The 57501-nt window shown below is 74.4% G+C and carries 58 protein-coding genes and 2 tRNA genes (2 of these 60 running past the window's edge); 52 read left to right on the forward strand and 8 right to left on the reverse strand.

Annotated features, from left to right (window positions below; translation table 11 throughout):
* Both BD833_RS17475 and BD833_RS17480 read right to left on the reverse strand, forming a co-directional pair.
* A tRNA-Gly gene (locus BD833_RS17475) sits at positions 1–30 on the reverse strand; it reaches 42 nt to the left of the window's first position.
* Between the two features lie 93 nt (positions 31–123).
* Positions 124–582, reverse strand: a complete 459-nt coding sequence (locus BD833_RS17480) for an SsgA family sporulation/cell division regulator (protein WP_166534427.1) — start codon at positions 580–582, stop codon at positions 124–126.
* Between the two features lie 125 nt (positions 583–707).
* Between BD833_RS17480 and BD833_RS17485 the strand changes: the two genes are divergently transcribed.
* The 25 genes from BD833_RS17485 to BD833_RS17605 all read left to right on the forward strand — a co-directional run bounded on the left by BD833_RS17485 (position 708) and on the right by BD833_RS17605 (position 23647).
* The gene (locus BD833_RS17485) at positions 708–1358 is read left to right on the forward strand and encodes a sigma-70 family RNA polymerase sigma factor (protein WP_243737758.1); all 651 of its coding nucleotides are present in this window, start codon (positions 708–710) and stop codon (positions 1356–1358) included.
* Positions 1355–2179, forward strand: coding sequence for an anti-sigma factor (locus tag BD833_RS17490; RefSeq protein ID WP_166534429.1), 825 nt, complete (start codon positions 1355–1357; stop codon positions 2177–2179). The genes BD833_RS17485 and BD833_RS17490 overlap by 4 nt, the downstream gene beginning before the upstream one ends.
* Positions 2180–2202: 23 nt before the next feature.
* Entirely contained in the window at positions 2203–2661 is a 459-nt protein-coding gene (locus BD833_RS17495; RefSeq protein WP_166534430.1) for a TIGR02611 family protein, read from the forward strand.
* 23 nt (positions 2662–2684) lie between these two features.
* Positions 2685–2756, forward strand: a tRNA-Val gene (locus tag BD833_RS17500).
* A gap of 97 nt (positions 2757–2853) precedes the next feature.
* Positions 2854–3246 carry an HNH endonuclease gene (locus tag BD833_RS17505; protein WP_166534431.1) on the forward strand — a complete coding sequence of 131 codons (393 nt, stop codon included), beginning with the start codon at positions 2854–2856 and terminating at the stop codon, positions 3244–3246.
* A gap of 9 nt (positions 3247–3255) precedes the next feature.
* A complete protein-coding gene (locus BD833_RS17510; RefSeq protein ID WP_166534432.1) occupies positions 3256–3801 on the forward strand; it encodes an MOSC N-terminal beta barrel domain-containing protein in 546 nt (181 codons plus the stop codon).
* A 9-nt stretch (positions 3802–3810) separates the two neighbouring features.
* Complete coding sequence (locus tag BD833_RS17515; RefSeq protein ID WP_166534433.1) at positions 3811–4947, forward strand: CapA family protein; 1137 nt, start codon at positions 3811–3813, stop codon at positions 4945–4947.
* 91 nt (positions 4948–5038) lie between these two features.
* Positions 5039–7078, forward strand: coding sequence for a threonine--tRNA ligase (gene thrS / locus BD833_RS17520; RefSeq protein WP_166534434.1), 2040 nt, complete (start codon positions 5039–5041; stop codon positions 7076–7078).
* Complete coding sequence (locus tag BD833_RS17525) at positions 7075–7725, forward strand: HIT family protein (RefSeq protein WP_208092743.1); 651 nt, start codon at positions 7075–7077, stop codon at positions 7723–7725. The genes thrS and BD833_RS17525 overlap by 4 nt, the downstream gene beginning before the upstream one ends.
* Positions 7726–8343: a phosphatidylinositol phosphate synthase gene (pgsA, locus tag BD833_RS17530; RefSeq protein WP_166534435.1), complete on the forward strand. Its 618-nt coding sequence runs from the start codon at positions 7726–7728 to the stop codon at positions 8341–8343.
* On the forward strand, positions 8340–9284 hold the full coding sequence (locus BD833_RS17535; protein WP_208092744.1) for a phosphatidylinositol mannoside acyltransferase: 945 nt from the start codon (positions 8340–8342) through the stop codon (positions 9282–9284). Before pgsA ends, BD833_RS17535 begins: the two co-directional genes overlap by 4 nt.
* Entirely contained in the window at positions 9284–10498 is a 1215-nt protein-coding gene (locus tag BD833_RS17540) for a glycosyltransferase family 4 protein (RefSeq protein ID WP_166534436.1), read from the forward strand. Before BD833_RS17535 ends, BD833_RS17540 begins: the two co-directional genes overlap by 1 nt.
* Positions 10499–10507: 9 nt before the next feature.
* A complete protein-coding gene (locus BD833_RS17545; protein ID WP_166534437.1) occupies positions 10508–11065 on the forward strand; it encodes a LemA family protein in 558 nt (185 codons plus the stop codon).
* A gap of 40 nt (positions 11066–11105) precedes the next feature.
* A complete protein-coding gene (pdxS, locus tag BD833_RS17550) occupies positions 11106–12014 on the forward strand; it encodes a pyridoxal 5'-phosphate synthase lyase subunit PdxS (RefSeq protein ID WP_166534438.1) in 909 nt (302 codons plus the stop codon).
* Entirely contained in the window at positions 12011–13111 is a 1101-nt protein-coding gene (locus tag BD833_RS17555; protein WP_208092745.1) for a DUF418 domain-containing protein, read from the forward strand. Before pdxS ends, BD833_RS17555 begins: the two co-directional genes overlap by 4 nt.
* 27 nt (positions 13112–13138) lie before the next feature.
* The gene (pdxT, locus tag BD833_RS17560; protein ID WP_166534439.1) at positions 13139–13807 is read left to right on the forward strand and encodes a pyridoxal 5'-phosphate synthase glutaminase subunit PdxT; all 669 of its coding nucleotides are present in this window, start codon (positions 13139–13141) and stop codon (positions 13805–13807) included.
* Between the two features lie 76 nt (positions 13808–13883).
* Positions 13884–14642 (forward strand): YebC/PmpR family DNA-binding transcriptional regulator, encoded by a 759-nt coding sequence (locus tag BD833_RS17565; RefSeq protein ID WP_166534440.1) that lies wholly within the window; start codon positions 13884–13886, stop codon positions 14640–14642.
* A gap of 90 nt (positions 14643–14732) precedes the next feature.
* A complete protein-coding gene (gene ruvC, locus BD833_RS17570; RefSeq protein WP_166534496.1) occupies positions 14733–15302 on the forward strand; it encodes a crossover junction endodeoxyribonuclease RuvC in 570 nt (189 codons plus the stop codon).
* Positions 15299–15937: a Holliday junction branch migration protein RuvA gene (gene ruvA / locus BD833_RS17575; RefSeq protein WP_166534441.1), complete on the forward strand. Its 639-nt coding sequence runs from the start codon at positions 15299–15301 to the stop codon at positions 15935–15937. The genes ruvC and ruvA overlap by 4 nt, the downstream gene beginning before the upstream one ends.
* 16 nt (positions 15938–15953) lie before the next feature.
* Positions 15954–17078: a Holliday junction branch migration DNA helicase RuvB gene (ruvB, locus tag BD833_RS17580; protein ID WP_279536026.1), complete on the forward strand. Its 1125-nt coding sequence runs from the start codon at positions 15954–15956 to the stop codon at positions 17076–17078.
* Between the two features lie 146 nt (positions 17079–17224).
* Positions 17225–17536 carry a preprotein translocase subunit YajC gene (gene yajC / locus BD833_RS17585; RefSeq protein WP_166534442.1) on the forward strand — a complete coding sequence of 104 codons (312 nt, stop codon included), beginning with the start codon at positions 17225–17227 and terminating at the stop codon, positions 17534–17536.
* 14 nt (positions 17537–17550) lie between these two features.
* Positions 17551–19185, forward strand: a complete 1635-nt coding sequence (gene secD, locus BD833_RS17590) for a protein translocase subunit SecD (protein WP_166534443.1) — start codon at positions 17551–17553, stop codon at positions 19183–19185.
* The gene (gene secF / locus BD833_RS17595) at positions 19182–20519 is read left to right on the forward strand and encodes a protein translocase subunit SecF (protein ID WP_166534444.1); all 1338 of its coding nucleotides are present in this window, start codon (positions 19182–19184) and stop codon (positions 20517–20519) included. The genes secD and secF overlap by 4 nt, the downstream gene beginning before the upstream one ends.
* On the forward strand, positions 20516–21103 hold the full coding sequence (locus BD833_RS17600; protein ID WP_166534445.1) for an adenine phosphoribosyltransferase: 588 nt from the start codon (positions 20516–20518) through the stop codon (positions 21101–21103). The genes secF and BD833_RS17600 overlap by 4 nt, the downstream gene beginning before the upstream one ends.
* A 93-nt stretch (positions 21104–21196) precedes the next feature.
* Entirely contained in the window at positions 21197–23647 is a 2451-nt protein-coding gene (locus tag BD833_RS17605; protein WP_166534446.1) for a RelA/SpoT family protein, read from the forward strand.
* A gap of 64 nt (positions 23648–23711) precedes the next feature.
* Here BD833_RS17605 and BD833_RS17610 read toward each other — a convergent pair whose 3' ends face one another.
* Positions 23712–24563: a peptidylprolyl isomerase gene (locus BD833_RS17610; protein WP_166534447.1), complete on the reverse strand. Its 852-nt coding sequence runs from the start codon at positions 24561–24563 to the stop codon at positions 23712–23714.
* A gap of 79 nt (positions 24564–24642) precedes the next feature.
* On the opposite strand from BD833_RS17610, the gene BD833_RS17615 reads away from it, so the two are divergent.
* From BD833_RS17615 to BD833_RS17640, 6 genes are all read left to right on the forward strand, one after another.
* The gene (locus BD833_RS17615; protein WP_166534448.1) at positions 24643–25326 is read left to right on the forward strand and encodes an MBL fold metallo-hydrolase; all 684 of its coding nucleotides are present in this window, start codon (positions 24643–24645) and stop codon (positions 25324–25326) included.
* 8 nt (positions 25327–25334) lie between these two features.
* Positions 25335–26588 (forward strand): histidine--tRNA ligase, encoded by a 1254-nt coding sequence (gene hisS, locus BD833_RS17620; protein WP_166534449.1) that lies wholly within the window; start codon positions 25335–25337, stop codon positions 26586–26588.
* A gap of 5 nt (positions 26589–26593) precedes the next feature.
* A complete protein-coding gene (locus BD833_RS17625; protein ID WP_166534450.1) occupies positions 26594–27577 on the forward strand; it encodes an aldo/keto reductase in 984 nt (327 codons plus the stop codon).
* A gap of 94 nt (positions 27578–27671) precedes the next feature.
* Positions 27672–29447, forward strand: coding sequence for an aspartate--tRNA ligase (gene aspS / locus BD833_RS17630; RefSeq protein WP_166534451.1), 1776 nt, complete (start codon positions 27672–27674; stop codon positions 29445–29447).
* Positions 29448–29549: 102 nt separating this feature from the next.
* Complete coding sequence (locus BD833_RS17635; protein ID WP_166534452.1) at positions 29550–30641, forward strand: pyridoxal-phosphate-dependent aminotransferase family protein; 1092 nt, start codon at positions 29550–29552, stop codon at positions 30639–30641.
* A gap of 37 nt (positions 30642–30678) precedes the next feature.
* Positions 30679–31620, forward strand: a complete 942-nt coding sequence (locus BD833_RS17640; protein WP_166534453.1) for a hypothetical protein — start codon at positions 30679–30681, stop codon at positions 31618–31620.
* A 96-nt stretch (positions 31621–31716) separates the two neighbouring features.
* Here BD833_RS17640 and BD833_RS17645 read toward each other — a convergent pair whose 3' ends face one another.
* Both BD833_RS17645 and BD833_RS17650 read right to left on the reverse strand, forming a co-directional pair.
* Positions 31717–32586: an endonuclease domain-containing protein gene (locus tag BD833_RS17645; protein ID WP_243737759.1), complete on the reverse strand. Its 870-nt coding sequence runs from the start codon at positions 32584–32586 to the stop codon at positions 31717–31719.
* Between the two features lie 162 nt (positions 32587–32748).
* Entirely contained in the window at positions 32749–33609 is an 861-nt protein-coding gene (locus tag BD833_RS17650) for an aldo/keto reductase (RefSeq protein ID WP_166534454.1), read from the reverse strand.
* 35 nt (positions 33610–33644) lie between these two features.
* Between BD833_RS17650 and BD833_RS17655 the strand changes: the two genes are divergently transcribed.
* The 16 genes from BD833_RS17655 (at position 33645) to BD833_RS17730 (ending at position 48353) form a co-directional block, all read left to right on the forward strand.
* Complete coding sequence (locus tag BD833_RS17655; protein ID WP_166534455.1) at positions 33645–34979, forward strand: replication-associated recombination protein A; 1335 nt, start codon at positions 33645–33647, stop codon at positions 34977–34979.
* A 99-nt stretch (positions 34980–35078) separates the two neighbouring features.
* Complete coding sequence (locus tag BD833_RS17660; protein WP_166534456.1) at positions 35079–35504, forward strand: DUF948 domain-containing protein; 426 nt, start codon at positions 35079–35081, stop codon at positions 35502–35504.
* A complete protein-coding gene (locus BD833_RS17665) occupies positions 35504–35803 on the forward strand; it encodes a hypothetical protein (protein ID WP_166534457.1) in 300 nt (99 codons plus the stop codon). Before BD833_RS17660 ends, BD833_RS17665 begins: the two co-directional genes overlap by 1 nt.
* A 50-nt stretch (positions 35804–35853) precedes the next feature.
* Positions 35854–38550, forward strand: a complete 2697-nt coding sequence (alaS, locus tag BD833_RS17670; RefSeq protein WP_166534458.1) for an alanine--tRNA ligase — start codon at positions 35854–35856, stop codon at positions 38548–38550.
* Positions 38551–38556: 6 nt separating this feature from the next.
* Positions 38557–39228: a Holliday junction resolvase RuvX gene (gene ruvX, locus BD833_RS17675; RefSeq protein WP_208092746.1), complete on the forward strand. Its 672-nt coding sequence runs from the start codon at positions 38557–38559 to the stop codon at positions 39226–39228.
* Positions 39225–40949, forward strand: coding sequence for an endolytic transglycosylase MltG (mltG, locus tag BD833_RS17680; RefSeq protein ID WP_166534459.1), 1725 nt, complete (start codon positions 39225–39227; stop codon positions 40947–40949). Before ruvX ends, mltG begins: the two co-directional genes overlap by 4 nt.
* Entirely contained in the window at positions 40946–41737 is a 792-nt protein-coding gene (locus BD833_RS17685; protein ID WP_166534460.1) for a shikimate dehydrogenase, read from the forward strand. Before mltG ends, BD833_RS17685 begins: the two co-directional genes overlap by 4 nt.
* Before the next feature lie 5 nt (positions 41738–41742).
* The gene (locus BD833_RS17690) at positions 41743–42399 is read left to right on the forward strand and encodes a prepilin peptidase (RefSeq protein WP_243737761.1); all 657 of its coding nucleotides are present in this window, start codon (positions 41743–41745) and stop codon (positions 42397–42399) included.
* Positions 42400–42445: 46 nt separating this feature from the next.
* The gene (gene aroC / locus BD833_RS17695; protein WP_166534461.1) at positions 42446–43627 is read left to right on the forward strand and encodes a chorismate synthase; all 1182 of its coding nucleotides are present in this window, start codon (positions 42446–42448) and stop codon (positions 43625–43627) included.
* Entirely contained in the window at positions 43624–44157 is a 534-nt protein-coding gene (locus BD833_RS17700; protein ID WP_166534462.1) for a shikimate kinase, read from the forward strand. Before aroC ends, BD833_RS17700 begins: the two co-directional genes overlap by 4 nt.
* Positions 44154–45212: a 3-dehydroquinate synthase gene (aroB, locus tag BD833_RS17705; protein ID WP_166534463.1), complete on the forward strand. Its 1059-nt coding sequence runs from the start codon at positions 44154–44156 to the stop codon at positions 45210–45212. The genes BD833_RS17700 and aroB overlap by 4 nt, the downstream gene beginning before the upstream one ends.
* Entirely contained in the window at positions 45209–45643 is a 435-nt protein-coding gene (gene aroQ, locus BD833_RS17710; RefSeq protein WP_166534464.1) for a type II 3-dehydroquinate dehydratase, read from the forward strand. Before aroB ends, aroQ begins: the two co-directional genes overlap by 4 nt.
* Positions 45640–46755: a M24 family metallopeptidase gene (locus BD833_RS17715; RefSeq protein WP_166534465.1), complete on the forward strand. Its 1116-nt coding sequence runs from the start codon at positions 45640–45642 to the stop codon at positions 46753–46755. The genes aroQ and BD833_RS17715 overlap by 4 nt, the downstream gene beginning before the upstream one ends.
* Positions 46756–47316, forward strand: a complete 561-nt coding sequence (efp, locus tag BD833_RS17720; RefSeq protein WP_166534466.1) for an elongation factor P — start codon at positions 46756–46758, stop codon at positions 47314–47316.
* 26 nt (positions 47317–47342) lie between these two features.
* Positions 47343–47750: a transcription antitermination factor NusB gene (gene nusB / locus BD833_RS17725; protein WP_166534467.1), complete on the forward strand. Its 408-nt coding sequence runs from the start codon at positions 47343–47345 to the stop codon at positions 47748–47750.
* Between the two features lie 6 nt (positions 47751–47756).
* On the forward strand, positions 47757–48353 hold the full coding sequence (locus BD833_RS17730; protein WP_166534468.1) for a nucleoside/nucleotide kinase family protein: 597 nt from the start codon (positions 47757–47759) through the stop codon (positions 48351–48353).
* A 385-nt stretch (positions 48354–48738) separates the two neighbouring features.
* Here the strand turns inward: BD833_RS17730 and BD833_RS17735 are convergent, their stop codons facing one another.
* The 3 genes from BD833_RS17735 to bldD form a co-directional block, all read right to left on the reverse strand.
* On the reverse strand, positions 48739–49770 hold the full coding sequence (locus BD833_RS17735) for a hypothetical protein (protein WP_166534469.1): 1032 nt from the start codon (positions 49768–49770) through the stop codon (positions 48739–48741).
* Positions 49767–50690, reverse strand: coding sequence for an ABC transporter ATP-binding protein (locus BD833_RS17740; protein WP_166534470.1), 924 nt, complete (start codon positions 50688–50690; stop codon positions 49767–49769). Before BD833_RS17740 ends, BD833_RS17735 begins: the two co-directional genes overlap by 4 nt.
* A gap of 243 nt (positions 50691–50933) precedes the next feature.
* Positions 50934–51491: a transcriptional regulator BldD gene (bldD, locus tag BD833_RS17745; protein WP_166534471.1), complete on the reverse strand. Its 558-nt coding sequence runs from the start codon at positions 51489–51491 to the stop codon at positions 50934–50936.
* Between the two features lie 243 nt (positions 51492–51734).
* Between bldD and pyrR the strand changes: the two genes are divergently transcribed.
* The 5 genes from pyrR to carB all read left to right on the forward strand — a co-directional run.
* The gene (gene pyrR / locus BD833_RS17750; RefSeq protein WP_166534472.1) at positions 51735–52379 is read left to right on the forward strand and encodes a bifunctional pyr operon transcriptional regulator/uracil phosphoribosyltransferase PyrR; all 645 of its coding nucleotides are present in this window, start codon (positions 51735–51737) and stop codon (positions 52377–52379) included.
* Positions 52376–53296 (forward strand): aspartate carbamoyltransferase catalytic subunit, encoded by a 921-nt coding sequence (locus BD833_RS17755; RefSeq protein WP_166534473.1) that lies wholly within the window; start codon positions 52376–52378, stop codon positions 53294–53296. The genes pyrR and BD833_RS17755 overlap by 4 nt, the downstream gene beginning before the upstream one ends.
* The gene (locus BD833_RS17760; RefSeq protein ID WP_166534474.1) at positions 53293–54597 is read left to right on the forward strand and encodes a dihydroorotase; all 1305 of its coding nucleotides are present in this window, start codon (positions 53293–53295) and stop codon (positions 54595–54597) included. Before BD833_RS17755 ends, BD833_RS17760 begins: the two co-directional genes overlap by 4 nt.
* Before the next feature lie 73 nt (positions 54598–54670).
* On the forward strand, positions 54671–55837 hold the full coding sequence (carA, locus tag BD833_RS17765) for a glutamine-hydrolyzing carbamoyl-phosphate synthase small subunit (RefSeq protein WP_166534475.1): 1167 nt from the start codon (positions 54671–54673) through the stop codon (positions 55835–55837).
* A 1-nt stretch (position 55838) separates the two neighbouring features.
* On the forward strand, positions 55839–57501 hold the 5' end (the start) of the coding sequence (gene carB / locus BD833_RS17770; RefSeq protein WP_166534476.1) for a carbamoyl-phosphate synthase large subunit. 1667 nt of this gene lie beyond the right edge of the window; the window shows 1663 of its 3330 coding nt (coding positions 1–1663); its start codon is at positions 55839–55841; the stop codon falls past the right edge of the window.

Genomic DNA, 57501 nt, shown 5'->3' on the forward strand with positions numbered 1-57501 from the left:
GGTGATGCTCTACCACTGAGCCACATCCGCGTACGAGAACAACTGTAGCGGACCGGTGAACGGGGCCTGAAGGGGGGTCCCCCCGGTGTCCCCGGACCCTGTCCGCAGGCGCGTCCCCCCAGGTCAGCGCCCCGGCGAGTCCGGCCCGCCGTTGGACAGCAGGGCGTCGAGCTCCTGGTCGAGCTCGAGGAGCGAGCTCTCCGACCCCGGGGGCACGAGCACCTCCGTGTGGCGGAGGAAGGCCGCGACGGTTCCTCGGGAGAGCTCGAACAGCGCCTCGCCCGAGGGGGCGCGCAGGTGCAGGAACAGCACGTCGGCGGTCGCGTGGGCCGGCCAGACGCGGACGTCGCCGTCGCCGGTCGGGTGCTCCAGGCCGGCCTGCAGCAGCTCACGGCTCACCAGCCAGGCGATGCCGTCGTCGCCGTCGCCGCCATCCGGCTCGCCCTCGCCGAAGGCGATCCGCACCGCGAAGGGGTCGGTGGGGTCGTAGCAGAGCAGCGCCGGGACCTCGGTCCAGGACTGCGGGCCGACCAGCTGAAGAGTGATGGGGGAGATGTGGCCGGGGGTCCATCGGCTCGTCATGTCAGGTCAACGATCGAAGCGTCGAGAAGTCACGAGATCTGTCAGATCGGGTCACACCCTCATCATCCCCCACAGGAGCCACATCGAACCGGACGAGCGGGTCCGAACGAAGACCCCGTGTGATCATGGGAGCCGTGAGCCGACCGGTGCCGGGGGTGGAGGACGGCGTCGGCGACGTCGAGATCCTCCGCCGCATCCGCGCCGGCGACCGGAGCGCGGTCGACGACCTGTACGAACGCTTCCGCCGCCCGGCCTTCGCGCTGGCCCGGCGGATCCTGGCCGATGACGGTCTCGCCGAGGACGTCCTGCAGGAGGTCTTCCTCGGCGTCTGGCGGGATCCGCACGCCTACGACGGGGCGCGCGGCAGCTTCGCCTCGTGGCTGCTCGCCGTCGTCCACCACAAGGCGGTCGACGCCGTGCGCCGCGAGGAGTCCCAGCGCCGGCGCCAGGCGCGGGCGGAGGACGAGGCGGTCCTGGATGCGCCGGTCGCGGTCCGGGACGTGGCCGACGACGCCTGGTCGCGGGTCGTCGCCGAGCAGGTGCGGTCGGCGCTGGGCGAGCTCCCGGAATCGCAGAAGGAGGCGCTCACGCTGGCGTACTACGGCGGCTACACGCAACGGGAGGTGGCCGCCCTGACCGGGGCGCCGCTCGGCACGGTGAAGACGCGGATGCTGGCGGGGATGCGCCGGCTGCGGTCCCAGCTGGGCGGGATGCCCGGCGAGGCGGCGGGCGGTGCGCTCGACGACGGCGCCCCGTTCGACGGGACGGCGCCATGACTCCCCGGCAGCCGTACGACGAGCACGCCTACGACGAGCTGGCGGTCGGCTGGGCGATGCACGCCCTGGAGCCGGACGACGAAGCCGCCTTCACCCGCCACCTGTCCGGCTGCGAGCGGTGCCGGCGCACGGTCGCCGAGACCAACGAGGTGATGGCGGCGATGGCCCGGGACCTGCCGGCGGCCGAGCCCTCGCCCGGGTTGCGGGCCCGGCTGCGCGCTGCCGTCGAGGAGACCGAGCAGCTGCCCCCCGGCGCCGGAACCGCCGAGCCGCACGCCGGGGCGACCAGGAGCACCGCGGCGGAGGCAGGCCTGCCGCCGGTGCCCGGTGGCGCCCCGGCTCGGAGCCGGGTGCTGCCCCGGGTGCTGGTCGCCGCCGCGACCGCGGCGGTGGTCGGGCTCGGGGTGTGGGTGGCGGTCCTCGACCAGACCCGCGGCGACCTGCAGGCGACCGTCGCGGCGCAGGAGGAGGTCGTCGCCGAGCTGACCCGGCCCGGCCCGGCCCGCATCACGCCGCTGACCGCCGAGGACCAGGAGGTGGCCAGCGTGGTCGTCCGCGAGGACGCGCTGCAGGTGATCACCGACGGGCTGGAACCCAACGACTCGAGGTCGACGACGTACGTGGTGTGGGGACTCGGCGAGGGCGACCCCGTGGCGCTCGGCGAGTTCGACGTCGCACGGTCACAGATCGAGATCCATTCCGTAGGCTCCGGGGAGACCGGGGTCGACGCGTTCCCCGAGTACGGCATCAGCATCGAGCCCGGTCGGCAGGCTCCGTCGGCTCCGACGGAGGTCGTCGCGACCGGGCAGGTGACCAGCTGAGCGGAACGAGGACGACGGCAGCGATGGGACATCCGCAGCCGGAGACCGCCGACGAGCGGCGCGAGCGGTACGACACCGACGAGGTGTACAGCCTGCGCGAGCGGGTCGCCGCGGCGGCGTGGCGACAGCGGCTGTCCGCCCGGCGGAGCCTGAACCACAGCTACCGCATCGGCGTCGGCGTCGTCGGTGGGCTGATCGTGGCCCTCGGCCTGGTGACCATCCCGCTGCCCGGACCCGGGTGGTTCACGGTCATCGCCGGCCTGTTCGTGCTGGCCACCGAGTTCACCTGGGCCGAGCGGCTGCTGGAGTTCACCAGGCGCCACGTGTCGCGCTGGACCGACTGGGTGAGCGCCCAGCCGATGTGGGTGCGGCTGGTGCTCGGCGCCCTCACGGCGGTGTTCGTGTACGGGATCTTGGTGCTCACGCTGCACATGACCGGCGTGCCCGACTGGGTCCCGGGGTGGGTTCCGCTCTGGCGGTGAGCGTCTGGCACAATCGACGTGCCGGGCGATTGGCTCAGTGGTAGAGCGCTTCGTTCACACCGAAGAGGTCACTGGTTCGAACCCAGTATCGCCCACCGGCACGACAGGCCCGGCCCGCGGCAGCGGACCGGGCCTTCGTCGTCCCGGAACCCGGGATCGGGCCGGCGGCGCGGCGCGGCGGATCGCGGGACCATGGCACGGGTGAGCGCCCAGCCCGATCGAGCGGCCCGGCTCCAGATGGTCCTCGACCGGGACGGGCCGACCTGCGTGTGGTGCGGCCGGGCCTTCTCCCCGCTCGTGCGGCCGACGACCGAGCACGTCGTGCCGCGGGTCAAGGGCGGGCCGTCGTGGCTGCAGAACGAGGTCGCCGCCTGCGGGCGGTGCAACGGCGAGCGCGGGCACCGGGCACCGGTCGAGTGGCTGGAGGAGTGCCGGCGGCGCGGCTGGCCGGCCGACGTCCACCGGCTCGCCCGTGCGCTGATCGCGCTGGACGAGGCGATCGTCCGCCTCGGCGGCCAGCGGCGCGCCCGCCCCTACCTGGACGCGCAGCTGCGCCGGCTCCGCCGCCTGGATGCCGCCGCCTAGGGTCGGGCCGTGACGACGACCGGCCGCGTGAACGCGATCTGGATCTACCCCGTGAAGTCGCTCGGGGGGACGGCGCGCGACCGGGTGCACCTGGCTGCGGCGGGGCCGGCGGGCGACCGGGCCTACACCGTGGTCGACGCGGGGAGCGGGGAGGTGCTGCGGGGCAAGCGCGCGCCCGCCCTGGCCGGCCTGACGGCCACCGGCTCCCCGGACGACGACGCGCGCCGCATCGGCGCGGCGCTCGGCCGGCCGGTCCGCGTCGAGCCCGCCGCGGGCGGCTCCGGAGCCGACGTCGCCGCCGTCCACCTGGTCTCCCGGCAGGCGATCGACCGGGCGGTCGCGGGCGACGTCCCGGAGGGCTGCTCGGCCGACGATCCGCGGGCGAACGTGCTGCTCGACCTCCCCGACGACGACGAGCGCACCTGGGTCGGCCGCACGGTCCGGATCGGCGCGGCCGAGCTGCACATCACCCGCACCCCCAAGCACTGCCTGGGCGTGTACGCCGAGGTGCGCCGCCCCGGCGAGATCACCGTCGGGGACCCCGTCGTCCTCTAGCCTGCGGCCGTGACGCACCGCCGTTCCGGAGCCCTCGCCGCCCTGGCGGTGGTTCTGGTCGCGGGCTGCGGCTCGTCCTCGGAGCCGGCGCCACCCGGCGAGGGCGCCGAGTCGTCACCGACCTCCTCACCGGCCGCGTCGCCGGTCCCGCCGCCCACCCCCGAGACGGTGACCCTGCTGGCCACCGGCGACGTCCTCGTCCACCAGGGGCGGGCGCTCACCGCCGGCGCCCAGCGGCCCGACGGCTCCTACGACTTCACCGGGGTGCTGGCCCCCGTGGCCGGCGTGATCGGCGCCGCCGACCTGGCGATCTGCCACCTGGAGACCCCGGTCGCGCCGGAGGGCGGCCCGTACCGCGGGTATCCCAGCTTCGCCGTCCAGCCCGCGGTCGTCGACGCGCTCGCCGACGCGGGGTACGACCTGTGCTCCACGGCGTCCAACCACTCCCTCGACGACGGCACCGAGGGGCTGGTGCGCACCCTGGACCGGCTCGACGCCGCCGGGATCGCGCACACCGGCACCTACCGGACTCCCGACGAGCGGCTCGAGCCGGTCGTCGTGGAGGCGGCGGGGATCCGGATCGGGCACGTCGCGGCCACGTTCAGCCTCAACGGCGTCCCGCTGCCCGCGGGCCGGGAGTGGTCGGTCGACGTCGTCGACGTGCCGGACGTCGCGCCGGTGCTGGCGGCGGCCGCCCGTGCCCGCGCGGCCGGGGCGGAGATCGTCGTGGCCAGCCTGCACTGCTGCCTGGAGTACCGGCACGACCCGACGCCCCAGCAGGAGGTCGCGGTGCGCACGCTGCTGGCCTCACCGGACGTCGACCTGGTGCTCGGCCACCACGCGCACGTGGTGCAGCCCTTCGAGCGGATCGACGGCGAGTGGGTCGCCTACGGCCTGGGCAACCACCTGGCCGAGCACGCCACGCGGGGCTATCCGACCGAGGACTCGGTGGCGGCCCGGTTCACCTTCACCCGGGGGCCCGACGGCCGGTTCACCGTGACGACGGCGGAGGCGGTGCCGCTGCGCATCGAGGTCGGCGCCGGTGTGCAGGTCGTGCCCGCCGACCCGGTCAGCTCCGCCCGCATCGCCGACGTCCTCGACAGCCGGGGCGCGGTGGCCGACGGGCTGGTGATCGCCGGGGGGTGAAAGGCGTGCGGGCCCCGGCGGGGGCGCGCACTAGGCTCGGGTCCTGGCCCGTCCGTCCGCCGATCTCTCCGCCGATCTCTTGGAGCACCCCGTGTCGACCCCGCCCTCGCCAACCGCAGTCGGCCCGATCCGGGTGCCGGCCGGGACGACGGCGCAGCAGGCCCTCAAGGAGGCCGGCGTCCCGCTGAAGGGCGCCGACGCCGCCGTCGTCGTCCGGGATCTCGCCACCGGCGAGCTCCGGGACCTCGCCTGGACGCCGGACGCCGACGCCGAGGTCGACGCGGTCGCCGCCTCCAGCGCCGACGGCCGCGCGGTCATCCGGCACTCGACCGCCCACGTGCTGGCCCAGGCGGTGCAGGAGCTGTTCCCGGGCACCCGGCTGGGCATCGGCCCGCCGGTGGAGAACGGCTTCTACTACGACTTCGACCCCGAGCGGCCCTTCACCCCCGAGGACCTGCAGGCGCTCGAGAAGAAGATGACCGAGATCGTCCGCGCCGGGCAGCACTTCTCCCGCCGCGAGATCAGCAACGCCGACGCGCAGGCCGAGCTGGTGCACGAGCCGTACAAGCTCGAGCTCATCGGGCTCAAGGGCGGTGCGGGGGAGGCCGCGGAGGGCGCCGACGTCGAGGTCGGCGGCGCGCAGCTGACCATGTACGACAACCTCGACCCGCGCAGCGGCGAGCGGGTCTGGACCGACCTGTGCCGCGGCCCGCACCTGCCGCGCACGAGCGGCATCCCGGCCTTCTCCCTCACCCGCAGCGCCGCCGCCTACTGGCGCGGCAGCGAGAAGAACCCGCAGCTGCAGCGCGTCTACGGCACCGCCTGGGAGAGCAAGGACGCGCACAAGGCCTACCTCGAGCACCTGGCCGAGGCCGAGCGCCGCGACCACCGCCGGCTCGGCGCCGAGCTCGACCTGTTCAGCTTCCCCGACGAGATCGGCTCCGGCCTGGTGGTGTTCCACCCCAAGGGCGGCGTGGTCAAGCGGGAGATGGAGGACTACGTCCGGGCCCGCCACATCGAGGAGGGGTTCGACTACGTCGGCACCCCGCACATCAGCAAGGGTGGGCTGTTCGAGACCTCCGGCCACCTGCCGTACTACGCCGACACCATGTTCCCGCCGATGGAACTGGAGAACGCCGAGTACTACCTCAAGGCCATGAACTGCCCGATGCACAACCTGATCTTCCGGTCGCGCGGGCGGTCCTACCGCGAGCTGCCGCTGCGGTTCTTCGAGTTCGGCACGGTCTACCGCTACGAGAAGTCCGGCGTCGTGCACGGCCTGACCCGCGTCCGCGGGCTCACCCAGGACGACTCGCACAGCTACGTCACCCCCGAGCAGGCGCCCGGCGAGATCCGGCACCTGCTGGCCTTCGTGCTCGGGCTGCTGCGCGACTTCGGCCTGGACGACTACTACCTGGAGCTGTCGACCCGGGGCGACGACCCGGCGAAGCAGGGGAAGTTCATCGGCTCCGACGAGGAGTGGGCGGTCGCCACGGCGGTGCTCGAGGAGGCGGCGAAGGAGACCGGCCTCGAGCTCGTCCCCGATCCCGGCGGCGCGGCGTTCTACGGGCCGAAGATCTCCGTGCAGGCGCGGGACGCGATCGGCCGCACCTGGCAGATGTCGACCATCCAGTACGACTTCAACCAGCCGGCCCGTTTCGGCCTGGAGTACACCTCCGCCGACGGCGGCCGGCAGCAGCCGGTGATGATCCACTCGGCGAAGTTCGGCTCGATCGAGCGCTTCTTCGGCGTCCTCACCGAGCACTACGCCGGCGCCTTCCCGGCGTGGCTGGCGCCGGTCCAGGCCGTCGGCATCCCGGTCACCGACGAGCAGGTGCCCTACCTGCACGACATCGGCCTCCGGCTGCGGCAGCGTGGCCTGCGCTTCGAGCTCGACGACTCCGACGACCGCATGCAGAAGAAGATCCGCACCGCCAGCAAGCAGAAGGTGCCGTTCGTGCTGATCGCCGGGGCCACCGACGCCGAGGCCGGTGCGGTGTCCTTCCGCTACCGCGACGGCAGCCAGCGCAACGGCATCCCCGTCGACACCGCCGTGGCGGAGATCGCCGCCTGGGTCGCCGCGCGCAGCAACGCCGACCCGACGGCCGAGAACACCGCGGCGTCGGGATGAGCGGCGTCGGGATGGGCGGCGTCGGGACGGGCGGGGTCGGCAGCGGCACCGGGGACGCCGGGGCCTACCGGGTCGCGGTCTCGTCGGACGACGGCGGCCCGGCCGCGGTGTTCGAGCACCTCTGGACGCCGTACCGGATGGCCTACATCCGCGGGGAGAACAAGCCCACCGGCGACCACGACTGCCCGTTCTGCCTGATCCCGGCGATGGACGACGAGGACGGCCTGGTCGTGGCCCGCGGGGGGGCGGTCTTCGCGGTGCTGAACCTGTACCCGTACAACGCCGGGCACCTGATGCTCGTCCCGTACCGGCACGTGCCCGACTACACCGACCTCACCGACGCCGAGGTCGCCGAGCTGGGTGCGTTCACCCAGACGGCGATGCGGGTGGTGCGCGCGGTCAGCGGGGCGCACGGCTTCAACATCGGGATGAACCAGGGCTCGGTCGCCGGGGCCGGGATCGCCGACCACCTGCACCAGCACGCCGTACCGCGCTGGGGCGGGGACACCAATTTCATGCCGGTGGTGGGCCTGACCCGGGTGCTGCCCCAGGTCCTGAAGGAGACCCGGGCGCTGCTGGCCACCGCCTGGGCGCAGGACGACCCCCCGGCGGGGCCCGCGCCCCGGACCCTGCCCGCGGAGGCCTGAGTGCTCGGCGTCAACGCCCGCCCCGCGGTCGCCAAGGTGGTCAACCCCCTGGCCGTCCGGCTGGCCAGGGTCGGCGTCACCCCGGACATGGTGACCATCACCGGCACCGTCGGGGCCATCGCCGGCGCCGCCGGGCTGATCGCCACGGGGCACCTGTTCTGGGGCGCGTTCACCGTGACGGTGTTCGTGCTGCTGGACATGCTCGACGGCGCCCTGGCGCGGCTGCGCGGCGGCGGTTCGGTCTTCGGGGCGGTGCTGGACTCCACCGGTGACCGGGCGGCGGACGCCGCGATCTTCGGCGCGCTGGTCTGGTGGTACTCCGGCGAGGGCGACAACCGGATGCTGGTGCTGCTCGCGCTCCTGTGCCTGGTGCTCGGCGTGCTGACGTCCTACATCAAGGCGCGCGCCGAGGGCATGGGGCTGGCCTGCGACGTCGGCATCGTGGAGCGGACCGAGCGGCTGATCCTGGTGCTCGTCGGCACCGGCTTCACCGGCCTGGAGATCCCCTACGCGGTGCACGTCGCGCTGTGGGTCCTGCTCGTCGGCAGCGCGGTCACGGTGGGGCAGCGCGTGCTCGCGGTGAAGCGGGCGGCCGCCGGCGCGCGGATCGAACCGTGAGCCCCCGCCGCGACCAGCTGCTCGAGCGGCTGGCCGACGCGGGCTACGCCGCCGGGTGGCGGGCGGTGCGCATGCTCCCGGAGCCGGCCGCCCGTGGCCTGGCCGACCTGGCCGGCGGCTGGGCCGCCCGGCGTGACGGGGCCGGCGTCCGGCGGCTGCGGGCCAACCTCCGGGTCGTCACCGGCGGCCGCCTCACCGAGGCCGAACTGGACGAGCTGACCTCCCGGGCGATGCGGTCCTACGCGCGCTACTGGCAGGAGGCGTTCCGGCTCCCGGCCATCGGCCCGGAGCGGATCCTCTCCCGCACCACGGTTCCCGGCGCGGAGCACCTGGAGAAGGCCCGCGCCGACGGCCGCGGCGTCGTGCTGGCGCTGCCGCACAGCGGCAACTGGGACGCCGCCGGCGTCTGGCTCGTCGACTGGCTCGGCGGCCCCTTCATGACCGTCGCCGAACGGCTCCGGCCGGAGTCGCTGTACCGCCGGTTCGTGGCGTACCGGGAGGAGCTGGGGATGCGGGTCGTCCCGCTCACCGGCGGGGACCGGCCGAGCTCGGACGTGCTGCGGGAGTGGGTCGCCGGAGGCGGGTCGGCCTGCCTGCTGGTCGACCGGAACCTCGGGCCCGGTGGCGTGCCGGTGACCTTCTTCGGCCGCCCGGCGACCATGCCGGGCGGGCCCGCGCTGCTGGCGGCCCGCACCGGGGCCGCGCTGCACCCGGTCGTCGGCCGGTTCACCGACGACGGCTGGGAGCACGTCGTGCACCCGGAGGTCCCCGTTGACGGTCCCGGCCGGCTCGCCGAGCGGGTGGCCACGGCCATGCAGGGAGTCGCCGACGCGTTCACCGCGGGCATCGCCGAGCGGCCGGAGGACTGGCACATGCTCGGCCGCATCTGGCCCGACGTGCCCGCCGACCCGCCGCGGGGACGCGCGGGGGCGACCGCCTGATGCGCATCGGCCTGGTCTGCCCGTACCGGTGGGACGTCCCCGGCGGCGTCCAGTACCACGTGCGCGACCTCGCCCAGACCCTGCGCGGCATGGGCCACCACGTCGAGATCCTCACCCCCGCCGAGCGCGAGGAGTCGCTGACCGACCCGTTCATCACCTTCGCCGGCCGGACGGTCCCGGTGCCCTACAACGGCTCGATGGCCAGCCTGCAGTTCGGCCCCGTGTCGGCGGCCCGGGTCCGCCGCTGGCTGCGGGAGGGCCGGTTCGACGTCGTCCACGTGCACGAGCCGGCGACGCCGTCGGTGTCGCTGCTGGTCTGCATGATCGCCACCGGGCCGATCGTCGCGACGTTCCACGCGGCGACCACCCGCTCCAAGTGGCTGGCGGCGGTCGCCCCCCTGGTCCAGCCGTGGCTGGAGAAGATCAGCGGGCGGATCGCCGTCTCCGACTTCGCCCGCAGGGTGCAGGTCGAGCACCTCGGTGGTGACGCGGTCATCCTGCCCAACGGCGTGCACGTGCCCTTCTTCGCCGAGGGCCCCACCCTGCCCGGGTACGGGCGCGGCACCGGCGGCCCACCCACGCTGGGCTTCCTGGGCCGCTACGACGAGCCGCGCAAGGGCCTGCCGGTGCTCCTCCGGGCGCTGCGCACCGTCGTCCAGGAGCACCCGGACGCCCGGCTGCTCGTCGCCGGACGGGGCGACGCCGCGGAGCTCGACCGGCTCGTGGGGGAGGAGCTGCGGCCGCACGTCGCGCTGCTCGGCGAGATCTCCGAGGCGGACAAGGCGGCGATGCTCCGCTCGGTCGACGTCTACGTCGCGCCCAACCTCCTCGGGGAGTCGTTCGGGGTGATCCTCATCGAGGCGATGGCCGCCCGGGCGCCGATCGTCGCCAGCGACCTCGACGCCTTCTCCCGCGTCCTCGACGACGGCGCGGCCGGCGTGCTGGTGCCCCGTGGCGACGCCGCCGCGCTCGGCAGCGCGCTGTGCGACCTGCTCGCCGATCCGGCCCGCCGTGCCGAGCTCGCCGACCGGGGAGCCGCGGTGGCCGGCCGCTACGACTGGCAGGTGCTCACCCGGCGGATCCTGGCGGTGTACGAGACCGTGCTGCCGCCGGACGGCGGCGTGGTGACGGCCGGGCCGGTGGACGACTTCCCGGCCGTTCCGCCGACAGGAACCGCGGCCGGACGTCCCCGGATCCGGCGGCCGCCCCGCTAGCCTCGGCCCGTGACGTCCGAGTTCGTGGTGCTGGTCGCCGCCGGTGTCCTGACCGTGCTGCTCCTGTGGGCCGGCTGGACGCACACCCGGCTGCGCCGCCTGGCCGCCCGCGTCGACCGCGCCTGGGTGGCCCTGGACGCCCAGCTCCGCCGCCGCGCCGGGCTGGCCGAGGAGCTGGCCCGGTTCCACCCCGCCGCCCTGGGTGACGCCGCCGCCGGCGCGCTGGCGGCGGCCGCGGCCGAGGCACGGGCGTCGGCGGGCGGTGACCGGGAGCTCGCGGAGAACGCGCTCGGCCACGTGCTGCGGGAGCTCCCGGCGGAGCTGCCCGCCGTCCCGGCCTCGCTGCGCACCGACCTCACCGGCACGCAGACCCGGCTGGCCCTCGCCCGGCGCTTCTACAACGACGCCGTGCGCGACACCCGGCAGCTCCGCGGCGGACGGTTCCCGCGCTGGACGGGGCTGCACCGGTCCCAGCCCCTGCCGCGGTACTTCGACATCGACGACCGCTGCACCCCGGCTCCACGGAGCGCCGACCCGGTGGGCCGGCCGGGCGCCGGACGCCCGTAAGGTCGCGCGCAACGGATTTCGTTCCCCGGAGGCGGACACAGTGGCAGAGCACCTCGACCCGACCGGCACCGGCATCGGGACCGACCGCGTGAAGCGCGGCATGGCCGAGCAGCTCAAGGGCGGCGTCATCATGGACGTCGTCACCGCCGAGCAGGCGAAGATCGCCGAGGACGCCGGGGCGGTGGCGGTCATGGCGCTGGAGCGGGTGCCCGCCGACATCCGCGCGCAGGGCGGCATCGCCCGCATGAGCGACCCGGACATGATCGAGTCGATCATCGGGGCCGTCTCCATCCCGGTGATGGCGAAGGCGCGCATCGGCCACTTCGTCGAGGCCCAGGTGCTGCAGAGCCTCGGCGTCGACTACATCGACGAGTCCGAGGTCCTCACCCCCGCCGACGAGGCGCACCACATCGCCAAGAGCGCGTTCACGGTGCCGTTCGTCTGCGGCGCGACCGACCTGGGCGAGGCCCTGCGGCGGATCTCCGAGGGCGCGGCGATGATCCGGTCCAAGGGCGAGGCGGGCACCGGCAACGTGGTCGAGGCAACCCGGCACATGCGGTCGATCCGGGCCGGCATCAAGGCGCTGGGCACGCTGGACGAGACCGAGCTGTTCGTCGCCGCCAAGGAGCTGCGCGCGCCGTACGACCTGGTGGCCGAGGTCGCCCGGCTGGGGAAGCTGCCCGTCGTCCTCTTCACCGCCGGTGGCATCGCCACCCCGGCGGACGCGGCGATGATGATGCAGCTCGGCGCCGAGGGGGTCTTCGTCGGCTCGGGCATCTTCAAGTCCGGCGACCCGGCGCAGCGCGCCGCCGCCATCGTGCAGGCGACCACCTTCCACGACGACCCCGACGTCATCGCCAAGGTCTCCCGCGGGCTGGGCGAGCCCATGGTCGGCATCAACGTCGCCACCCTGCCGGAGAGCGAGCGGTACGCCACCCGGGGCTGGTGACGTACGACCCGGGGGCAGGGCCCGACCGCATCGCCGGCCTGGACCTCGCCCGCGGGCTGGCCGTGCTCGGCATGTTCGGGGCCCACCTGCGCGTGGGGGAGGAGCTGACCGCCGACCCGTCGAGCTGGGCGGCGGTCGTCGACGGCCGCTCGTCGATCCTCTTCGCCACCCTGGCCGGCGTCTCGATCGCGCTGCTGTCCGGGCGGTCCCGGCCCGCGGACGGCGTCGACCTGGTCCGCGCCCGGCTGCGGATCACCGTCCGGGCGGCCTGGGTGTTCGCGATCGGTGCGGTGCTGGAGTGGCTGCACACCTTCGTCGCGATCATCCTCGGTGTCTACGCGGTGCTGTTCGTGCTGGCGCTGCCCTTCCTCCGCTGGTCGCCGCGGCGGCTGCTGGTGACCGCAGGGGTCATCGCCGTGGCCGGGCCGCCGCTGGACGCGCTCACCGGCCAGGTCCTGTCGGCCCTGGACGCCGACGGGCACTACGTCGCGGAACTGCTGGTGACCGGCACCTACCCGGCCATGCTGTGGCTGGCCTTCGTGCTGGTCGGGCTGGCCGTCGGCCGGCTCGACCTGGGCGCGGCCGGCGTCCGGGCGCGGCTGGCCGGGGCCGGGGCAGCTGCCGTCGTCCTCGGCTACGGAGGTGGCCGGCTCAGCACCGAGGCCCTCGCCGGCGGCGCGCCGTCCCGCGGCCCGGAGGAGGGCTTCGCCGCCCCGGTGGGGGAGTGGGACGCCATCTGGTTCAGCGGCGCGGAGGCGCACAGCGGCACGACCTTCGAGATCGTCGGCTCCACCGGCGTCGCGGTGCTCGTCATCGCCGCGTGCCTGGTGCTGGCCGACCGGGTGCCGGTCGTCCTCGCCCCGCTGGCCGCCGTGGGTGCGCTGGCGCTGACGGTCTACACCGCGCACATCGTCGTGATCCGGGTGCTGATGAGCCTCGACCCGGCCGCCGTGGAGGGAGCCGGGGCCTGGGTGGTGTTCGCCGTCTGCGCGATGGCCGGTGCCACGGGCTGGCGGGCGGTGTTCGGCCGGGGGCCGCTCGAGCGGCTGCTGACCTGGAGCTCGACCCGCGCGGCCGCCGTCCACCTGCCGGGCTGAACCCCGGCCGCCGTAGCGTGGGCGGACGTGTCCACCGCCCGCCCCGTCGTCGGGGTCCTCGCGCTGCAGGGCGACGTCCGCGAGCACCTGGCCGCGCTGCGCGAGCAGGGCGCCGAGCCGGTCGCCGTCCGCCGCCCCGAGGAGCTGGCGGCGGTCGACGGCCTCGTCCTGCCCGGCGGCGAGTCCACGACGATCGTGAAGCTCGCCGCCCGGTTCGCCCTGCTCGAGCCGCTGCGGGCCGCGGTGCGCGGGGGGCTGCCCGCCTACGGCTCCTGCGCCGGGATGATCCTGCTCGCCGACCGGATCCTCGATGCGCCGCCGGACCAGGAGACCGTCGGCGGGCTCGACGTGACGGTGCGCCGCAACGCCTTCGGCCGGCAGGTGGACTCCTTCGAGTCGGAGGTCGGCCTCGGCCTCGACGGCGGGCCGCTGCGCGCCGTCTTCATCCGGGCGCCCTGGGTGGAGGAGGCCGGCGCCGGGGTCGAGGTGCTCGGCCGGGTCGTCGGCGGGGCGGCCGACGGTAGGATCGTCGCGGTCCGCCAGGGGAACGTGGTGGCCACCAGCTTCCACCCGGAACTGACCGGGGACCGCCGGGTGCACGAGCTGTTCGTCGACATCGTGCGCCGTCACCTGGCCGAGAGGGCCGGCTGCGCTCATTCCGGGGCCGCTGGGGACGAGAGGGGACAGTCGCCGTGAACGAGCGTGCGAGTTCACCAATGGACACAGCGCCGCGGCCGCTCATGCGGACGACGAGCGTCAGCGAGGAGGACTCATGAGTGGCCACTCCAAGTGGGCGACGACCAAGCACAAGAAGGCCGGCATCGATGCCAAGCGCGGCAAGCTGTTCGCCAAGCTGATCAAGAACATCGAGGTGGCGGCCCGCACCGGAGGCGGCGACCCGGCCGGGAACCCGACGCTGTTCGACGCCATCCAGAAGGCGAAGAAGAGCTCGGTCCCCAACGACAACATCGACCGCGCGGTCAAGCGCGGGGCCGGCCTCGAGGCCGGCGGCGTCGACTACCAGGGCATCACCTACGAGGGTTACGCCGCCGGTGGCGTCGCCGTCCTCATCGAGTGCCTGACCGACAACAAGAACCGGTCGGCGATGGAGGTGCGCACCGCGATGACCCGCAACGGCGGCACCATGGCCGACCCGGGCTCGGTGTCCTACCTCTTCTCCCGCAAGGGCGTGGTGGTCGTGCCCGCCGCCGGACACACCGAGGACGACGTGCTCCTCGCGGTGCTCGACGCCGGCGCCGAGGAGGTCCGCGATCTCGGTGACACCTTCGAGGTGGTCAGCGAGCCCGGTGACATGGTCGCCGTCCGCACCGCGCTGCAGGAGGCCGGGATCGAGTACGACTCCGCCGACATGGGTTTCGTGCCCAGCGTCCAGGTGGAGCTCGACGAGGACGGCGCCGGGAAGGTCTTCAAGCTGATCGACGCGCTCGAGGACCTCGACGACGTGCAGAACGTCTACGCGAACTACGACGTGCCCGACGACGTCATGGAGAAGGTCACCGCCGACGCCTGAGCGGAACTCCCGTCCAGCGTGTCGCCGTGCGTCGTCGTCCGCCACGGTTAGCCTCGGTCGAACACCAGTTCGGCTGACGGGAGCGTGACCATGCGGGTGCTCGGCATCGACCCGGGCCTCACCCGGTGCGGGTGGGGTGTGGTCGACGGCCGCCCCGGCGCCCGGCCGACGGCGGTCGGCGTGGGCGTGGTCCGCACCATGCCGGAGCTGGACCTCGAGCTGCGGCTCCTGGAGCTGCACACCGCGGTCACCGCGCTGCTGCGCGAGCACCGGCCCGACGTCGTGGCGATCGAGCGGGTGTTCACCCAGAACAACAAGGGCACCGCCACCGGGACCGCGCAGGCGGCCGGCGTCGCGGCGCTCGCGGCGGCGCAGGCCGACCGGCCGGTCGCCTGGCACACCCCCAGCGAGGTCAAGGCCGCCATCTCCGGCAACGGCCGCGCGGACAAGGAGCAGGTCACCCTCATGGTCACCCGGGTCCTGGGGCTCGCCGCCGCCCCCAAGCCGGCCGATGCCGCCGACGCGCTGGCCCTGGCCGTCTGCCACGCCTGGCGCGGCCCGGCGCAGCAGCGGCTGCGCTCGGCGGCGATCGCCGGCGGCATCGGGGCGCCGGTCCGGGCCACCACCCTGCCGCGCTGGACCGGGGTGGCGGCCCGATGATCGCCAGCGTCCACGGGCGGGTGGCCGCGGTGAGCCCCGACGGCGCCGTGGTGGAGGTGGGCGGCGTCGGCCTGGCGGTGCAGTGCACCCCCGGCACGATCGCCCGGTTGCAGGTGGGGGAGACCGCCCGGCTGGCCACCAGCCTCGTCGTCCGGGAGGACTCCCTCACGCTCTACGGCTTCGCCGACGACGACGAGCGCCAGCTGTTCGAGCTGCTGCAGACGGCGAACGGGGTCGGACCGCGGCTGGCCCAGGCGGTGCTGGCCATCCACCCGCCGCGGGAGGTCCGCCGCGCGGTCTCGCTGGCCGACGTCAAGGCGCTCATGCAGGTGCCCGGCATCGGCAAGAAGGGCGCGGAGCGGCTGATCCTCGAGCTGCGCGACCGGCTCGGCTCCACCAGCGTGGACACGTCGCTGGACGCGCCCGCACCCTCCGGGCTGCCCTCGGTCACCCCGGTCGCCCCGTGGCGGGACCAGCTGACCTCCGCCCTGGTCGGCCTCGGCTGGAGCAGCAGGGAGGCCGAGGGGGCGGTGCTCCAGCTCGCCCCCGTCGCCGACGAGCAGCTCGCCGCCACCGGGAAGGTGGAGGTCGCCGTGCTGCTGCGGCAGGCGCTCCAGCTGCTGGGGCGGTCATGAGCGGGGGAGGTAGGCCGTGAGCGCGCCCTTCGACCGGTCGCTGACCGGTGAGCTGGCCGGGGAGGTGCCGGCCGAGTGGTCGGTGTCCCCGCAGGCCGGCGACGAGGAACGGGTCGTCGAGTCGGCGCTCCGGCCGCACTCGCTGCACGACTTCATCGGCCAGCCGAAGGTCGCCCGCCAGCTCGCGCTGGTGCTCGAGGGCGCGAAGCGGCGGGGGCGCACGCCCGACCACGTGCTGCTCTCCGGGCCACCCGGGCTCGGCAAGACCAGCCTGGCGCTGATCATCGGCTCGGAGCTCGGCACGGCGGTGAAGATCACCAGCGGCCCGGCGATCGAGCGGTCGGGCGACCTCGCTGCGATGCTGTCGAACCTCGCGCCCGGCGACGTGCTGTTCATCGACGAGATCCACCGGATCGCCCGCCCCGCCGAGGAACTGCTGTACATGGCGATGGAGGACTTCCGGGTCGACGTCGTCGTCGGCAAGGGCCCCGGGGCCACGGCGATCCCGCTGGAGATCAACCCGTTCACCCTCGTCGGCGCCACCACCCGGGCCGGCCTGCTCACCGGCCCCCTGCGCGACCGGTTCGGCTTCGTCGGCCAGATGGAGTTCTACGAGACCGCCGACCTGCAGCGGGTGCTGGCCCGCAGCGCCGACCTGCTCGGCGTCGAGCTCACCGCCGACGGCTCGGCCGAGATCGCCGGCCGGTCGCGCGGCACCCCCCGCATCGCCAACCGGCTGCTGCGCCGGGTGCGCGACTACGCCGAGGTCGAGGCCGACGGCCGGGTGACCCGGGCGGTCGCCGAAGCGGCCCTGGCCCTCTACGACGTCGACCACCTGGGGCTGGACCGGCTGGACCGGGCGGTCCTGGAGGCGCTGGTCGCGAAGTTCGGCGGCGGGCCGGTCGGCGTCGCCACGCTCGCGGTCGCGGTGGGGGAGGAGCCGCACACCGTCGAGGAGGTGTGCGAGCCGTTCCTGGTGCGGGCCGGACTGCTGGCCCGCACCCCCCGCGGCCGGGTGGCCACCGAGGCCGCCTGGCAGCACCTGGGCCGGCCGCTGCCGCGCGGCGGCGTCCCGCTCGGTCGGGTCACAGCCGACCCACAGGTCCCGGGGTCGTCGTCAGAAGTGCTGTTCGACGCCTAGACTCCCGGACGCTGGCGCGCAACTCGCAGGCCGGGCCGTGCGCCCCGTCCGGTCGCCGCGCGCGCCGCAACCGACGTACCCGAGCGGTCCCGTCCCGGGCCGCACCCACCGCGATGCACCGGTCGCGGAAGAGAGGCACACCTGTCGTGGAGTACTTCCCGCTGATCATGCTGGCCGTGCTGGCCGTCCTGCTCTTCGTCCTGCCCGCGCGGCAGCGCAAGAAGATGCAGGAGCAGCAGGCGGCCATGCAGGCCTCGCTCGCGGTCGGCACCCCGGTCATGACCACCAGCGGCCTGCACGGCACGGTCGCCGCCAAGGGTGAGAAGACCGTCGACCTGGAGATCGCCCCCGGCGTCGTGGTCACCTTCGCCATCCAGGCGATCCTCGAGGTGCGTCGCCCGGCCGGGGCGACGGCGGTCGACGACGACCCCGCGCGCCCCGCCGACGGCACCGTCTGACCCGGAGGCATTCCGTGGCAAACCGCTCGCTCCCCGCGGGCCGCTACTTCGGCGCCTTCGCGCTGATCGTCGCCCTGCTGTACGGGCTGGTCTTCTTCACCGGCGACACCCGCACCCCGCAGCTGGGGCTGGACCTCCGCGGCGGCACGACCGTGACCCTCGCCGCCCGCACCCCCGACGGCGAGGCGCCGGCCCAGGAGGACCTGGAGCTGGCCCGCCGGATCATCGAGCAGCGGGTGAACGGCCTCGGTGTCGCCGAGGCCGAGGTGGTCACCGAAGGTGACTCGAACATCGTCATCTCCGTGCCCGGTGACGACGGCGAGCAGGCCCGCGAGCTCGGCGCCACCGCGCAGCTGCGGTTCCGCCCGGTGATCGAGGGCCCCGCCCCCGCGGCTGCCGCGGAGGAGGCGCCCGCCGAGGAGACCGAGGGGGCCGAGACCGCCGACGGCAGCGCCGAGGGCGACACCGCCGAGGAGACCGACCCCGCGGCGCCCACCGACGCCGACGACGCCGTCGAGGCGCCCGAGCTGCCCGACCCCGACGCCCCTCCGGTGACGCAGGAGGAGGCGGCCGCGGAGTTCGCGACGCTGACCTGCGAGACCGAGAACGTCACCGGTGACATCGACCGGCCCGAGTCCTTCGTCGCGGCGTGCAGCGAGGACGGCACCGCCAAGTACCTCCTCGGGCCCACGATCATCGAGGGCACCGAGATCGATGACGCCACCGCCGGCACCGAGCAGTCCGACGGCAGCTGGGTCGTCCTGCTGGACTTCCAGTCCGACGGCCTGGCGACGTGGGCGGGCTACACCTCGGCCAACGTCGGCTCGAGCGTCGCGTTCACGCTGGACGGGCGGGTCGTCTCCGCGCCCCGGATCAACAGCGCGATCACGACCAACCCGACCACGATCACCGGTCAGTTCGACCAGGAGTCGGCCACGGAGCTGGCCAACCAGCTGCGCTACGGCGCCCTGCCGCTGACCTTCACCCAGGCGACGGCCCAGTCGATCTCCACCGAGCTCGGCGCGGAGCAGCTCGAGGCCGGGCTGATCGCCGGTGCCCTCGGCATCGCGCTGGTGTTCGTCTACGCGCTCTTCTACTACCGGCTGCTGGGCCTGGTGATGATCGCCAGCCTGCTGCTGTCGGCGGCGGTGGTCTACGCCTGCCTGATCCTGCTGGGCCGGGAGATCGGCTTCACGCTGAGCCTCGCCGGCATCGCCGGGTTCATCGTCTCGATCGGCATCACCGCCGACTCCTTCGTCGTGTACTTCGAACGGCTCAAGGACGAGATCCGCGAGGGCCGGTCGCTGCGCTCGGCGGTACCCCGGGCCTGGGTCCGCGCCCGCCGGACGATCCTCTCCGCCGACGCGGTCAGCTTCCTGGCGGCGGCGATCCTCTACGTGCTGGCGATCGGTGACGTGAAGGGCTTCGCCTTCACCCTCGGCATGTCCACCGTGCTCGACCTGGTCGTCGTCTTCCTCTTCACCCACCCGCTCATGGCCGTGCTCTCCCGGTTCAAGAAGTTCGGCGCGAACCGGTTCTCCGGTCTCGGCCGGGTCGAGCACACCCGCCGTCCGGCGCCGCCCGCCCGCGGCCGGGAGCTCGTCGGCGCCGCGTCCGGGACCGGCCCGCAGGACAGGAGCACCTCATGACCCGCCCGACCGATCCGGACGCCGCGGCGCCGGAGGAGGCCCGCACCGGCGAGGAGGCGCTCGTCGACGCCGGGCTGCCCCAGGACCCGGGCGGCGACGGCGACGCCACGCCTCCGGCCCCGGCGGGTCGCCGGGCCGGGCTGGCACACCGGCTCTACAACGGCGAGGCCGGGCTGGACGTCGTCGGCCGGAGCCGGCTGATCTACAAGGTCACCGCGGTGGTCGTGCTGCTGTGCCTGCTGTCCATGGTGTTCCGGGGGTTCAACTTCGGCATCGACTTCGAGGGCGGGAACAGCTTCCGGCTGCCCGGCTCGGAGCAGCAGCTGCAGGACGCCCGGGCGGCGGCGGAGGACGCCGGCGCCGAGGTCGCCACCGCCCAGGTGGTCGGTGGCAACACCCTGCTGATCCGCACCGAGCAGCTGGACAACGCCGCCGAGCGGGCGGTGGTGGCCGCCCTGGCCGACTCGGTGGGCATCGCGCCCGACGACGTCAGCCCCGAGTCGGTCAGCGCCGAGTGGGGCGGGGACATCACCCAGCAGGCGCTGATCGCCCTCGCCGTCTTCCTGGTCGCGGTGGTGCTGTTCCTCGCCGTGCGGTTCCAGCCCGCGATGGCGGTCGGGGCGATGGTCGCGCTGCTGCACGACATCGTGCTCACCGCCGGCGTCTACTCGCTGATCGGCTTCGAGGTGACGCCCTCGACGGTGATCGGCTTCCTCACCATCCTCGGCTTCTCGCTGTACGACACCGTCGTGGTCTTCGACAAGGTCGACGAGAACACCCGTGACCTGGAGCGCAGCGCCCGCATGACCTGGGGCGAGGCGGCCAACCTGGCGGTCAACCAGACGCTGATGCGGTCGATCAACACCTCGGTGATCGCGCTGCTGCCGGTCGCCGGCCTGCTGTTCGTCGGCGCCGGGCTGCTCGGCGTCGGCACGCTCAAGGACCTCGCGCTGGTGCTCTTCGTCGGCCTGGCCGCCGGCACCTACTCGTCGATCTTCCTGGCGACGCCGATCGTGGCCGACCTCAAGGAGCGCGAGCCCGCGCAGGAGGCGCTGCGGCGCCGGGTGCTGGCCCGCCGGTCCTCGGCGGCACGCACCGGCGCCGGTGCGCCCCCGGCCGGCCCCGTGGCCAGCGCCCGGCGCCGGCGGTCGGCCGGAGGCGGCGGCGTGGCCGTGGCCGAGCTGCCCGAGACCGTGGCCGCCGACGTGGTCGTCGAGTCACCGGCCTCGGTGCGCCCGGAGCCGTCGCGGGGTGCCACCGCGGCACCGCGCCCGGGCGCCCGTCCGCAGCGGCCCGACGGGCGCAGTGGCCCCGCGGGCAAGCGGCGTCGGTGACCGGCGATCCTTCCGGGCCCCCGCTCGACGAGCTGATCGCCGGCCTCACCGTCGACGTCCCCGACCACCCCGAGCCGGGGATCGTCTTCCGCGACCTGACCCCGGTCTTCGCCGACGGCCCGGCCTTCCGCCGGGTGGTCGACGGTCTGGCGGCGCCGGCGCTGTCCGATCCGCGGGCCGCGGCGCTGGCCGGCGCGGGCGCGGGGGACCGGGCGTTCGACGTCGTCGCCGGGGTGGAGGCGCGCGGCTTCCTCCTGGCCGCAGCTGTGGCGCTGGACGCCGGCGTGGGCGTCGTCCCGGTGCGCAAGGCCGGGAAGCTGCCGCGGGAGCGCATCGCGGCCGACTACGCCCTCGAGTACGGCACCGCGACGCTGGAGCTGCACACCGACTCGGTGCGTCCCGGTCAGCGGGTGCTCGTGGTCGACGACGTCCTCGCCACCGGGGGGACGCTGACGGCGGCGGTCGCGCTCGTCGAGCAGCTCGGCGGGGTCGTCGCGGCCGTGGCAGTGGTGGTGGAGCTGGCGGCTCTCGGCGGCCGGCAACGCCTGGCGCCGCACACCGTGCACGCGCTCTGGACCACCTGACCGGGGGAGGTGGCCCGGCGGCGGACATCGCCGGGTGGTCACCTCCCGCTAGCATGGGGGAGGTTCCCCCTCCTCGAGCCGGCAGGAGTAGCCGTGGCCTCCGAAGTAGCCGCTGACGCCGCTCCCGCGCGGCCTGGTGCGGCTCCGGAGGTGCCCGGCGCGGTCGCGGCCCCGCCCGGCGACGCGCCGGTGCGCAGCCCGCTGCCCGAACGCCCCGCGGTCCGCCGGCCCGACGACGTCGGTGCCGAGCCGCTCGACGCCGACTCCGGGACGCCGCGGCGGCGGGTGCGCGACCGGCTCGCCCGCCGCATCGTCGCCGGCCAGCGCAGCGGCCTGGTGCGGCCGGTGCTGGAGCCGCTGGCCTCGCTGCACCGGCAGAGCCACCCCAAGGGCGACCTGGTGCTGCTGCAGCGCGCCTACGACGTCGCCGAGGCTGCCCACGCCACGCAGAAGCGCAAGAGCGGTGACCCCTACATCACCCACCCGCTGGCCGTCGCCACCATCCTGGCCGGCCTCGGGATGGACACCACGACGCTGATCGCGGCGCTGCTGCACGACACCGTCGAGGACACCGGGGTCACCCTGGAGACGATCACCACCGACTTCGGGTCGGAGGTGGCGCACCTCGTCGACGGCGTCACCAAGATCGACAAGGTGAAGCTGGGTGATGCCGCCCAGGCCGAGACCATCCGCAAGATGATCGTGGCGATGTCCCGGGACCCCCGGGTGCTGGTCATCAAGCTGGCCGACCGGCTGCACAACATGCGCACGCTGCGCTTCCTCCCGCCGGAGAAGCAGGAGAAGAAGGCGCGCGAGACGCTGGAGATCCTCGCCCCGCTGGCCCACCGGCTGGGTATGAACACCATCAAGTGGGAGCTCGAGGACCTCGCGTTCGCCACGCTGTACCCGAAGCGGTACGACGAGATCGTGCGGCTGGTGGCCGAGCGGGCGCCGTCCCGGGACACCTACCTGGCCGAGGTCACCACCACGGTCAACGAGCAGCTCAAGGCCGCGAAGATCGAGGCGGTCGTCACCGGCCGGCCGAAGCACTACTACTCGATCTACCAGAAGATGATCGTCCGCGGCCGCGACTTCACCGACATCTGGGACCTGGTCGGCATCCGGATCCTGGTCGACTCGGTGCGCGACTGCTACGCCGCACTCGGCATCATGCACGCCCACTGGCAGCCGGTGCCCGGCCGTTTCAAGGACTTCGTGGCGATGCCGAAGTTCAACATGTACCAGTCGCTGCACACGACGGTGATCGGGCCGCAGGGCAAGCCGGTCGAGCTGCAGATCCGCACGCACGACATGCACCGCACCGCCGAGTACGGCATCGCCGCGCACTGGAAGTACAAGGAGAAGGCGCGCGCCGGGGGCAAGCCCAGCGCCGGGGAGTTCGGCGCACCGCCGAAGGCCGGCTCGCCCGACGACATGCTGTGGCTGCGCCAGCTGCTGGACTGGCAGCGCGAGGCGCAGGAGCCCGGCGAGTTCCTGGAGACCCTGCGCTACGACCTCGGTCCGCAGGAGGTCTTCGTCTTCACGCCCAAGGGCGACGTGGTCAGCCTCCCCGGCGACTCCACGCCGGTGGACTTCGCGTTCGCGGTGCACACCGAGGTCGGGTACCGCTGCATCGGTGCGCGGGTCAACGGTTCACTGGTGTCGCTGGACAGCAAGCTCTCCAACGGCGACGTCGTCGAGATCTTCACCTCCCGGTCGCCGAACGCCGGCCCGTCGAAGGACTGGCTGAGCTTCGTCGGCTCCTCGCGGGCGCGCACCAAGATCCGCCAGTGGTTCACCAAGGAGCGCCGCGAGGACGCCGTCGACGCGGGCAAGGAGGCGCTCACCCGCGCGATGCGCAAGGCGGGGCTGCCGCTGCAGCGGCTGCTCGGCGGTGAGGCCTTGTCGACGCTGGCCAAGGACCTCCGCCACGCCGACGTCACCGCGCTGTTCGCCGCGGTGGGGGAGAGCCAGCTGTCCGCGACCTCGGTGGTCGAGAAGCTGATCGCCGCCCTCGGCGGCAGCGAGGGCGCCACCGAGGACATCGCCGAGACGGCCATCCCGACCCGGCGGCCGGTGGTCCGGCGCTCGGCCGGCGACCCGGGGATCGTCGTGCACGGCATGACCGACGTCTGGGCCAAGCTCGCGAAGTGCTGCACACCGGTGCCCGGCGACGACATCCTCGGCTTCGTCACCCGCGGCGGCGGGGTCAGCGTGCACCGCACCGACTGCACCAACGCGGCGGACCTGCAGAGCAAGCCCGAACGTCTGGTCGAGGTCGAGTGGGCCTCGTCGCCGGGTTCGGTGTTCCTCGTCGCCATCCAGGTCGAGGCGCTGGACCGGCACCGGCTGCTCTCCGACGTCACCAAGGCGCTCGCCGACGAGCGGGTCAACATCCTGTCGGCGTCGGTGCAGACCAGCCGCGACCGCGTCGCCGTCAGCCGGTTCACCTTCGAGCTCGCCGACCCGGCGCACCTGGGCGCGGTGCTGCAGACGGTGCGCAACGTCGACGGCGTCTTCGACGTGGAGCGCGTGACGGCCTAGCTGCCGAACGACGAGAGCGCCGGTCCCCGAACGGGGGGCCGGCGCTCTCGTCGAGGCGGGGGGCTCAGCCGGCGACGGCGATGTCCTCGACCGTCACCGGGATGTTGGGCGGGCCGTCGCCCGGGCCCTCGGCGCCCTGCACCCCGCCGGCGGCGACGGTGTCCAGGACCGCCAGGCCGGCCTCGTCGATCGAGCCGACGACCGTGTACTCCGGCGGCAGGGTCACGTCGGTGAAGGTCAGGAAGAACTGGCTGCCGGTGCTGCTCGGGGCGGCGGTCTTGGCCATGGCGATCGTCCCGCGGGGGTACGTGGTCTCGGCCGTGACCTCCTCCGCGTACTTGTACGACGGGCCGCCCGAGCCGGTGCCGGTCGGGTCGCCGCACTGCAGGAGCCCGAAGGCCTCCTGGGTGACCAGCCGGTGGCAGGTGCTGCCGGCGTAGAAGTCCTGCTCGGCGAGGTAGGTGAAGCTTGCCGCCGCGCAGGGCGCGATGGACCGGTCGAGGGTCAGGGTCAGGTCGCCCTGGTCGGTGGCCATCAGCAGGTCCACCCTCCCCTGGGTGGGGGTGGCCTCCGGGTCGGGCGGCGTTCCGACGTCGGTGAGGTTCGGGTTGCCCGACTCGTCGGGCAGGTACTCGCAGGTGACCGTGCCGTCGGCGTTCGTGGTCCGCGTCGCGGAGCTCGAGGTCGGCGCCGACGTGGTCGGGGTGCTCCCGTCGGCGGCCGGGTCCGCGGCGTCGTCGTCGCCACCGAGCACGCCGGTGAACAGCAGCGCGGCCCCGACCAGGACGACCGCGGCCAGCGCGGTGAGGATCAGGCCCAGGTTCCGCCGCCGCTTCTTGGCCAGCTCGGTGCGGCGTTCCAGCTGGCGCTGCAGGTGACGCTGCGCGGCTTCGCGGCGCTGCTTGTTCGTCGGCACGGGGAGGCAGTCTAGGTGCCGCACCTGGGCGCTCTCTGGCAACGCCGGGCCGGGGCGGGGCCCCGCGTAACCTGCACGGGTGCTCATCCGCTCGTTCCCCGCCGGCGCGTTCGGCACCAACTGCTACGCGGTCGCCTCGGGCCCGGGGCAGGAGTGCGTCGTCGTCGACCCCGGCATGGACTCCGTCGAGCCCCTGGCCCGCATGCTCGCCGAGGACGGTCTCAAGCCCGTGGCCGTGGTGCTGACCCACGGGCACCTGGACCACACCTTCTCGGTGCTGCCGGTGTGCGACGGCTACGGCATCCCCGCCTACCTGCACCCGGCCGACTCCGGGATGCTGTCGGACCCCGCGCGCTGGCACGGGCCGCAGCTCGCCCCGCTGATCACCGGCGTCCGGCTGCCCGACCCGAGCGAGGTGAAGGCGCTGGACGACGGCGAGGTGCTGTCGCTGGCCGGCGTCGACCTCACGGTCCGCCACGCGCCCGGGCACACCCAGGGGTCGGTGATGTTCTCCCTCGACCTCGGCGAGGCCCCCGGCCTCCTGGCCGGCGACGTGCTGTTCGCCGGCTCGGTGGGCCGGGTCGACCTGCCCGGCGGCTCCTGGGACGCGATGCTCAGCTCGCTGCGCGACGTCGTCCTGCCGCTGGACGACGAGACCGTCGTGCTGCCCGGGCACGGCCCGGCGACGACGATCGGCCGCGAGCGGGCCGCCAACCCCTACCTCGCCGAGGCGGCCGCGGCACCGAAGGGGCGCGGGCTGTGAGCGCGGGCATGACGGCCCCCAAGGGCACGTTCGACACGCTCCCGCCGGACTCGGCGCGCTTCCTCGCCGTCCGCGACACGCTGACCGCGCCGCTGCGCCGGGCCGGCTACGGCTACGTCGAGACGCCGGTGTTCGAGGAGACCGCCGTCTTCTCCCGCGGGGTGGGGGAGTCCACCGACGTCGTCACCAAGGAGATGTACACCTTCGCCGACCGCGGCGGCCGCTCGCTGACCCTGCGCCCCGAGCTCACCGCCGGGCTGATGCGGGCGTTCATCGAGCACCGGCTCCACGACGGCGCGCTGCCGGTGAAGCTCTGGACCGTGGGCTCGGCGTTCCGGTACGAGCGACCCCAGGCGGGCCGCTACCGGCACTTCACCCAGGTCGACATGGAGGCCCTGGGCACCGACGACCCCGCGCTGGACGCCGAGGTGGTGGCGCTGGGCGTGCAGGGCTTCCGCGACCTGGGGCTCACCGACTTCGAGCTGCTCCTCACCTCGCTGGGCGACGCCACCTGCCGGCCGCAGTACCGCGAGCTGCTGGTGGCCTTCCTGGACGAGCTCGACCTGGACGAGGAGACCCGCCGGCGCGCGGCCATCAACCCGCTGCGGGTGCTGGACGACAAGCGGCCCGAGGTGCAGGCGCAGCTGGACGACGCCCCGCTGATGGTCGACCACCTCTCGGACAGCACCAGGGCCCACTACGACGCCGTCCGCCAGCACCTCACCGACCTCGGCGTCACCTGGACCGAGGCGCCCCGGCTGGTCCGCGGGCTGGACTACTACACGAAGACGACGTTCGAGTTCGTGCACCACGGGCTCGGCGCGCAGTCGGCGATCGGCGGCGGCGGCCGGTACGACGGGCTGTCGGCGGCGCTCGGTGGCCCCGACGTCTCGGGCATCGGCTACGCCGTCGGCGTGGACCGGACGCTGCTCGCGGTGCAGGCCGAGGGCCTCGACATCGGCTCGAGGGCGGGCGTGCAGGCGTTCGTCGTGCCGCTCGGGGCGGAGGCCAAGCGGCTGGCGGTCCGGCTGGTCGGGCAGCTCCGGGAGGCCGGCATCGCGGCCGACACCGTCTACGGCGACCGCGGGCTCAAGGGGGCCATGAAGGCCGCGGACCGCTCGGGGGCCTCGCACGTCGTCGTCGTCGGCGATCGCGACCTGGCCGAGGGCGTGGGCCAGCTCAAGGACATGGGCACCGGTGAGCAGCGGGCGGTCCCGGTGGCCGAGCTGTTCGACGCGGTGCGTGCGAGTGTGGAGGGATGACCAGCATGGAGCAGCGACCACTCGGCCGGACCGGTGCGGACGTCAGCGTGATCGGCCTGGGCACCTGGCAGCTCGGCGGTGACTGGGGGGACGTCGACGAGGACACCGCCGGCGAGGTCCTCGACGCCGCGCTCGACGCCGGGGTGACCCTGCTGGACACCGCGGACGTCTACGGCGACGGCCGCTCGGAGGAGCGCATCCGGAAGGCGCTGGCGCCCCGGGCGGACCGGCCCTTCGTGGCGACCAAGGCCGGCCGGCGGGCCGACCCGTTCGAGGCCGCGCAGTACACCCCGGAGAACCTCCGGGCCTGGGTCGACCGGTCCCGCCGCAATCTCGGCGTCGACACCCTCGACCTCGTGCAGCTGCACTGCCCGCCGCCGGCTGTCTACTCCGATCAGCGGGTCTACGACACGCTCGACGGGTTCGTCGCCGACGGCTCGATCGCCGCCTACGGCGTCTCGGTGGAGACCGCCGCGCAGGGGCTGACGGCGCTGGAGCACGAGGGCGTCCAGACCATCCAGGTCATCCTGAACATCTTCCGGCGCAAGCCGCTGGAGGAGCTGCTGCCCGCCGCGCAGCGCGCCGGCGTCGGCATCCTCGCCCGCGTGCCGCTGGCCAGCGGGCTGCTGACCGGCAAGTACGACGAGCAGACGACGTTCCCGGCCGACGACCACCGGAACTTCAACCGCAACGGCGAGGCCTTCGACGTCGGCGAGACGTTCGCCGGGGTGCCCTTCGAGGTCGGCGTCGAGGCCGCCCGCGAGGTCGCCGCGATCGCCGGCGACGCGGTGCCCACGGCCGCCTTCGCGCTCCGCTGGGTCATCGACCAGCCCGGCGTCACCACCGTCATCCCGGGGGCGCGCAACGTCACCCAGGTGCGCGGCAACGTCGCGGCGGCCACGATGGCGCCGCTGTCGGACGCCCAGCTCGCCGACCTCGAGCGGCTGTACGACGAGCGCATCCGCGCCCACGTGCACGACCGCTGGTAACCGTTCCACCGCACCGCCTCCCGCCACCCACGCTCCGCCGCCTCCCACCACCCACGCTCCGCCGCCTCCCACCACCCACCCGAAGGAATCTCCCGTGCTCCGCACCCACGACGCCGGAACGCTGCGCGCGTCCGACGCCGGCACCACCGTCACCCTCGCCGGCTGGGTCGCCCGCCGCCGCGACCACGGCGGGGTGGTCTTCCTCGACCTGCGCGACGCCTCCGGGTACGTGCAGGTCGTCGTCCGGGAGGAGGAGGCGCACCACCTGCGCAACGAGTACTGCGTCCTCGTCACCGGTGACGTGCGGCGCCGGCCGGAGGGCAACGAGAACCCGGAGCTGCCCACCGGCGAGATCGAGGTGGCGACGTCGGAGCTCCGGGTGCTGTCGGCGGCGGCGCCGCTGCCGTTCCCGATCGAGACCGACCAGGCGGCTTCCGACGACGTCCGGTACCGGTACCGCTACCTCGACCTGCGCCGGCAGGGCCCGGCGAAGGCCATCCGGCTGCGCTCGGAGATCAACCGGATCGCCCGGGGCGTGATGGCCGGCCACGGCTTCGTCGAGGTGGAGACGCCGAACCTGACCCGGTCCACGCCCGAGGGGGCCCGCGACTTCCTCGTGCCGGTGCGGCTGCAGCCGGGCAAGTGGTACGCGCTGCCCCAGTCGCCGCAGCTGTTCAAGCAGCTGCTGATGATCGGTGGGCTGGAGCGGTACTACCAGATCGCCCGCGCCTTCCGCGACGAGGACTTCCGGGCCGACCGGCAGCCGGAGTTCACCCAGCTGGACTTCGAGATGAGCTTCGTCGACCGCGACGACGTATTGGCCGTCGCCGAGGACGTCGTCCGCTCGCTGTGGCGCGGGCTGGCCTCCTACGAGGTGCCCGAGATCCCGCGGATGACCTACCGCGAGGCCATGGACCGGTTCGGCTCCGACAAGCCCGACCTGCGCTTCGGCGTCGAGCTGACCGAGCTGACGTCGTACTTCGCCGACACCCCGTTCCGGGTCTTCCAGGCGCCCTACGTCGGCGCCGTCGTGATGCCCGGCGGCGGCTCGCAGCCGCGGCGGGCGTTCGACGCGTGGCAGGACTGGGCCAAGTCCCGCGGCTACCGCGGCCTGGCCTACGTGACGATCGCCGAGGACGGCACGCTCGGCGGCCCGGTCGCCAAGAACATCTCCGAGTCCGAGCGCGCGGGCCTGGTCGAGGCCGTCGGGGCGAAGCCGGGCGACTGTGTCTTCTTCGCCGCCGGGGCACGCCGGTCGGCGCAGGAGCTGCTGGGCGCGGCCCGGAACGAGATCGCCAAGCGGCTGGAGCTCATCGAGCCCGGCTCCTGGTCGTTCCTCTTCGTCGTCGACTTCCCGATGTTCGAGGAGACCGAGGACGGCTCCTGGACCTTCATGCACCACCCCTTCACCTCGCCCACCCCGGAGTGGCGGGACGGCTTCGCCGACGACAAGGGCGCGGCGCTGTCCGACGCCTACGACATGGTGATCAACGGCAACGAGGTGATGAGCGGCTCGGTCCGCATCCACGACGCCGACCTGCAGGAGCGGGTGTTCGAGACCCTCGGCATGTCCCGCGAGGAGGCCCGCGAGCGGTTCGGCTTCTTCCTCGAGGCGTTCGCCTACGGCCCGCCGCCGCACGCCGGCGCCGCCCTCGGGTGGGACCGCCTCGCGGCGCTGCTGTCGGGCGTGGAGTCCATCCGGGAGGTCATCGCCTTCCCGAAGACCGGCGCCGGTTTCGATCCGCTCACCGGCGCGCCGACGCCGATCACCGACGCGCAGCGCAAGGAGTCCGGCATCGACGCCAAGCCGGAGGAGCCGGCGCTGCCCGGCGAGCCTGGGGCGCCGGGCCCCTCCGACCCGACGAAGTGAGCCCGAGTGGGCAGTTGATGCCGCCCGCGACCGCGTGTCCTCGCGTGTCGGCGGCCACAACTGCCCACTCGGTGCGGCCGGGGGGCCGGTAGCGTCCCGGCCATGCCTCTGCGCGCCCGCACCCTGCTCGGTCCCGGTCCGTCCAACCCCTACCCCGAGGCGCAGGTCGCGCTGGGCCAGCCGCTCCTGGGGCACCTCGACCCGGAGTTCCTCCGGATCCTCGACGAGACCTCCGACCGGCTGCGCCAGGTCTTCGGCACCGCGAACCGGCGCACGCTGCCGCTGTCGGCCACCGGCTCGGCGGGCATGGAGGCGGCGTTCGTCAACACCGTGGGCCCGGGCGACGTCGTCGTCGTCGCGGTGAACGGGCTGTTCGGCCAGCGCATGGTCGACGTCGCCGGCCGCTGCGGAGCCGAGGTCGTCGCCGTCGAGCACGAGTGGGGGCAGCCGGTGGACGCCGCGCGCGTGCTGGACGCCCACCCCGCGCCCAAGCTGATCGCCGCCGTCCACGCGGAGACCTCCACCGGCGTTCTGTCCGACCTCCAGCCGCTGGCCGCCGGGAAGGGCGACGCGCTGCTCCTGGCCGACTGCGTCACCTCGCTCGGTGGCATCCCGGTCTCGCTGGACGAGTGGGGTGTCGACCTCGCGTACTCCGGGTCCCAGAAGTGCCTCGGCGTGGCCCCGGGGCTCGCGCCGTTCACGATCAGCGACCGGGCCTGGGACCGGCGGATCCAGAAGCCGCAGAGCTGGTACCTCGACCTCGGGATGCTCGGGGGCTACGCCGGCGAGGCCGCGGGGTCGGGCGGCCGCACCTACCACCACACCGCCCCGACCGGGATGGTCGTGTCGCTGCACGCGGGGCTGGGCCGGATCCTGGACGAGGGGCTCGACGCCGTCCACGCCCGGCACGCCGAGGCCGGCCGGCTGCTGCACGAGGGCCTCGCGGAGCTCGGGCTGGAGCTCTTCGCCGCCGAGGGCTCCCGGCTGCCGGAGCTGACCACCGTGCAGGTGCCCGACGGCGTCGACTCGGCGGCGGTCCGCAAGGAGCTGCTCGAGCGGTTCGACCTGGAGATCGGCGGGGGAGTGGGCGCCTACGCGGCCACCGTCTGGCGGATCGGCCTCATGGGGCCGAACGCGTCGCCGGCCAAGGTGGCGTTCGTGCTGGCCGCCCTCCGGGACGTCCTCGGCCGCTGACCCCCGCGCCCGATGTGGCGTAGGGCACACTGGGCACATGCTGCACCAGGAGGTTCCGCACCAGGAGGCATCGACGGGCCGGCCGTCCCGGGGCCTGCCGCCGTGGGCGCTCGTCCCGGTCGCCGGGCTGGGCTGGTGGCTGGTCGGCTACCTCCCCGCGCTCCTCGAGGAGCTCCTCGCCGGTTCCCCGGTCCGGGGATGGCCGCTGGTGCCGCTGCTCGCCACCCGGGGCGGTGCCCTGGTGACGGGCGCGTTCGCGGGCGGGATCGCGGCCGGCCTGCTCGGCCTGCTCGCCCGCCGGGGACGACGCCGGACCGCGGTGGGCGCGACGGGTGCCGGGATGGCCGCCGCGATGGCGGTGACCCTCTTGCTGGTGGGGCTGTTCCTCGCCGACCAGCGGCCGGCGGCCGGCGATGACGGCGGGGTGGTGGCCGGCCTCGGCCTGCTCACGGTCCTGGCCGGTCTCCTCGGCTGGGCGCTCGGCTCGGCCTGGGTGGTCGGTCGGGTCGGGCTGGGGGTCGCCCTGGCCGCGCTGGCGACCGCGGTACCCGCGTGGTCGAGCTCGCTGCAGATCGCGGTGCTGAACGCGACGCAGGCCGACGGGCTGCTCGTCCTCGACTGGCGGTGGACCGAGTGGGCCGGGGCGGCCGTGCTGGCGGCAGCCCTCGTGGTGATCGGCATCCGCCCGGCGGCGCGCCTGGCGTGGTGGGCGGTGGTGCTGGTGGGTGCCTGGTTCGTGGAGCCGGCGTTCACCGCGGTGGTCAACCTGGAGTTCTACCTGCGCGGCGCCGTGCCCGGCATGCCCGGTGTCCCCGAGACGCTGTCCGAAGCCCTCGCCGCAGCGGTGCAGGAGGTCTTCTGGGTCGCCGCGCGGCCGGACTACCAGCCGGTGGCCCCCCTCATCGCCGCCGTCGTCGTCGCGGCCCTGGTGTGCCTCGTCCGGCCCCGCCTCGCCGCCCGGCGGGCCACCACCGCCTGAGCACGACGGCCGAGTGGGCAGTCGTGACCGCTCGCGCCGGCGTGTCCGCGCGTGTCGGCGACCGCAACTGCCTTCTCGACCCGGGAGGCGCTGCGGTCACCACGTCGCGCCCCGGCTGATCAGGGCACGTCGGGTGCGGTCGACCACGGTGCCGAGCCGTCCCAGCACCGCGTGCCCGAAACGCAGCACGAGCCAGCCGTCGGCGGCCATGAGCGAGTACCGATCGATGTCCCGGTCGAACTGCGCCCGTTCGGCGTGCTGCCGCCCCTCGTACTCGACGGCGATCTTCCAGCGCCGGTAGCCCAGGTCCGCGTGCGCCACTACCCGCCCCCGTGGGTCCTGCACCGGCACCTGCACCTCGGGCCCCGGGAGATCGCTGCTGAGGAGAGCGTGGCGGACCAGGCTCTCCGGGCAAGATGCGGCCAGCGGCGTCAGGTGCCCGGCCAGGGCGCGCGCGGTGACGACGCCCCGGCGCCCGGTCGTGCCGGCCAGCCGGTGGGCCAGCGTGGCGGCGTCGAGGTGGCCGGCCCGCATCAGCGCGTCCCCCACGGCGAGCAGCTCTCCCGGCGGCAGCAGTCCGGCCAGGTCCAGCCAGGTGCGGACCCCGCTGGTCAGCGGTAGCCCGTGCTCGGTGGTGACGTCGCCTTCCCCGAGGGCGCACACGTGTGCGGCGAAGCGCGCGCGCCGGGGTCGGTGCGTGCCCGGCGGCACGGTGAGGTGCACGGGCCAGCCGGCTCTCAGCGGTGCGCCGAGGAGCGTGGCGGCGGTTCGGTGGGAGAACACCGTGCCCGCGGGGAGCACCGGGAGCGCGGCCAGGCAGGCAGCGCGCAGACCCAGCGGCACCGCCGTCGACACGTAGGCGCCGCGGGTCACCCGCACGCCGTCGTCCCGGAGCTGTGCGCGGGTCAGCCCGGCGGCAGCGGCCTCCGGGCGGGTGTAGGCGGGCGGCAGCCCGATGCGGTCCACCGGGGAGGCGTCGGTGCGCCCCGGCGGCGGCGGGCCGCGGGCGGCGGGTCCGTGGAAGGGATTCCCGCCTGTGGACGCCGAGTGGGCAGTCGTGGTCGTCCGGCCTGGCGTGTCCGCGCGTGTCGGCGACCGCAACTGCCCACTCGTCGAGCGGAAGACGAATCAGGCGGCGTCGAGGCGGGCCAGCTGCTCGGGCGTGAGCTTCAGGTCGGCCGCGGCGGCGGAGTCGACGATCGACTCCCGCCGGGACGCGCCGGGGATCGGGACGACGACGTCGCTCTGCGCCAGGTGCCAGGCCAGCGCCACCTGGTGGACCGATGCCCCGAGCTCGTCGGCCACCTCCGCGAACGCCGGCGCCGACGAGCCGAGGGAGCCTGCGGCGGGCACCCCGCCGAAGGGGCTCCAGGGCAGCCAGGCCAGCCCGAGCTCGGCGCAGTGGGCCAGCTCGCCGGCGGAGGAGCGCCAGCCGGGGGAGAACTGGTTCTGCACGCTGACGAGTGCGTCGCCGAGTATCGAGCGGGCGGCGTCGATCTGGGCGATGTCGGCGTTGGAGATGCCGACCATGCGCACCAGCCCGTCGTCGGCCAGCTGCCGCAGCGCCCCGATCGACTCCTCCCACGGGGTGGCCGGGTCGGGCCGGTGGAACTGGTAGAGCCCGATGGCCTCCACCCCCAGCCGGCGCAGCGACGCCTCGCAGGCCCGGCGGAGGTAGGACGGCGTCCCGTCCAGCTCCCAGTCGGTGCCGCGCCGGGTGTGCCCGCCCTTGGTGGCGACCAGCACGTCGGCGGCTCCCGGCCCGTAGGAGCGCAGCGCCTCGGCCACGAGCTCCTCGTTGTGGCCGAACTCCGCCTCGTCCAGGGAGTAGGCGTCGGCGGTGTCGACGAGGGTCACCCCGGCGTCCAGGGCGGCGTGCACCACGCCGGCGGCCTCCTCGCGCGAGGGGCGGTCGGTCTTGGTCGAGAGGGGCATGGCGCCCAGGCCGATGGCGCCCACGGTCAGGTTCCCGATGCGTCGCTGCTGCATGGGGCTGTCGTGCCCCGCGGGTAGCGTTCTCACCCGTGAGCTCGCTGTTCGACGCACCCGAGGACGACGGCCCCGCGGCGGTCGACCCGGGCGCGCCGCTGGCGGTGCGGATGCGGCCGCGCGCGCTGGACGAGGTCGTCGGCCAGCAGCACCTGCTCGGTGACCGGGCGCCGCTGCGGCGGCTGGTCGAGTCCGACGAGCCGATGTCGCTGGTCCTGTACGGCCCCCCGGGCACCGGGAAGACGACGCTGGCGCACGTCATCTCCCTGGCCACCAAGCGCCAGTTCGTGCAGCTGTCCGCCCTCGACGCCGGGGTGAAGGAGGTGCGGGCGGTCATCGCCGGCGCCAAGCGGGAGCTCACCTACGCCGGCCGCCGCACCGTGCTCTTCATCGACGAGGTGCACCGCTTCTCCAAGACGCAGCAGGACAGCCTGCTGAGCGCGGTCGAGGACCGGATCGTCAGCCTGATCGCGGCCACCACGGAGAACCCGTTCTTCTCCGTGGTCAGCCCGCTGCTCTCGCGCAGCCTCGTGCTGGCCCTCCAGCCGCTCACCGACGACGACATCCGCGCGGTCCTGCACCGGGCGCTGGCCAGCGACCGGGGGCTCGGCGGGGCCCTCACCCTGAGCACCGAGGCGGAGGACCACCTGGTGCGGGTGGCCGGGGGCGACGCGCGCAAGGCGCTCACCGCGCTGGAGTCCGGCGCGGGCGCCGCGCAGGCGGCCGGCGGGGCGGAGATCGACCTCGCCACGCTGGAGACGGCGGTGGCGCAGGCAGCCGTGCGCTACGACCGGCAGGGCGACATGCACTATGACGTCGCGAGCGCGCTGATCAAGTCGATCCGCGGCAGCGACGTCGACGCCGCCCTGCACTACCTGGCCCGCATGGTGACCGCGGGGGAGGACCCGCGCTTCATCGCCCGGCGCCTGGTGATCTCCGCCAGCGAGGACATCGGCATGGCCGACCCGACGGCGCTGCTGGCCGCGGTCGCCGCCGCCGACGCCGTCGCCTTCATCGGCATGCCGGAGGGGCACTTCCCGCTGGCCCAGGCCGTCGTGCACCTCGCCACCGCCCCGAAGTCCAACGCGGTCACGGCGGCCATCGGTGAGTCGATGGCCGACGTGCGGGCCGGGCTCGGTGGCCCGGTGCCGGCCGGGCTGCGCGACGCGCACTACGCCGGGGCGAAGAAGCTGGGCCACGGCGCGACGTACGTGTACCCGCACGCCCACCCCGACGGCGTCGTCCCGCAGCAGTACCCACCCGACGCGCTGGTGGGCAGGGACTACTACCGGCCGACCGGCCGGGGTGCGGAGGCGCGACTGGGGGAGCGGCTGGCCAAGCTCCGGGCGATCATCCGCCGCTCGCGGTGACGCCCCGGCGGGGGACCGACGACCCACAGGGTGCGCGACTACTGTGATCAGGCCGGAGCGTCGCCGCCGGCGTCGATTCCCCTCAGAACAGGAGCACGCGTGTCCGCAGGAGAGATCGCCGGGCTGATCGCAGCCGGGGCGCTGGTGCTGCTGGTGGTGCTGGTGGCCGTGCCGCTGCTCAAGCTCGGCCGGACGCTCGACGAGACCACCCTGACCATCCGCCAGGTGCGGGAGCAGAGCGCGCCGATCCTCGGCCAGGCCAGCACCACGGTCGCCCACGTGAACAGCAACCTGGAGCGGGTCGACGACATCACCGGCAACGCCGCGAACGTCTCGAGCAACGTCGCCGCGCTCACCAGCGTCGTCGCCGCCACGATCGGCAGCCCGCTGATCAAGGTCGCGGCGTTCAGCTACGGCGTGCGCAGCGCGACGCGGAAGAAGCGCGAGGGCCAGGCCCTGGCCGACGCCGCCGCCCGCGACAAGGCCGCGCGCCGCGAGCGCCGCGCCGCCCGGCGGGCCGCCTGATGCGCCGGCTGTTCTGGCTGGCCATGGGCGTCACCATCGGTGCCCTGGTGGTCCGCAAGCTGTCCGCCGCCGCGGAGAAGATGACCCCGGCCGGGATCGGCACCTCGATCGCCGAGGGGCTGCGCGACCTGGCCGACGCGATCGGTGACTTCGGTGCCGACGTCCGCGCCGCGATGGACGAGCGCGAGGTCGAGCTCCGCTCGGGCACCGGGCTGGACGCCCCGCTGCCCACCGGCGACCAGGTCCAGCTGCCCAGCCGCCAGGGGCCCGGTCGCGGCGCCCACGCCGCCGACCTCTGACCACCGGCCGGACCCCGCCCGCGGCCCGGCCCCGCAGAACTGAGTAGACGATGCAGACCGCCGAGATCCGCCGCCGCTTCCTCGAGCACTTCGCCCAGCGCGGGCACACCGTCGTCCCCAGCGCGTCGCTGGTCTCGCCGGACCCGTCGCTGCTGTTCACCGTCGCCGGCATGGTGCCGTTCATCCCGTACCTGACCGGGCGGGAGCCCGCGCCGTTCCCGCGCGCCACCAGCGTGCAGAAGTGCGTCCGGACCCTCGACATCGAGGAGGTCGGCAAGACCACCCGGCACGGCACGTTCTTCCAGATGAACGGCAACTTCTCCTTCGGCGACTACTTCAAGGAGGGGGCGATCCAGCACGCCTGGGAGCTGATCACCGGGCGGCTGGAGGACGGCGGGCTGGGCTTCGACCCCGACCGCATCTGGGTCACCGTCTACCTCGACGACGACGAGGCCGCCGACGCCTGGCACCGGATCGCGGGCCTGCCGGTCGAGCGGATCCAGCGGCTGGGCAAGAAGGACAACTACTGGCACACCGGGGCGGCCGGCCCCGGCGGCCCCTGCTCGGAGATCTACTTCGACCGCGGGCCGCAGTTCGGCCCCGACGGCGGCCCGCTGGTGGACACCGCCGGCGACCGGTTCCTGGAGATCTGGAACCTCGTCTTCATGCAGTACGAGCTCACCGACGTCCGCGGCAAGGAGGAGTTCACGGTCGTCGGCGAGCTGCCGAGGAAGAACATCGACACCGGCATGGGCCTGGAGCGGGTCGCCTACCTGCTGCAGGGCGTCGACAACATGTACGAGATCGACGAGGTCGCCCCGGTGCTGCACCGCGCCGCCGACCTCGCCGGGGTCACCTACGGCAAGGACGTCGACGCCGACGTCCGGCTGCGGGTCGTCGCCGACCACGTGCGCAGCGGGCTGATGCTGATCGGCGACGGCATCACGCCGGGCAACGAGGGGCGCGGCTACATCCTGCGCCGGCTGCTGCGCCGCGCCGTGCGCTCCATGAAGCTGCTCGGCGTCGACGAGGCCACCCTGCCCGAACTGCTGCCGGTCTCCAAGGAGGCCATGAAGGCCAGCTACCCGGAGCTGGAGACCGACTTCGCCCGGATCTCCGCCGTGGCCTACGCCGAGGAGGAGGCGTTCCGGCGCACGCTGACCTCCGGGACGACGCTGTTCGAGACCGCCGTCGCGCAGGCCCGCAAGGCCGGCTCCCCGACGCTGTCGGGCGAGCAGGCGTTCAGCCTGCACGACACCTACGGCTTCCCCATCGACGTGACCCTCGAGATGGCCGCCGAGCAGGGCGTGACCGTCGACGAGGCCGGCTTCCGCGCCCTCATGACCGAGCAGCGCGACCGCGCCCGCGCCGACGCCCGCGCCAAGCGCACCGGCTCGGTCGACGTCCTGGCCTACCGGCGGCTGCTCGCCGAGCACGGCCCCACCGACTGGCGGGCCTACGACACCCTGCGCACCGACTCCCGCGTGCTCGGCGTCGTCCGCGAGGGCCAGGACGAGGGCGGGGACGAGGGCGAGCGGCCGGCCGGCCCCGGTGAGATCACCCGGGTGGTGCTGGACCGGACGCCGTTCTACGCCGAGTCCGGTGGTCAGGTCGCCGACGCCGGCATCCTGACCTGGGACGGCGGGCGCGCGGAGGTCATCGACGTGCAGCGCCCGGTCAAGGGGCTGGTCGCCCACCAGGTGCGGGTGCTCGAGGGCGAGCTCACCGAGGGCGCCGAGCTGACCGCCGAGGTGGACCGCGAGTGGCGGCTCTCGGCCTGCCAGGCGCACTCCGGCACGCACGTGGTGCACGCGGCGCTGCGCCAGGTGCTCGGCCCCCAGGCGCTGCAGTCCGGCTCGTACAACCGGCCGGGCTACCTCCGGCTGGACTTCGCCTGGCAGGGCGCGCTCACCGCGCAGCAGCGCACCGACATCGAGGACGTCGCCAACGCCGCCGTCCGCGCCGACCACCGGGTCAGCGCCTCCTGGATGACGCTCCCCGAGGCGCAGGCGTTCGGCGCCCTGGCCCTGTTCGGGGAGACCTACGGCGAGCAGGTGCGCGTCGTGGAGATCGGCGGACCGTGGTCCCGCGAGCTCTGCGGTGGCACCCACGTGCGGGGCAGTGCGCAGATCGGCACCCTGGCCCTGACCGGGGAGTCGTCGGTCGGCTCGGGCGCCCGCCGCGTCGAGGCGGTCGTCGGGCTGGAGGGCTTCCGCTACCTGGCCCGCGAGCGCGACCTGGTGCGCCAGCTCGCCGAGCTGCTCAAGTCGCCGCAGGACGGGCTGGTCGACCGGGTGAGCGGCATGGTGGCGCGGCTGCGCGACCTGGACCGGGAGCTCGCCGACCTGCGCGCCCAGCAGAACCTCGCCGCGGCGGGTGAGCTCGCCGCGTCCGCTGCCGACGTCGCGGGCGTCGCCGTGGTCACCGGGTCGCCGGCCGGGCTGGGGGGTGGCGATCTGCGCACCCTCGCCCTCGACGTCCGGGGGCGGCTGGCGGCCGACCGGCCGTCGGTCGTGCTGCTCGCGTCGGAATCCGGTGGCAAGGTGGCACTGGTGGCTGCGCTCAACGCGGCCGCGGTCACGCTGGGGCTGTCGGCCAACGACGTCCTCAAGGCGGCCTCGGCCCCGGTGGGGGGCCGTGGCGGCGGCAAGTCCGACGTCGCGCAGGGGGGCGGAACCGATCCCGCGGGTATCCCCGCTGCGTTGCAGGCAGGCATCCAGGCGGTCGTGACCGCCACTGGGAGGTAGACCATCGTGTCCGGATCCGAGCACAGCCCCGAGGACACCGGCCCCGTCGGCCGGCGACGCCGTGAGCTGCCGGCCGTCCCGCCGGCGCGCCCGCGTCCGTCGACGGGTGAGCAGCCCACGTACCACCCGACCACCGAGATCGACCTCAGCCAGGGGTTCCCGCCGGTCAAGCACGAGACCACCGAGATCGACCTGTCCGGCGGCTGGCCCACGCACCTCAAGGTGCCGCCGCGCCGGCCCGGGGCCACCGCCCGGGGCCGGGTGCTGGGCATCGACGTCGGCACCGTCCGGGTGGGCGTGGCCATGTCCGACCCGACCGGCACCCTCGCCAGCCCGCTGGAGACCCTGCGCCGGGCCAGGAACGGGTCCGACCTGGACCAGCTCGCGGCGCTCGTGGTGGAACACGAGGTGACAGAGGTGGTGGTGGGGGAGCCGGTGCACCTCTCTGGTGCGGCGGGCAGTTCTGCCCGCGATGCTGCCGATTACGCTCAGGAACTGGCCGACCGCATTCCGGATGTGCCGGTGAACCTGATCGACGAGAGGCTCTCCACCGTGACCGCAGCCAGCCACCTCCGCGAGGGCGGCATCGACAGCCGCCGCCAGCGCGGAGTGATCGACCAGGCGGCGGCCGTGGTCATCCTCCAGCAGTATCTCGACTCCCGGGGGGCGAGCTCGTGACGGCGCCCGGCGGGCCGCCGCGGCGGGGCAGGCACTCCTTCGACGAGTTCCCGGGTACGGCGTCCTCGTCGTTCCGGACCGGTGCGGGTGCCGCCGCCGGAGGACTCCCGCCGGGCTTCGGCCGGGGCACCGGCCACGCCGATGCCACCGGGCCGATGGAGCGCGACTGGTGGTCCTCCGGGGCCACCGGCTCCGCCGACCACCCGCTGACGGCGCGCCGCGACGCGGACGACCACGGCTACGGCTACGGCCCCCACCCGTCGGCGCCGCTCCCGCCGCTGCCCACCGGCGCCTGGGACCGGATGCGCCCGCGACCGGGGCTGGGTGACGACGACGCCACGGTGGCTGCGCCCCGGCTGGGCGGGCGACCGGACGACGAGCACTACGACGAGCTGCACGACGAGCCCCGCGTCCACGAGACCCACTGGGACGAGCAGACCGGCGGCCTGGACGTCATCGGCGCGAACGTGGACGAGGACCGGCCCCGGCGTCGCGGCCTGCGCCGCGCCGGCCGGTCGGTCCCGCCGGCCGCCCCCGGGGATGCCGGCGCGGTGGCCGACGAGCACGACGACGTCCACGCCGGGTCCGACGAGATGCTGGACACCGGGCACACCGACGTCCACGAGCCGTTCTCCGACGAGGAGATCCCCGTCGAGCCCTACGACTCGCGCGGCGACCGCCGGCGGCGCCGGCGGCCGTTCGCGGTGGTCCTCGCGCTGCTGGTGCTCGGCGGGCTGGTGGCGGGCATCGTGATCGGCGGCCAGCAGCTGCTCGGCCTGTTCAACCCGGCCTCCCAGGACTACGCCGGCGCCGGTACCGGCAGCATCGACGTCCGCGTGCAGGAGGGCGACACGCTCAGCGACATCGCCCGCACGCTGGAGGAGGCCGACGTCATCGCCTCCACCGGCCCGTTCGTGAGCGCGGCGAAGGCGAATCCCGACGCCACCGGCATCCAGCCCGGCGTCTACACCCTGCGCTCGCAGATGAGCGGCGAGTCGGCGCTCGACCTGCTGCTCGACCCCGCGGCCCGCCAGGTCTCCCGGGTCACCGTGCGCGAGGGCCTCACCGTCCAGCAGACGCTGGCCCTGCTCGCCGAGCAGACCGGCACCCCGCTGGCCGACCTCGAGGCCGCGGCCGCCGACCCGGCGGCGCTGGGCCTGCCGCCCTACGCCGGCGGCATGCTCGAGGGCTTCCTCTTCCCCGCGACCTACGAGTTCCACCCCGACGACACGCCCGCGGAGATGCTCACGGCCATGGTCGCGCGCGCCGACCAGGCGCTCGACGCCCTCCAGATCCCCGAGGCCGAGCGGCTCGTCACGGTCACGAAGGCGAGCATCGTGCAGGCCGAGGCCGCCTCGGCCGAGGACATGGCGAAGGTGGCCCGGGTCCTGGAGAACCGGCTCGCCGACGGCATGCCGCTGCAGCTGGACACCACCGTGAACTACGCCAACGGCAAGGCGGGGATCACCACCACGCCGGAGGACCGCGCCAACCCCTCCCCGTACAACACCTACGTGCACGCCGGGCTCCCCCCGGGGGCGATCAGCAACCCCGGTGAGCAGGCGCTGCGTTCGGTGCAGAACCCGGCCGAGGGCGACTGGCGCTTCTTCGTCGTCGTCGACCCCGACACGGGGGAGACGCGGTTCGCCCGCACCGCCGAGGAGCACGCGGTCAACGTCGAGGTCTTCCGGCAGTGGCTCCGGGCCCAGCCCGACGAATGAGGGCCGCTGTCCTCGGGCGGCCGGTGACCCACTCGCTCTCCCCGCTGCTGCACCGCGCGGCCTACGCGGCGCTCGGGCTCACCGACTGGACCTACGACGCCCTGGACGTCGGGGCCGAGGACGTGGCGCCGCTGGTCGCGGGGCTGGGCGAGGAGTGGCGCGGCTTCTCGGTGACCATGCCGTGCAAGCAGGCGGCGGTCCAGGCCGCCGACGTGGTGGAGCCGCTGCCCCGGCTGCTGGGGGCGGCCAACACCCTGGTCCGCACCGATGCCGGCTGGCGGGCCGAGAACACCGACGTCACCGGCGTCGGGCTGGCGCTGCAGCTGGCCGGCGTCGAGCAGGTCGAGCGCGCCGCGATCCTGGGGGCCGGCGGGACGGCGGCCGCCGCCGCCGTCGCCCTCGCCTCGCTGGGCGCGGTGGAGGTCGACGTCCTCGTCCGGGACACCGCCCGGGCCGGGGAGGTCGTGCGGGTGCTGGACACCCTCGGCGTGGGCAACCGCGTCCTGCCGCTGGCCGGCGCGCGGGTCGAGGCGCCGCTCGCGGTGAGCACCGTGCCCGTCGCCGGGCAGCCGGCCGTCGCCGCGCTGGACTGGCGGGCCGGGCAGACCGTGCTCGACGTCCTCTACGCGCCGTGGCCCACGCCCCTGGCCGACCGGGTCACCGACGCCGGCGGAACGGTGGTCGGTGGCCTCGAGGTGCTCTTCTGGCAGGCCACCGCCCAGGTCGAGCTCATCACGGGGCAGCCGGCTCCGCTCGCCGCGATGCGCGCCGCCCTCGACGCCCGCTGACCGCGGTGGAGCCCTGGGGCGTCCTCGGCTGCGCCGTGGCGGGCGCGCTGGTCCTCGGTCCGTGGCTGGCCCGGACCGCCGCCCGGCTCACCGCCCGGGATCCCCGGGCGACGGCGACCTCCGGCACGACGGTGCTGGCGACCGCGCTGCTGGCGGGCGGGCTGGCCGGCGCGGTGCTCCTCGGCGGCCTGCGCCCGGCCACGATCGCCCTCGCCTGGGCCGCCGGCGCCGCCGTCGTGCTGGCGTTGGTCGACCTCGCCGCCCACCGGCTGCCCGACCGGGTGCTCGCCCCGGCGCTCGGGGTGTGCGGCGCCGCGCTGCTCGCCGACGCCGCGGTCGAGGGCGCCTGGCCGGCGCTGGCCCGGGCCGTCACCGCGGGCGCCGCCACGCTCGTGGTCTCCGGGGGCGTCCGTCTGGCCGCGCCCCCGGCGCTCGGCCTCGGGGACGTGAAGCTGCTGGGGCTGCTCGGGCTGGTGCTCGGCTGGGCCGGGTGGGGCGTCCTGCTCGCCGGTCTGTTCCTCGGCCTGCTCACCGGCGCCCTCGCCTCGGTGGTGCTGGTGGCCACCCGCCGGGCCGGCTGGCGGGACACCGTGCCGTTCGGCCCGCCGCTGCTGGCCGGCGCCGTCCTGGCCCTGGCGATCGGCGGGATCCCGCCCGGATGACCCATGCCGTCGGGGCGGGTTCCGGCCGCCTGGCAGAATCCCCGGCATGTTGCGCTGGCTGACCGCCGGTGAGTCGCACGGCCAGCAGCTCACCGCCATCCTCGAGGGCCTGCCCGCAGGCGTGGAGGTGCAGACCTCCGACCTGGACCTGCAGCTTGCCCGCCGCCGGCTGGGGCACGGGCGGGGCGCCCGCATGTCCTTCGAGCAGGACGTCGTCACGCTCACCGGCGGCGTCCGGCACGGCCGCACCCAGGGTGGGCCGATCGCCGTGCAGGTCGGCAACACGGAGTGGCCGAAGTGGCAGACCGTGATGTCGGCCGACCCGGTGGACGCCGAGGTCCTCGCCGGCCAGGCGCGCAACGCGCCGCTCACCCGGCCGCGCCCGGGCCACGCCGACCTCGCCGGCATGCAGAAGTACGGCTTCGACGACGCCCGGCCGGTGCTCGAGCGGGCCAGCGCGCGGGAGACGGCCGCCCGGGTCGCCCTCGGCGCGATCGCCCAGGCGTTCCTGCGGCAGGCGGTCGGCGTCTCGGTGGTCAGCCACGTGGTCGGCATCGGCCCGGTGGTCGCCCCCGACGGCCTGGTGCCCGGCCCGGGGGACAACCCGCGGCTGGACGAGGACCCGGTGCGCTGCGCCGACCCGGCGACCAGCGCGGCGATGACCGCGGAGATCGACGACGCCCGCCGGACCGGGGACACCCTGGGCGGGGTCATCGAGGTGGTGGTCCACGGCCTGCCGCCGGGCCTGGGCAGCCACGTGCACTGGGACCGCCGCCTCGACGCGCGGCTGGCCGCCGCCCTGATGGGCGTGCAGTCGGTCAAGGCCGTGGAGGTGGGCGACGGGCTGGAGACCGCCCGCCGCCGGGGCTCGGTGGCCCACGACGAGATCGTCCTCGCCGACGACGGACGGGTGCAGCGGCTCACCGACCGCGCCGGCGGCATCGAGGGCGGGATGACCAACGGCGAGGTGCTGCGGGTCCGGGCCGCCATGAAGCCGATCAGCACGGTGCCCCGGGCGCTGCAGACCGTCGACGTCGCCACCGGGGAGGCGGCGGTCGCGATCAACCAGCGCAGCGACGCCTGCGCGGTGCCCCGCGGCAGCGTGGTCATGGAGGCGATGGTCGCCCTGGTGCTGGCCGACGCCGTGCTGGAGAAGTTCGGCGGCGACTCGGTGGCCGAGACCCGGCGCAACGCCCAGGCCTACCTCGACGCCCTGCCCTACCGGTGAGCGGTCCCGCCCTGGTGCTGGTCGGGCCACCGGCGTCGGGGAAGACGACGGTCGGCACGGCGGTCGCCGAGGCGCGCGAGCTGCCCTTCCGCGACACCGACCGCGACGTCGAGGCCGAGACGGGCGTGTCGGTCGCGGACCTGTTCGTCCAGCACGGGGAGCCGCACTTCCGGGCGCTGGAGGAGCGGGCCGTCGCCCGGGCGCTCGCCGAGCACGCCGGCGTGCTCGCCCTCGGCGGGGGAGCGGTGACCAGCGCCGCCACCCGGGAGCTCCTGGTGGCGCACGGCGGTACCGGCGCGGCGGTGGTCTGGCTCGACGTCGACGTCGCCTCGGCGGCCCGCCGGGTGGGCCTGTCCCGGGACCGGCCGCTGCTGGCGGTCAACCCGCGCGCCATGCTGCGCACCATGCTCGAACAGCGCGCCCCGCTCTACGCGGAGGTCGCCACCCACCGGGTGCCCACGGCCGGGCGCTCGCCGGAGGAGGTCGTCACCGAGGTGATCGCCGTCGTGTCCCCGCAGGTGCAGCCGTGAGCCGCCGCGTCCCCGTCGCGGGGGAGAAGCCGTACGAGGTCGTGATCGGGCCCGGCGCCCAGGCCGAGCTCGCGCTGGTGCTGGCCGGCACGCCCAAGGCCGTCGTGGTGCACGCGCCACCGTTGGCCGCCGCCGCGGGCGCCGCGGTGGAGACGCTGCAGACCGCCGGCGTGGCCGCGGAGGCCGTCGTCGTCCCCGACGGCGAGGCGGCGAAGACCGCCGCCGTCGCCGCGGAGCTGTGGGAGGAGTTCGGCCGGCTGGGCCTGACCCGCTCCGACGCCGTCGTCGGGCTCGGCGGGGGCGCGGTCACCGACCTGGCCGGCTTCCTCGCCGCCACCTGGACCCGCGGCATCCGCGTGGTCCAGGTGCCCACCAGCCTGCTCGGCATGGTCGACGCCGCGGTCGGCGGCAAGACCGGGATCAACACCGCCGCCGGCAAGAACCTGGTCGGCGCCTTCCACCCGCCGTCGGCGGTGCTCGCCGACACCGGCCTGCTGGCCGGACTGCCGGAGGCCGAGTTCCGGGCCGGCATGGCGGAGGTGGTCAAGTGCGGGTTCATCGCCGACCCGCGCATCCTCGAGCTCCTCGAGGCCGAGCCGACCGGGCACCGCGACACCGAGGAGCTGATCGAGCGTGCGGTGCGGGTCAAGGCCGCGGCGGTGGGGGAGGACCTCTACGACACCGGACGGCGGGAGTTCCTGAACTACGGGCACACCCTCGGCCACGCCATCGAGCGGGTGGAGGACTTCGGCTGGCGGCACGGCGAGGCGGTCGCCGTCGGCACGGTGTTCGCCGCCGAGCTGGCCGGGCAGGCGGGGCTGCTCACTGCCGCCGAGGTGGCCCGCCACCGGGACCTCGTGGCGGCGATGGGCCTGCCCACCCGCTACTCGGGCGACTGGCCGGCGCTTCAGGCGGTCATGCGGGTGGACAAGAAGGCCCGCGGCGCCGCGCTGCGGTTCGTCGTCCTCGACGGGCTCGGCAACCCGACCATCCTCACGAACCCCGACCAGGCCTGGCTCGACGCGGCGTGGGCCGCAGTATCGGAGACCTCATGACCATCCAGGTGCTCAACGGCGCCAACCTCGGCCGGCTCGGCACGCGCCAGCCGGAGGTGTACGGCACGACCACGTACGCGCAGCTGGTCGAGCTGGTGGAGACCGCCGCCCGCGAGCTGGACGTCGAGGTGCAGGTGCGGCAGACCGACGACGAGGGCGAGCTGCTCCGCTGGATCCACGCCGCCACCGACGCCGGCGACCCGATCGTGGTGAACCCCGGCGGCTGGACCCACACCTCCGTGGTGCTGCACGACGCCCTGGCCGCCGTGGCCGCGCCGGTGCTCGAGGTGCACCTCAGCAACATCCACGCCCGCGAGGACTTCCGGCGGCACTCCTACGTGTCCCGGGCCGCCGACGGCTCCATCGCCGGGCTCGGCGTGCACGGCTACGTGCTGGCGCTGCAGTGGATGACCCTGCGGGGTCTGTCGTGAGCCGGGACACCCGTCGCGAAGCCGGTCGCCGCGACGTCCTCCGGGCCACGGCGGCCGAGCGGGGGCTGGACGCCGTCCTGGTCACGAACCTGCTCAACGTGCGGTACCTGACCGGCTTCACCGGGTCCAACGGCGCGCTGCTCGTGCGGGCCGACGGCGGTGACGTCTTCGGCACCGACGGCCGGTACACCACGCAGGCCGGCACCCAGGTGCCCGACGTCGAGCTGGTCGTGGACCGGGCGACCGTGCCGGCGCTGGCCCGCGAGGCGGTGCGGCGCGGCGGCGTGCGGATCGGCTACGAGTCGCACGACCTCACCGTGGACGGGCTGCACGGGCTGGAGCAGGTGCTGGCCGACGCCGCCGCCGGCGGGACGGCGCCGGAGCTGGCGTCGGTGCGCCGGGCGGTGGAGGCGCAGCGCATCATCAAGGACGACAACGAGATCGAGCTGCTCCGCCGTGCCTGCGCCGTCGCCGACCAGGCGCTGGCCGAGCTGGCCGCCGAGGGCGCGCTGCGGCCCGGGCGCACCGAGCTCGAGGTCGGCCGCGAGCTCGACGCCCGCATGCTGGCCCTCGGGGCGGAGGCGCCGTCGTTCGAGACGATCGTCGCCGCGGGGGCCAACTCGGCCATCCCGCACCACCGGCCCGACCGCACCGAGCTGCGCGCGGGTGACTTCCTCAAGCTCGACTTCGGCGCCACCGTCGAGGGCTACCACTCCGACATGACCCGCACCCTCGTGCTCGGGCACGCGGCTGACTGGCAGCGGGAGATCTACGCGCTCGTGGCGGCCTCCCAGGCCGCCGGGCGGGCGGCGCTGGCGGTCGGGGCGGACGTCGTCGCGGTGGACTCCGCGGCGCGCGACGTCATCGTCGCGGCCGGCCACGGCGAGCACTTCACCCACGGCCTCGGGCACGGGGTGGGCCTGGAGATCCACGAGGCGCCGGGCATCGGCCAGCTCGGCGCGGGTACGCTCGCTGCCGGAATGGCCGTCACCGTGGAGCCGGGCGTCTACCTGCCCGGCCACGGCGGTGTCCGGATCGAGGACACCTTGATCGTCACCGATGACGCGCCCGAGTTGTTGACCCTCACGAGCAAGGAACTGCTGGTTCTGTAGATGGCTACCACCAACGACCTCAAGAACGGCATCGTCCTCAACCTGGACGGCCAGCTCTGGACCGTCACCGACTTCCAGCACGTCAAGCCCGGCAAGGGCGGCGCGTTCGTGCGGACGACGCTGAAGAACGTGCTGTCGGGCAAGGTCGTGGACAAGACCTTCAACGCCGGCACCAAGGTGGAGACGGCCACCGTCGACAAGCGGTCGATGACCTACCTGTACAAGGAGGGCACCGACTTCGTCTTCATGGACGGCGACACGTTCGACCAGATCTACGTGCCGTCCCAGACGGTCGGGGGCGGCGCGGACTACCTGCTGGACAACACCGAGGTCGTCGTCGCAGTGCACGACGGCACGCCGCTGTACGTGGAGCTCCCGGTGACCATGGAGCTCGTCGTCGAGCACACCGACCCGGGCCTGCAGGGCGACCGCTCCACCGGCGGCACCAAGCCGGCCACCCTGGAGACCGGCGCGCAGATCCAGGTGCCGCTGTTCATCTCCACCGGCGAGAAGCTCAAGGTGGACACCCGCGACGGCCGGTACCTCGGCCGGGTCAACTGAGCGCGGGGCGGGCGGGGTAGGCCGGCATGGCTGCACGGTCCAAGGCGCGCAAGCGCGCCGTCGACGTCCTCTACGAGGCGGACGTCCGCGGTCGCGACCGGCTCGAGCTGCTCCGTGAGCGGGTCGCCGACGGCAACCCGCCGGTGTCGGAGCACGCGGTCCGGCTGGTGGAGGGCGTGGCGGAGCACGGCGCCCGCATCGACGAGCTGATCGGGGCGCACGCCAGCAACTGGTCGCTGGACCGGCTGCCCGACGTCGACCGCGCGATCCTGCGGATGGCCACCTACGAGCTGCTCTGGGCCGACGACGTGCCCGACGCCGTCGTCATCGACGAGGCGGTGGAGCTGGCCAAGGCGCTGTCCACCGACGACTCGCCGAAGTACGTCAACGGCGTGCTGGGCGCGATCCTCGCCGCCGAGGTCCCGACCGCCTGAGCCACGGTGGAACTCGTCTCCCGGCTGGCCGCAGCTGTCGCTGCTCTGACGGCCCGGCATTCGCGGGTCCTGGTCGGGATCGACGGGCCGGACGCCGCCGGAAAGACCACGCTCGCCGATCGGCTCGCCGCCGAGCTGTCGGGACCGGTGCAGCGGGTCTCCGTCGACGACTTCCCGCGGCCCGTCGAGGAGCGCTACCGCCGGGGGGAATTGTCCGCTGAGGGCTTCTACCTGGACGCCATCGACCACGACCGGCTGCTGGCAGAGGTCCTCGTTCCCTTCCGGAACGGGGCGGACGGGGCCGGGCCGCGAACCTTGGTCGTCGACGGCATCTTCTTGCTCCGACCGCAGCTGAGGCGCCTGTGGCACCTTTCGGTTCATCTCCGGGTCCCGGAGCAGACGGTCCTCGCGCGCGCTCGGCAGCGGGACCGCTCGCTCTATGCCTCACTGGCCGAACTGGAGCAGCGTTACCGCGCCCGCTACCTGCCGGGGCAGGCGCTCTACCGCGCCGAAGCAGATCCGGAGACTGGGGCCGACGTGCTGATCGACAATCGGGACGTCAGCGCCCCGCGGATTCTCCGGTGGGACGCGCCCGACTGCTGAGCGGGCGCCTCAGACCGGGTCGAGGCGGACACCGGTGAGTTCCTCGAGGACGACGAGGGCCGCATCCAGCCTGTGGACGGTCGTACCTCCTTGTTCGTACTTCTGGGAAGAAGTCGAGTACGCCGACGTCCTGGAGGTCTGATCGCAAGGCCGGTGCGCAGTACGGGACACCCCACCAAGTCGCTGTCGCACTCGGGGTCCGAGAAGAAGGGCGGTTACCCGGCGACGGGACCGGTCGTCTCCGCGATGCCCAAGGCGCCACGGGGCCCCGCGCCGGGGACGAGTCCGTCGCACACCCCTGGTTCCGGCTCCTCGTCCGCGAAGGGCATGTCCAAGGAGGGGTAGGCCCCTCCGATCGGTCCCGACCGTCCGACGCCTGGTGCGCTCAGTGCAGGTCGCGGCGGGCGAACAGCCAGACCCCGATGCCGACGATCACCGCGGCGGCCGCGCCGACCACCAGGGCGCCCTGCAGGTTGGTGACCAGGTAGGACGGCGGGCCCTCCGGTCCGGTGGTCATGACGCTGTAGTCGACGACCCGGACCCCGTCCGGGGCGACCAGCGCGGCGGCGTTGGTCGAGATCAGCCAGCGCTCCAGCATCGGGTCGTAGATCCGCAGCGCGTTCTCCACGATCGCGAAGTACACGAAGCCCACGCCCAGCGCCGCCCCGGTGTTGCGCACCAGGTTGGCCAGCCCGAAGCCGATCAGGGAGATCAGCACCACCAGCAGGACCCCCCGGCCCTGCACGGCCAGCAGGTCGCCCCAGAAGCCGTCGGGCAGCTCCTGCCCGTCGCCCACGAACGTGCGCAGGATCCAGGCCATGAGCAGCCAGGCCAGCTGCGCGGCGAGGCCGATCGCGACCGCCGCGAGCGCGAGGACGCCGATCTTGGTGGCCATGACGCGCACCCGGTTCGGCACCCAGAACAGCAGCGCCACGATCGTGCGGTGCGACCACTCGGCGCCGATCCAGGTGGCGCCGATCAGGAAGAGGAGGACGGCGGCGGCGGCGGCGAAGGCCATGGCCCCGGCGTCGGCCGTGGCGGCGAAGTCGAACGGCGCGGTCTGGACGAAGTCCTCGACCCGCCAGGTGGACGCGTCGATGCCCGGGCCGCACATCTGCTCGGCGAGCTCGCCGGCGCGTTCGGCCTCCGCCGCGCACTCGGCGTACCAGGCCCGCTCGCTGGCGAGGATCTCCTCCATCTGCTGCCGCGCGTCGGCGAAGTCGGCCTCCGTCGGCTCACCGAAGTTCAGCAGCCCGATGACCACCGCGCCGAGCCAGCCGAGCACCGCGAGGCCCAGCAGGACCTGCACGAAGCGGCGGGCGCGGAACCGGTGCAGCTCCGCCCGGAACAGGCTGCCCCGGTGGGCGGCTGCGGCCGGCTGCGGCGCCGTGGTCGGCTGCTCGGTCATCGCGCTCATGCCCGCTCCCCGGTGATGGCGAGGAAGGCGCTCTCCAGGTCGGGGGTCACGCGGACCAGCTCCTCGACGTAGTGGCCGTGCTCGGCGAGCACGCGGGTGATCTGGCCGGGGGCGGGTGCGCCGTGCACGAGCACCTGGCCGTCGGGGGTCGGGGAGACGGAGAACCCCGCGGCCGAGAGCACGGCCGCCGCGGCGGCGGGGTCGGGCACGACCACGCGGACGTCGCCGGTGCCGGCGCGGGAGAGCACCTCGGCGACCGGTCCGGACGCCACCCGGCGGCCGCGGGCGAGGATGGTGACCGAGTCGCAGACCTGCTGGATCTCGGCCAGCAGGTGGGAGGAGACCAGCACCGTCGTCCGGCCGTCGGAGCCCAGCCGCCGGATGAGCTCGCGCACGTCGCGGATGCCCGCCGGGTCCAGGCCGTTGCTCGGCTCGTCGAGGATGAGCAGGCGGGGGGCCTTGAGCAGCGCCGCGGCGATGCCGAGCCGCTGCTTCATGCCGAGGGAGTAGCCCTTGAACCGGTCGTCGGCGCGTTCCCGCAGGTCCACCAGCTCCAGGCACTCCTCGACCCGGGCCGACGGCACCCCGGCGGTCTCGGCCAGCAGCCGGAGGTTGCGGCGGCCGGAGAAGCCCGGGAAGAACAGCGGGGTCTCCACCATGGCGCCGACGTCGCCGATGACGCCCGGGAGCCCGGAGGGCACCGGCTGGTCGAGCACCTTCATCGTGCCGCTGCCACCGTCGACGCCGACCAACCCGAGCAGGGCGCGAATGGAGGTCGTCTTGCCCGACCCGTTGGGCCCCAGCAGGCCGTGGACGCCGCCGGACCCGACCACCATGTCCAGCCCGTCGAGCGCCTTCAGGGGCTGGCCGCCCCGTCCGCGGTAGGTCTTCGAGACCCCCACCATCTCCACCGCCGGCATGCGGGCCTCCCTGCCTTCCGGATCAGCCGCCCGGGTGGGAGCACCCTGGCACAGCGACGTCCGCGGTGACAGCGTCCGGCGTGCGTGTCGGAACCGCGGGGGCCCGGAAAGCACAGGGCCCGGAAAGCGCAGGGCCCGGAAAGCGCAGGACCCGGAAAGCGCAGGACCCGGAAAGCGCAGGACCCGGGAACCGCAGGGCCGGGAACGGCGAAGGGCTCCCGCCGTGCGGCGGGAGCCCTGTCGTCAGCGCGGGGAGCGCCGGCGGTCGCCCCAGGGCTCGTCGACGTCCTCCTCGAGGTCCTCGTCGTCGCCGCTGCCGACGATCCCCTCCATGCCGGGGGAGAGCACGCCCCACTCGATCAGCCGGGACGTCAGCTCGTCGGGGCTCATGTCGTAGATGATCGCCAGCGACTTCAGGTCCTCGGCGCGGATCGAGAGGACCTTGCCGTTGTAGTCGTGGCGCTGGGCCTGGATCGTCGAGGCGTAGCGGGCCAGCGGCCCGGCCTCGTCGGCCGGCAGCGAGCCCAGCGACTCCAGGTTGAGGACGATCTTGTTCGTCGCGGTGACCGCGGAACTCGGCCGCGGGTCGGGCAGCAGCTCCGACACCGGCACGCCGTAGAAGACGGCCAGTTCGGAGAGGCGCTGCACGGTGACGGCGCGGTCGCCGCGCTCGTAGGAGCCGACGACGACCGCCTTCCAGCGGCCGTGCGACTTGTCCTCCACGCCCTGCAGGGAGAGCCCCTGCTGGTTGCGGATCGCTCGGAGCCGGGCGCCGAGGGCCCGCGAGTAGTCGGTGCTCATCGCTGTCTGCTCACAGTCCGTCGTCTCGGATCGGTGCTGGTCGTCACGCAGCGTACTGGCGATGCCGGGATCACAACAGGCGGCCCGACACGCCCGAGTGGTGAGGAGCGGTACCTCGGCGTGCCGGATCGGCCCCGCCCGCGTCCGGGTGGGCGGCGGGCGGCCGCCCGCGGTGCAGTACCGTCGGGCCCGGTCCGACCACTCCTTTAACGACCCGTCCCGTGAGGCGGGGAAGGAGGCCTCATGGCCCGCGCACCCGAGCCTGCCCGGAGCACCGCTCCCGGTGGCGCTCCCGGCACCCTGCTGACCTCCGCCGACGTGGCCCGCGTCGTCGACCGCATGGCCCACCAGCTGATCGAGCGGGCCGCCAGCGGGCGGGCCGAGGACGGCGCCGACGGCGGCCTCGCCGACCTGGTGCTCGTCGGCATCCCCACCCGCGGCGCCCCGCTGGCCCGCCGGCTGGCGGCGCGCATCGAGGCCTTCACCGGCACCCGCGTCGACGTCGGCACCGCCGACATCACCCTGTACCGGGACGACCTCCGGCTGCGCGGCGTCCGCGCGCTGGAGCCGACCGTGCTGCCCGACGCCGGCATCGACGGCCGGCTGGTGGTGCTCGTCGACGACGTCCTCTTCTCCGGCCGGTCGGTGCGGGCCGCGCTCGACGCGCTGCGCGACCTCGGCCGGCCCCGCGTCGTCCAGCTCGCCGTCCTGGTCGACCGGGGCCACCGGGAGCTGCCGATCAAGGCCGACTTCGTGGGCAAGAACGTGCCCACGTCGCGGTCGCAGCAGGTGCGGGTGCACCTCGCGGAGATCGACGGCGCCGACGAGGTGCTCGTGACCGACGGGGAGCCAGGGGTCCGGGAACCGCGGGGAGAGGAGGCACGGTGAAGCGGCACCTGCTGGAGGCCGCCGACCTCGACCGGGCCGATGCGACGCTGGTGCTCGACACCGCCGCGCAGATCGACCAGGCGCTGGCCGGCCGCGAGGTGAAGAAGCTCCCGACGCTGCGCGGCCGCACCGTGGTGAACCTCTTCTACGAGGACTCCACCCGCACCCGCATCTCCTTCGAGCTGGCCGCCAAGCGCCTCTCCGCCGACGTCATCAACTTCTCGGCCAAGGGCAGCAGCGTCTCCAAGGGCGAGAGCCTCAAGGACACCGCGCTGACCCTGGAGGCCATGGGCGCCGACGCCGTCGTCGTCCGGCACTCCTCCTCGGGGGCACCCCATCGGCTGGCGAACTGGGTGCGCGGCAGCGTGGTCAACGCCGGCGACGGCACCCACGAGCACCCGACGCAGGCGCTGCTGGACGCCTACACGATCCGGCAGCGGCTGGGCCGGCTCGAGGGCGTGCGGGTGGCGATCGTCGGCGACGTGCTGCACAGCCGGGTGGCCCGCTCCAACGTCGGCCTGCTGCACACCCTCGGTGCCGACGTCACGCTGGTGGCCCCGCCGACCCTGCTGCCCGTCGGCGTCGGCAGCTGGCCGGCCGAGGTCTCCTACGACCTGGACGCCGTGCTGCCCAAGGTCGACGTGGTGATGATGCTGCGGGTGCAGGCCGAGCGGATGAACGCCTCGTTCTTCCCGAGTGCCCGCGAGTACAGCCGCCGGTACGGCCTGGACGCCCGCCGGATGGGCGTGCTGCCCGACGACGCCATCGTCATGCACCCCGGCCCCATGAACCGCGGGATGGAGATCGCCGCCGAGGTGGCCGACTCCGCCCGCTCCACCATCGTCGAGCAGGTCGCCAACGGGGTCTCGACCCGCATGGCCGTGCTCTACCTGCTGCTCGGAGGCGCGCCCGCATGACCAGCTACCTCATCAAGGGCGCGAGGCCCTGCGGCGGCGAGCCCGCCGACATCCTGCTGACCGACGGCCGGATCGCGGCGATCGGCGAGTCGCTGTCCGCGACCGGCGCCGAGGTGGTCGAGGCGGCCGGGCTGATCGCGCTGCCCGGCCTGGTCGACCTGCACACCCACCTGCGCGAACCCGGCCGCGAGGACGCCGAGACGGTCGAGACCGGTAGCCGCGCCGCCGCGCTCGGCGGCTTCACCGCGGTGCACGCCATGGCCAACACCGACCCGGTCGCCGACACCGCCGGCGTGGTCGAGCAGGTGTGGCGGCTCGGGCAGGAGGCCGGCCTGGTGGACGTCGTCCCGGTGGGCGCGGTGACCGTCGGCCTGGCCGGCGAGCGGCTGGCCGAGCTCGGCGCGATGGCCGACTCCGCCGCCCGGGTCCGCGTCTTCTCCGACGACGGGCACTGCGTCGCCGACCCGGCGCTGATGCGCCGGGCGCTGGAGTACGTGAAGGCCTTCGACGGCGTCGTCGCCCAGCACGCCGAGGAGCCGCGGCTCACCGTCGGCGCCCAGATGCACGAGGGCGACCGCTCGGCCCGCCTGGGCCTGACCGGCTGGCCGGCCGCCGCGGAGGAGGCGATCATCGCCCGCGACGTGCTGCTGGCCGAGCACGTCGGCGCCCGGCTGCACGTCTGCCACGTCTCGACGGCGGGCTCGGTGGAGATCCTGCGCTGGGCCAAGTCGCGGGGCGTCCAGGTCACCGCCGAGGTCACCCCGCACCACCTGCTGCTCACCGACGCCTGCGCCGAGAGCTACGACCCGGTGTTCAAGGTCAACCCACCACTGCGCACCGACGCCGACGTCGAGGCGCTGCGTGCCGGGCTGGCCGACGGCACGATCGACGCCGTCGGCACCGACCACGCCCCGCACGCGGTGGAGGACAAGGAGAGCGAGTGGGCCCAGGCCCGGCCCGGGATGCTCGGGCTGGAGCAGGCGCTGGCGGTGGTCATCGAGACGATGGTCGAGCCCGGCCGCCTCGACTGGGCCGGCGTCGCCGACCGCATGTCGGTGCGCCCGGCCGCCATCGGCCGGCTCGACGGGCTGGGTGACCGGTCGCAGGGCCGCCCCATCGCCCCCGGCGAGCCCGCCAACCTGGTCCTGGTCGACCCCGCGGCCCGCGCGACGGTCGACCCCGCGGCGCTGGCCAGCCGCAGCCGCAACAGCCCCTATGCCGGCCGGGAGCTCCCCGGCCGGGTGGTCGCCACGTTCCTCCGGGGGACGGCGACCGTTCTGGACGGAAAGGCAACACGGTGAACCGGCAGCGAGTGAGCATCGCAGCGAGGAACGAGCGAGGAGCGGAGCGAGCGTGGCCGGGAACGGGGACACGGTGAGTGACGCGATCCTCGTGCTCGAGGACGGCAGGACGTTCCAGGGTGACTCCTACGGCGCCACCGGCACCACGGTCGGCGAGGCGGTCTTCGCCACCGGCATGACCGGCTACCAGGAGACGCTCACCGACCCCAGCTACGCCGGGCAGATCGTGGCGATGACCGCCCCGCACATCGGCAACACCGGGGTCAACGGCGAGGACGACGAGAGCAGCCGCATGTGGGTCGCCGGCTTCGTCGTCCGCGACCCCGCCCGCCGGCCGGCCAACTGGCGGGCCACCGGCAGCCTGGACGACGAGCTGGTCGCCCAGGGGGTCGTCGGGATCAGCGGCATCGACACCCGCGCCCTGACCCGGCACCTGCGCGACCGCGGCGCCATGCGGGCCGGCATCAGCACCGAGCTCTCCGCCGACGAGCTGCTCGCCCGGGTCACCGCGGCCGAGGGCATGACCGGCGCCGACCTCGCCCCGACGGTGAGCACGCAGCAGCCCTACGTGGTCCCGGCGGTGGGGGAGAAGCGGTTCACCATCGCCGCGCTCGACCTGGGCATCAAGACGGCCACGCCGCGGCACCTGGCCGCGCTCGGCGTCGAGACCCACGTGCTGCCCTCGACGGCCACCGCCGAGGAGCTGCTGGCGGCCGGACCCGACGGGGTGTTCCTCTCCAACGGCCCGGGCGACCCGGCCGCGGCCGACTACGCGGTCGAGGCGGTGCGGGGCGTGCTCGACGCCCGCCGCCCGCTGTTCGGCATCTGCTTCGGCAACCAGATCCTCGGGCGCGCGCTGGGCCTGGGCACCTACAAGCTGCAGTTCGGCCACCGCGGCCTGAACCAGCCGGTGCTCGACCGGGTCAGCGGCACGGTGCGGGTGACCAGCCACAACCACGGCTTCGCCGTCGACGCGCCGCTGGACCGGCCCACCGACACCCCGTACGGCCCGGTCGAGGTGAGCCACGTGGGCCTCAACGACGACGTCGTCGAGGGCCTGCGACTGGTCGACGCGCCCGCCTTCAGCGTCCAGTTCCACCCGGAGTCGGCGGCCGGGCCGCACGACGCCGCACCCCTGTTCCAGCGCTTCGTCGACCTGATGGAGAGCGCCCGCGGCGGCGGGGAACCCGTCAGCCCGCCTCCCGTCGTGGAGCACAGCACCGGCGAGAAGGAGGCCTGACGTGCCCAAGCGCACCGACATCGCGCACGTGATGGTGATCGGCTCCGGCCCGATCCTCATCGGCCAGGCCGCCGAGTTCGACTACTCCGGCACCCAGGCGTGCCGCGTGCTCAGGGCCGAGGGGCTGCGGGTCAGCCTGGTCAACAGCAACCCGGCGACGATCATGACCGACCCCGAGATCGCCGACGCCACCTACATCGAGCCGCTGACCCCGGAGTTCGTGGAGAAGGTCATCGCCAAGGAGCGCCCCGACGCGCTGCTGGCGACCCTGGGCGGGCAGACGGCGCTGAACATCGCCATCGGGCTGTACGAGAACGGCGTGCTGGAGAAGTACGGCGTCCAGCTGATCGGTGCCGATGTCGACGCGATCAACCGCGGCGAGGACCGGCAGCTGTTCAAGGACATCGTCCGCTCCATCGGCGCCGACGCCCCGCGCTCGCGGGTCTGCGGCACCGTCGAAGAGGCGATCGAGACCGCCGAGGAGGTCGGGTACCCGGTCGTCATCCGGCCGAGCTTCACCATGGGGGGCCTCGGCTCGGGGTTCGCCACCGACGAGGCGATGCTGCGCCGCATGGCCTCCCACGGGCTGGCCGACTCCCCGGTGCACACCGTCCTCATCGAGGAGTCGGTGCTGGGCTGGAAGGAGTACGAGCTCGAGCTGATGCGCGACCGCAGCGACAACGTGGTCGTCATCTGCTCGATCGAGAACATCGACGCCATGGGCGTGCACACCGGCGACTCGGTGACCGTCGCCCCGGCCATGACGCTGACCGACGTCGAGTACCAGAAGATGCGCGACGTCGGCATCGCCGTCCTGCGCGCGGTCGGCGTGGACACCGGCGGCTGCAACATCCAGTTCGCGGTCAACCCCGCCGACGGCCGGCTGGTCGTCATCGAGATGAACCCGCGGGTCTCCCGGTCCAGCGCGCTGGCGTCGAAGGCCACCGGCTTCCCGATCGCCAAGATCGCGGCCAAGCTGGCCATCGGCTACACCCTCGACGAGATCACCAACGACATCACCGGCGTCACCCCGGCGGCGTTCGAGCCGACGCTGGACTACGTCGTGGTGAAGATCCCGCGGTTCGCCTTCGAGAAGTTCCCGGGCGCAGACCCGCGGCTGACCACCACGATGAAGAGCGTCGGCGAGGTCATGTCGATGGGCCGCAACTTCGCCGAGGCGCTGGGAAAGGCCATGCGGTCGACCGAGACCAAGGCGGCCGGCTTCTGGACCGGGCAGCCCGACCCGCGGTCGGCCGAGGAGCTGCTCGAGGCGCTCCGGACGCCGGTCGACGGCCGGCTGTACACCGCGGAGCGGGCGCTCGCCGCCGGCGCCACGGTGGAGCAGGTCGCCGAGGCCAGCGGCTTCGACCCGTGGTTCGTCGACCAGCTGGTCCTGGTCCGCGAGATCGCCGACGCCGTCCGCGACGCGCCGTCGCTGACGCCGGAGCTGCTCCGCCGGGCCAAGCGGCACGGCCTCTCGGACCGGCAGATCGCCGCGCTGCGCCCCGAGCTCGCCGGCGAGGACGGCGTCCGGGTGCTGCGCTGGCGGCTCGGCGTGCGCCCGGTCTACAAGACCGTCGACACCTGCGCCGCGGAGTTCGCCGCCCGCACGCCGTACCACTACTCCTCCTACGACGAGGAGACCGAGGTGCAGCCGCGCGAGA

This window comes from Blastococcus xanthinilyticus (genome assembly GCF_008124835.1).
GTDB lineage: Bacteria > Actinomycetota > Actinomycetes > Mycobacteriales > Geodermatophilaceae > Blastococcus > Blastococcus xanthinilyticus.

Coding starts and splice junctions, on each gene's coding strand:
- BD833_RS17735 (WP_166534469.1), bottom strand. CDS start 49,770: ATGAGCGCGATGACCGAGCAGCCGACCACGGCGCCGCAGCCGGCCGCA.
- BD833_RS17650 (WP_166534454.1), bottom strand. CDS start 33,609: ATGCAGCAGCGACGCATCGGGAACCTGACCGTGGGCGCCATCGGCCTG.
- BD833_RS17640 (WP_166534453.1), top strand. CDS start 30,679: ATGCTGCACCAGGAGGTTCCGCACCAGGAGGCATCGACGGGCCGGCCG.
- BD833_RS17485 (WP_243737758.1), top strand. CDS start 708: ATGGGAGCCGTGAGCCGACCGGTGCCGGGGGTGGAGGACGGCGTCGGC.
- aroQ (WP_166534464.1), top strand. CDS start 45,209: ATGACCATCCAGGTGCTCAACGGCGCCAACCTCGGCCGGCTCGGCACG.
- BD833_RS17505 (WP_166534431.1), top strand. CDS start 2,854: ATGGCACGGGTGAGCGCCCAGCCCGATCGAGCGGCCCGGCTCCAGATG.
- ruvC (WP_166534496.1), top strand. CDS start 14,733: ATGCGGGTGCTCGGCATCGACCCGGGCCTCACCCGGTGCGGGTGGGGT.
- BD833_RS17625 (WP_166534450.1), top strand. CDS start 26,594: ATGGAGCAGCGACCACTCGGCCGGACCGGTGCGGACGTCAGCGTGATC.
- BD833_RS17495 (WP_166534430.1), top strand. CDS start 2,203: ATGGGACATCCGCAGCCGGAGACCGCCGACGAGCGGCGCGAGCGGTAC.
- pyrR (WP_166534472.1), top strand. CDS start 51,735: ATGGCCCGCGCACCCGAGCCTGCCCGGAGCACCGCTCCCGGTGGCGCT.
- hisS (WP_166534449.1), top strand. CDS start 25,335: ATGACGGCCCCCAAGGGCACGTTCGACACGCTCCCGCCGGACTCGGCG.
- efp (WP_166534466.1), top strand. CDS start 46,756: ATGGCTACCACCAACGACCTCAAGAACGGCATCGTCCTCAACCTGGAC.
- BD833_RS17665 (WP_166534457.1), top strand. CDS start 35,504: ATGCGCCGGCTGTTCTGGCTGGCCATGGGCGTCACCATCGGTGCCCTG.
- BD833_RS17740 (WP_166534470.1), bottom strand. CDS start 50,690: ATGCCGGCGGTGGAGATGGTGGGGGTCTCGAAGACCTACCGCGGACGG.
- BD833_RS17565 (WP_166534440.1), top strand. CDS start 13,884: ATGAGTGGCCACTCCAAGTGGGCGACGACCAAGCACAAGAAGGCCGGC.
- BD833_RS17490 (WP_166534429.1), top strand. CDS start 1,355: ATGACTCCCCGGCAGCCGTACGACGAGCACGCCTACGACGAGCTGGCG.
- secF (WP_166534444.1), top strand. CDS start 19,182: ATGACCCGCCCGACCGATCCGGACGCCGCGGCGCCGGAGGAGGCCCGC.
- BD833_RS17685 (WP_166534460.1), top strand. CDS start 40,946: ATGAGGGCCGCTGTCCTCGGGCGGCCGGTGACCCACTCGCTCTCCCCG.
- BD833_RS17540 (WP_166534436.1), top strand. CDS start 9,284: ATGCGCATCGGCCTGGTCTGCCCGTACCGGTGGGACGTCCCCGGCGGC.
- BD833_RS17635 (WP_166534452.1), top strand. CDS start 29,550: ATGCCTCTGCGCGCCCGCACCCTGCTCGGTCCCGGTCCGTCCAACCCC.
- bldD (WP_166534471.1), bottom strand. CDS start 51,491: ATGAGCACCGACTACTCGCGGGCCCTCGGCGCCCGGCTCCGAGCGATC.
- BD833_RS17525 (WP_208092743.1), top strand. CDS start 7,075: ATGAGCGGCGTCGGGATGGGCGGCGTCGGGACGGGCGGGGTCGGCAGC.
- BD833_RS17760 (WP_166534474.1), top strand. CDS start 53,293: ATGACCAGCTACCTCATCAAGGGCGCGAGGCCCTGCGGCGGCGAGCCC.
- alaS (WP_166534458.1), top strand. CDS start 35,854: ATGCAGACCGCCGAGATCCGCCGCCGCTTCCTCGAGCACTTCGCCCAG.
- nusB (WP_166534467.1), top strand. CDS start 47,343: ATGGCTGCACGGTCCAAGGCGCGCAAGCGCGCCGTCGACGTCCTCTAC.
- aroC (WP_166534461.1), top strand. CDS start 42,446: ATGTTGCGCTGGCTGACCGCCGGTGAGTCGCACGGCCAGCAGCTCACC.
- BD833_RS17480 (WP_166534427.1), bottom strand. CDS start 582: ATGACGAGCCGATGGACCCCCGGCCACATCTCCCCCATCACTCTTCAG.
- ruvA (WP_166534441.1), top strand. CDS start 15,299: ATGATCGCCAGCGTCCACGGGCGGGTGGCCGCGGTGAGCCCCGACGGC.